This window comes from Enterobacter cloacae complex sp. IR5384, from assembly GCF_049237265.1.
Lineage (GTDB): Bacteria > Pseudomonadota > Gammaproteobacteria > Enterobacterales > Enterobacteriaceae > Enterobacter > Enterobacter cloacae.
In genome coordinates, this window is record NZ_JBMKHJ010000012.1 from 1 (window position 1) to 57,671 (window position 57,671).

Annotated in this window: 50 protein-coding genes and 3 pseudogenes (1 of these 53 running past the window's edge); 35 read left to right on the plus strand and 18 right to left on the minus strand. The window is 53.4% G+C overall.

The features are described 5' to 3' along the window. The first annotated feature begins 56 nt into the window (after positions 1 to 56). The 6 genes and pseudogenes from ACOTX3_RS11860 (at position 57) to ACOTX3_RS11885 (ending at position 7,959) form a co-directional block, all read left to right on the plus strand. Entirely contained in the window at positions 57 to 1,181 is a 1,125-nt protein-coding gene (locus ACOTX3_RS11860) for a hypothetical protein (RefSeq protein WP_250116795.1), read from the plus strand. After that, entirely contained in the window at positions 1,178 to 4,651 is a 3,474-nt protein-coding gene (locus ACOTX3_RS11865; protein ID WP_058679504.1) for an ImcF-related family protein, read from the plus strand. Before ACOTX3_RS11860 ends, ACOTX3_RS11865 begins: the two co-directional genes overlap by 4 nt. Further along, positions 4,651 to 6,239 (plus strand): annotated as a pseudogene (tssA, locus tag ACOTX3_RS11870) (type VI secretion system protein TssA). Before ACOTX3_RS11865 ends, tssA begins: the two are co-directional and overlap by 1 nt. Before the next feature lie 33 nt (positions 6,240 to 6,272). Further along, the gene (locus ACOTX3_RS11875) at positions 6,273 to 7,247 is read left to right on the plus strand and encodes a PAAR domain-containing protein (RefSeq protein ID WP_309486300.1); all 975 of its coding nucleotides are present in this window, start codon (positions 6,273 to 6,275) and stop codon (positions 7,245 to 7,247) included. After that, positions 7,223 to 7,537 (plus strand): hypothetical protein, encoded by a 315-nt coding sequence (locus ACOTX3_RS11880; protein ID WP_058679475.1) that lies wholly within the window; start codon positions 7,223 to 7,225, stop codon positions 7,535 to 7,537. Before ACOTX3_RS11875 ends, ACOTX3_RS11880 begins: the two co-directional genes overlap by 25 nt. Beyond that, a complete protein-coding gene (locus ACOTX3_RS11885; protein WP_058679474.1) occupies positions 7,537 to 7,959 on the plus strand; it encodes a DUF1240 domain-containing protein in 423 nt (140 codons plus the stop codon). Before ACOTX3_RS11880 ends, ACOTX3_RS11885 begins: the two co-directional genes overlap by 1 nt. Before the next feature lie 498 nt (positions 7,960 to 8,457). On the opposite strand, the gene ACOTX3_RS11890 is transcribed toward ACOTX3_RS11885, so the two are convergent. Then, positions 8,458 to 8,646, minus strand: a complete 189-nt coding sequence (locus tag ACOTX3_RS11890; protein WP_127869326.1) for a hypothetical protein — start codon at positions 8,644 to 8,646, stop codon at positions 8,458 to 8,460. Positions 8,647 to 8,981: 335 nt separating this feature from the next. Between ACOTX3_RS11890 and ACOTX3_RS11895 the strand changes: the two genes are divergently transcribed. From ACOTX3_RS11895 to ACOTX3_RS11925, 7 genes are all read left to right on the plus strand, one after another. Further along, positions 8,982 to 9,233, plus strand: a complete 252-nt coding sequence (locus tag ACOTX3_RS11895; protein ID WP_127869327.1) for a hypothetical protein — start codon at positions 8,982 to 8,984, stop codon at positions 9,231 to 9,233. A gap of 90 nt (positions 9,234 to 9,323) precedes the next feature. Beyond that, complete coding sequence (gene tssF / locus ACOTX3_RS11900) at positions 9,324 to 11,078, plus strand: type VI secretion system baseplate subunit TssF (protein ID WP_058679472.1); 1,755 nt, start codon at positions 9,324 to 9,326, stop codon at positions 11,076 to 11,078. Beyond that, the gene (tssG, locus tag ACOTX3_RS11905; RefSeq protein WP_058679471.1) at positions 11,042 to 12,127 is read left to right on the plus strand and encodes a type VI secretion system baseplate subunit TssG; all 1,086 of its coding nucleotides are present in this window, start codon (positions 11,042 to 11,044) and stop codon (positions 12,125 to 12,127) included. The genes tssF and tssG overlap by 37 nt, the downstream gene beginning before the upstream one ends. Then, a complete protein-coding gene (gene tssJ, locus ACOTX3_RS11910) occupies positions 12,105 to 12,650 on the plus strand; it encodes a type VI secretion system lipoprotein TssJ (protein ID WP_058679470.1) in 546 nt (181 codons plus the stop codon). Before tssG ends, tssJ begins: the two co-directional genes overlap by 23 nt. Continuing rightward, on the plus strand, positions 12,650 to 13,105 hold the full coding sequence (gene tssE, locus ACOTX3_RS11915) for a type VI secretion system baseplate subunit TssE (protein WP_038419559.1): 456 nt from the start codon (positions 12,650 to 12,652) through the stop codon (positions 13,103 to 13,105). Before tssJ ends, tssE begins: the two co-directional genes overlap by 1 nt. A gap of 23 nt (positions 13,106 to 13,128) precedes the next feature. Next, on the plus strand, positions 13,129 to 14,445 hold the full coding sequence (locus tag ACOTX3_RS11920; RefSeq protein ID WP_058679469.1) for a VasL domain-containing protein: 1,317 nt from the start codon (positions 13,129 to 13,131) through the stop codon (positions 14,443 to 14,445). 119 nt (positions 14,446 to 14,564) lie between these two features. Further along, positions 14,565 to 15,044: a hypothetical protein gene (locus ACOTX3_RS11925; protein WP_058679478.1), complete on the plus strand. Its 480-nt coding sequence runs from the start codon at positions 14,565 to 14,567 to the stop codon at positions 15,042 to 15,044. Between the two features lie 34 nt (positions 15,045 to 15,078). On the opposite strand, the gene ACOTX3_RS11930 is transcribed toward ACOTX3_RS11925, so the two are convergent. From ACOTX3_RS11930 to ACOTX3_RS11945, 4 genes are all read right to left on the minus strand, one after another. Further along, entirely contained in the window at positions 15,079 to 15,642 is a 564-nt protein-coding gene (locus ACOTX3_RS11930) for a DJ-1/PfpI family protein (protein ID WP_065187070.1), read from the minus strand. Positions 15,643 to 15,859: 217 nt separating this feature from the next. After that, the gene (locus ACOTX3_RS11935) at positions 15,860 to 16,078 is read right to left on the minus strand and encodes an Ecr family regulatory small membrane protein (protein ID WP_020689199.1); all 219 of its coding nucleotides are present in this window, start codon (positions 16,076 to 16,078) and stop codon (positions 15,860 to 15,862) included. Next, positions 16,075 to 17,307, minus strand: a complete 1,233-nt coding sequence (locus ACOTX3_RS11940; RefSeq protein ID WP_058679467.1) for a sensor domain-containing diguanylate cyclase — start codon at positions 17,305 to 17,307, stop codon at positions 16,075 to 16,077. The genes ACOTX3_RS11935 and ACOTX3_RS11940 overlap by 4 nt, the downstream gene beginning before the upstream one ends. Positions 17,308 to 17,390: 83 nt before the next feature. Beyond that, positions 17,391 to 19,529 (minus strand): putative bifunctional diguanylate cyclase/phosphodiesterase, encoded by a 2,139-nt coding sequence (locus tag ACOTX3_RS11945; protein WP_127869035.1) that lies wholly within the window; start codon positions 19,527 to 19,529, stop codon positions 17,391 to 17,393. A 455-nt stretch (positions 19,530 to 19,984) separates the two neighbouring features. On the opposite strand from ACOTX3_RS11945, the gene ACOTX3_RS11950 reads away from it, so the two are divergent. The 4 genes from ACOTX3_RS11950 to dbpA all read left to right on the plus strand — a co-directional run bounded on the left by ACOTX3_RS11950 (position 19,985) and on the right by dbpA (position 24,101). Then, entirely contained in the window at positions 19,985 to 21,139 is a 1,155-nt protein-coding gene (locus ACOTX3_RS11950) for a methyl-accepting chemotaxis protein (RefSeq protein WP_065187069.1), read from the plus strand. A gap of 120 nt (positions 21,140 to 21,259) precedes the next feature. Next, a complete protein-coding gene (gene zntB, locus ACOTX3_RS11955; protein WP_029882921.1) occupies positions 21,260 to 22,243 on the plus strand; it encodes a zinc transporter ZntB in 984 nt (327 codons plus the stop codon). A gap of 292 nt (positions 22,244 to 22,535) precedes the next feature. Then, positions 22,536 to 22,700: a hypothetical protein gene (locus ACOTX3_RS11960; RefSeq protein ID WP_306458808.1), complete on the plus strand. Its 165-nt coding sequence runs from the start codon at positions 22,536 to 22,538 to the stop codon at positions 22,698 to 22,700. A gap of 27 nt (positions 22,701 to 22,727) precedes the next feature. Then, complete coding sequence (dbpA, locus tag ACOTX3_RS11965) at positions 22,728 to 24,101, plus strand: ATP-dependent RNA helicase DbpA (protein ID WP_045903055.1); 1,374 nt, start codon at positions 22,728 to 22,730, stop codon at positions 24,099 to 24,101. Positions 24,102 to 24,147: 46 nt separating this feature from the next. On the opposite strand, the gene ttcA is transcribed toward dbpA, so the two are convergent. The 3 genes and pseudogenes from ttcA to ACOTX3_RS11980 all read right to left on the minus strand — a co-directional run bounded on the left by ttcA (position 24,148) and on the right by ACOTX3_RS11980 (position 25,679). Then, entirely contained in the window at positions 24,148 to 25,083 is a 936-nt protein-coding gene (ttcA, locus tag ACOTX3_RS11970) for a tRNA 2-thiocytidine(32) synthetase TtcA (RefSeq protein WP_013096454.1), read from the minus strand. A 49-nt stretch (positions 25,084 to 25,132) separates the two neighbouring features. Continuing rightward, positions 25,133 to 25,367, minus strand: a pseudogene (locus ACOTX3_RS11975) (site-specific integrase); the annotation flags it as partial. Between the two features lie 93 nt (positions 25,368 to 25,460). Continuing rightward, positions 25,461 to 25,679 carry a YgdI/YgdR family lipoprotein gene (locus tag ACOTX3_RS11980; protein WP_032618552.1) on the minus strand — a complete coding sequence of 73 codons (219 nt, stop codon included), beginning with the start codon at positions 25,677 to 25,679 and terminating at the stop codon, positions 25,461 to 25,463. A 1,330-nt stretch (positions 25,680 to 27,009) separates the two neighbouring features. On the opposite strand from ACOTX3_RS11980, the gene msbA reads away from it, so the two are divergent. From msbA to ACOTX3_RS12010, 6 genes are all read left to right on the plus strand, one after another. Then, on the plus strand, positions 27,010 to 28,767 hold the full coding sequence (msbA, locus tag ACOTX3_RS11985) for a lipid A ABC transporter ATP-binding protein/permease MsbA (protein ID WP_058679479.1): 1,758 nt from the start codon (positions 27,010 to 27,012) through the stop codon (positions 28,765 to 28,767). Between the two features lie 86 nt (positions 28,768 to 28,853). Further along, complete coding sequence (locus ACOTX3_RS11990) at positions 28,854 to 29,240, plus strand: DUF1294 domain-containing protein (RefSeq protein WP_048972250.1); 387 nt, start codon at positions 28,854 to 28,856, stop codon at positions 29,238 to 29,240. 98 nt (positions 29,241 to 29,338) lie between these two features. Beyond that, positions 29,339 to 29,788, plus strand: a complete 450-nt coding sequence (locus ACOTX3_RS11995; protein WP_048972251.1) for a hypothetical protein — start codon at positions 29,339 to 29,341, stop codon at positions 29,786 to 29,788. 39 nt (positions 29,789 to 29,827) lie between these two features. Beyond that, the gene (locus ACOTX3_RS12000) at positions 29,828 to 30,025 is read left to right on the plus strand and encodes a hypothetical protein (protein WP_013096459.1); all 198 of its coding nucleotides are present in this window, start codon (positions 29,828 to 29,830) and stop codon (positions 30,023 to 30,025) included. 3 nt (positions 30,026 to 30,028) lie between these two features. Beyond that, positions 30,029 to 30,454, plus strand: coding sequence for a GFA family protein (locus tag ACOTX3_RS12005; protein ID WP_045294236.1), 426 nt, complete (start codon positions 30,029 to 30,031; stop codon positions 30,452 to 30,454). Between the two features lie 65 nt (positions 30,455 to 30,519). Continuing rightward, the gene (locus ACOTX3_RS12010; protein WP_223232805.1) at positions 30,520 to 30,597 is read left to right on the plus strand and encodes a hypothetical protein; all 78 of its coding nucleotides are present in this window, start codon (positions 30,520 to 30,522) and stop codon (positions 30,595 to 30,597) included. A gap of 335 nt (positions 30,598 to 30,932) precedes the next feature. Here the strand turns inward: ACOTX3_RS12010 and ompC are convergent, their stop codons facing one another. The 3 genes from ompC to ACOTX3_RS12025 all read right to left on the minus strand — a co-directional run bounded on the left by ompC (position 30,933) and on the right by ACOTX3_RS12025 (position 37,023). Next, positions 30,933 to 32,042, minus strand: a complete 1,110-nt coding sequence (gene ompC, locus ACOTX3_RS12015; protein ID WP_127869036.1) for a porin OmpC — start codon at positions 32,040 to 32,042, stop codon at positions 30,933 to 30,935. A 388-nt stretch (positions 32,043 to 32,430) separates the two neighbouring features. Then, positions 32,431 to 35,955: a pyruvate:ferredoxin (flavodoxin) oxidoreductase gene (gene nifJ / locus ACOTX3_RS12020; RefSeq protein ID WP_421631618.1), complete on the minus strand. Its 3,525-nt coding sequence runs from the start codon at positions 35,953 to 35,955 to the stop codon at positions 32,431 to 32,433. 183 nt (positions 35,956 to 36,138) lie between these two features. After that, the gene (locus ACOTX3_RS12025) at positions 36,139 to 37,023 is read right to left on the minus strand and encodes a hypothetical protein (protein WP_014832090.1); all 885 of its coding nucleotides are present in this window, start codon (positions 37,021 to 37,023) and stop codon (positions 36,139 to 36,141) included. Positions 37,024 to 37,229: 206 nt separating this feature from the next. Here ACOTX3_RS12025 and ACOTX3_RS12030 point away from each other — a divergent pair, with 206 nt between their 5' ends. Next, positions 37,230 to 37,496, plus strand: coding sequence for a DUF333 domain-containing protein (locus ACOTX3_RS12030; protein ID WP_421631617.1), 267 nt, complete (start codon positions 37,230 to 37,232; stop codon positions 37,494 to 37,496). Here the strand turns inward: ACOTX3_RS12030 and hslJ are convergent, their stop codons facing one another. From hslJ to ACOTX3_RS12050, 4 genes and pseudogenes are all read right to left on the minus strand, one after another. Next, positions 37,497 to 37,934, minus strand: coding sequence for a heat shock protein HslJ (gene hslJ / locus ACOTX3_RS12035; RefSeq protein WP_013096466.1), 438 nt, complete (start codon positions 37,932 to 37,934; stop codon positions 37,497 to 37,499). A 127-nt stretch (positions 37,935 to 38,061) separates the two neighbouring features. Further along, entirely contained in the window at positions 38,062 to 38,190 is a 129-nt protein-coding gene (locus tag ACOTX3_RS12040; RefSeq protein WP_013096467.1) for a DUF2474 domain-containing protein, read from the minus strand. After that, positions 38,190 to 39,200: pseudogene (gene cydB, locus ACOTX3_RS12045) on the minus strand (cytochrome d ubiquinol oxidase subunit II). Before cydB ends, ACOTX3_RS12040 begins: the two are co-directional and overlap by 1 nt. Further along, on the minus strand, positions 39,200 to 40,600 hold the full coding sequence (locus tag ACOTX3_RS12050) for a cytochrome ubiquinol oxidase subunit I (RefSeq protein WP_045903047.1): 1,401 nt from the start codon (positions 40,598 to 40,600) through the stop codon (positions 39,200 to 39,202). Before ACOTX3_RS12050 ends, cydB begins: the two are co-directional and overlap by 1 nt. Positions 40,601 to 40,992: 392 nt before the next feature. Here ACOTX3_RS12050 and ACOTX3_RS12055 point away from each other — a divergent pair, with 392 nt between their 5' ends. From ACOTX3_RS12055 to ACOTX3_RS12100, 10 genes are all read left to right on the plus strand, one after another. Continuing rightward, positions 40,993 to 41,181, plus strand: a complete 189-nt coding sequence (locus tag ACOTX3_RS12055) for a hypothetical protein (RefSeq protein ID WP_020689184.1) — start codon at positions 40,993 to 40,995, stop codon at positions 41,179 to 41,181. 82 nt (positions 41,182 to 41,263) lie between these two features. Then, positions 41,264 to 42,673 (plus strand): PLP-dependent aminotransferase family protein, encoded by a 1,410-nt coding sequence (locus tag ACOTX3_RS12060; RefSeq protein WP_058679481.1) that lies wholly within the window; start codon positions 41,264 to 41,266, stop codon positions 42,671 to 42,673. A gap of 273 nt (positions 42,674 to 42,946) precedes the next feature. Further along, complete coding sequence (gene ydcS, locus ACOTX3_RS12065; RefSeq protein ID WP_014832084.1) at positions 42,947 to 44,092, plus strand: putative ABC transporter substrate-binding protein YdcS; 1,146 nt, start codon at positions 42,947 to 42,949, stop codon at positions 44,090 to 44,092. Positions 44,093 to 44,109: 17 nt separating this feature from the next. Continuing rightward, complete coding sequence (locus tag ACOTX3_RS12070) at positions 44,110 to 45,123, plus strand: ABC transporter ATP-binding protein (protein WP_058679482.1); 1,014 nt, start codon at positions 44,110 to 44,112, stop codon at positions 45,121 to 45,123. A 1-nt stretch (position 45,124) separates the two neighbouring features. Next, the gene (locus ACOTX3_RS12075) at positions 45,125 to 46,069 is read left to right on the plus strand and encodes an ABC transporter permease (RefSeq protein ID WP_058679483.1); all 945 of its coding nucleotides are present in this window, start codon (positions 45,125 to 45,127) and stop codon (positions 46,067 to 46,069) included. Beyond that, complete coding sequence (locus tag ACOTX3_RS12080; protein WP_029882932.1) at positions 46,059 to 46,865, plus strand: ABC transporter permease; 807 nt, start codon at positions 46,059 to 46,061, stop codon at positions 46,863 to 46,865. The genes ACOTX3_RS12075 and ACOTX3_RS12080 overlap by 11 nt, the downstream gene beginning before the upstream one ends. 24 nt (positions 46,866 to 46,889) lie before the next feature. After that, entirely contained in the window at positions 46,890 to 48,314 is a 1,425-nt protein-coding gene (gene patD / locus ACOTX3_RS12085; RefSeq protein ID WP_023621156.1) for an aminobutyraldehyde dehydrogenase, read from the plus strand. Positions 48,315 to 48,489: 175 nt separating this feature from the next. Then, positions 48,490 to 48,777, plus strand: coding sequence for a hypothetical protein (locus ACOTX3_RS12090; protein ID WP_029882934.1), 288 nt, complete (start codon positions 48,490 to 48,492; stop codon positions 48,775 to 48,777). 285 nt (positions 48,778 to 49,062) lie between these two features. Continuing rightward, complete coding sequence (locus tag ACOTX3_RS12095) at positions 49,063 to 49,236, plus strand: GhoT/OrtT family toxin (RefSeq protein WP_013096478.1); 174 nt, start codon at positions 49,063 to 49,065, stop codon at positions 49,234 to 49,236. Between the two features lie 86 nt (positions 49,237 to 49,322). Further along, positions 49,323 to 50,078, plus strand: a complete 756-nt coding sequence (locus tag ACOTX3_RS12100; RefSeq protein ID WP_029882935.1) for an alpha/beta fold hydrolase — start codon at positions 49,323 to 49,325, stop codon at positions 50,076 to 50,078. A gap of 56 nt (positions 50,079 to 50,134) precedes the next feature. Here the strand turns inward: ACOTX3_RS12100 and ACOTX3_RS12105 are convergent, their stop codons facing one another. Genes ACOTX3_RS12105 through ACOTX3_RS12115 form a run of 3 tightly spaced genes read right to left on the minus strand, consistent with a single transcriptional unit; the run spans position 50,135 to position 56,638 of the window. Next, positions 50,135 to 52,309 carry a virulence factor SrfC family protein gene (locus ACOTX3_RS12105; protein WP_029882936.1) on the minus strand — a complete coding sequence of 725 codons (2,175 nt, stop codon included), beginning with the start codon at positions 52,307 to 52,309 and terminating at the stop codon, positions 50,135 to 50,137. Beyond that, positions 52,306 to 55,287 (minus strand): virulence factor SrfB, encoded by a 2,982-nt coding sequence (locus tag ACOTX3_RS12110; RefSeq protein WP_029882937.1) that lies wholly within the window; start codon positions 55,285 to 55,287, stop codon positions 52,306 to 52,308. The genes ACOTX3_RS12105 and ACOTX3_RS12110 overlap by 4 nt, the downstream gene beginning before the upstream one ends. 4 nt (positions 55,288 to 55,291) lie before the next feature. Beyond that, a complete protein-coding gene (locus ACOTX3_RS12115) occupies positions 55,292 to 56,638 on the minus strand; it encodes an SrfA family protein (protein ID WP_058678638.1) in 1,347 nt (448 codons plus the stop codon). A gap of 283 nt (positions 56,639 to 56,921) precedes the next feature. Between ACOTX3_RS12115 and ACOTX3_RS12120 the strand changes: the two genes are divergently transcribed. After that, on the plus strand, positions 56,922 to 57,671 hold the 5' portion of the coding sequence (locus ACOTX3_RS12120) for an ABC transporter substrate-binding protein (protein WP_421631616.1). 849 nt of this gene lie beyond the right edge of the window; the window shows 750 of its 1,599 coding nt (coding positions 1–750); the start codon lies at positions 56,922 to 56,924; the stop codon falls past the right edge of the window.

A 57,671-nucleotide genomic window follows, 5' to 3' on the forward strand; every position in this document is an offset into this window, starting at 1 on the left:
CTGATGATCTGTTCGTCGGAAAAACGCTTCTTCATGGGGATGTCCTCATGTGGCTTATGAAGACATTACTAACATCGGGGTGTACTAATCAACGGGGAGCAGGTCACGATAACAACCACTTCTGGTTGGTCGCTATTGGTACGCCCATTGTTGTTTGGATTATAAGTTTCGGTTTTCGTATGTGGCTCTGGTCATTACAGGACAGTAAAGCGAATAGTTTTGACAGGCGCCGGGAACAATGGATCTTGCGTGAGACCCGCAGGGTACGCCGTGCGCTTCAGATATTGAATACGACATTTATAACTGCCCATCAGGAAGACGAACAGCGTTCTGTCGCTGTTGAGATGCTCAATAATCAAAGCATTATAATTTCTCAGTCCGACTGGGAAGGTGAAAAAAGCAAGAGGCTGAGCCGTATTACCACAGAACCTGAAGGTACTCCTGAATTGGTCGTCTCACGTCTGTTCTCTGAACTCATTGCTGATCTGCCAGTTGACCAGTTTCCGGAATACGCCTCGCTTGTTGTCATCCTCGATGTTTCGTCATCACTGCCATTACCTGCTGTCAGAGATATCTGGCAGGAAGCCTGGCATGAGAGTGGCATAACCTGTGCTGTTGAGTACATAGACAGTAATGGGCCGGGGGTAGTCAGCCACTGGCTGGATCACCGTATTAAAGATGAGGCGATGCTTTTGATTATCGGTCTCCAGATTGATCCGGTTGAATCAAACAATACTGCTGAAGCAGCCGTTGCGCTGCTTCTTGGCAACCGCCTGACACAGGAGGTACTCGAACCTCTCGCGTTGTTACACCGGCCAGATGCTTCTCCTTCAGGTGAACTGAGCGAGGGAATGAAAATGGCCGCCTGGAACGTCCCGCTCAAAGAAAATATCGTTAAAAATTTATGGCTTGCCGGGATGACGGGTGAGCAACGCGCAGAAGTGATCGCGTGCCAGAATGCGCATCCTGCGCAGTCTGTAGCGAACGACTCCGTTATTTCACTCGATAGATCCATGGGGCATGCCGGAGCCGCAGCCCCCTGGCTGGCCATCGCAGCCGCCACTGAAATCGCCCGACAGACACAGTCCCCACAGATGATTATCTGCGGTGATACGACACAGAATGTGCTGTGGAGCACACTCATTACCCCCATTGCTTCCCGACAGGAGATGGATCCGTGAAGCTACCTTTTGCTTTTGCACCGAAGTCTACGGAAGGCCGCTATCTTGCTGTCACATTGATTTTCTTTTTGTTGTTAGCCGCTATGACGTTCATGGTCTGGAAGCATCCGGATATTGCCGGGATTCAGTACGGTAGTCAGCAGCAAACTTACTGGCTTATCGCTGGCGGATGTATTTCAGGATGCACATTTATCATGCTGGTTGTGCACCTGTGGGCTACTCTCAGTGCCGGTAAAAAGGAGTTTGATGCGCTTGTCGCCAATGCCAGTGGTGATGATGAGAAAAAGAAACGGGAAAATGATAACGACCCTGTTCACCTTGCGGTGGTCATGTGTGACAGGATTCGGGCGCATCTCCGCTCCCGTATTAGTCTTTACTGGCGCAGCAAAACCCGTCTGCTGTTAATCACTGGCGATGAAGCGGCAATCGAACAACTGGTACCCGGCCTGCAACAGCAGCAGTGGCTTGAAGGTAACCGCACCGTGCTGATTTACGGCGGCAGCCTTGCATCGGAGCCCGACCGCGAAAAATACATCGCGCTGCGCAAGCTGCGACGCGGACGCCCGCTGGACGGGATTATCCGTGTACTACCGCAGTCGCTTAAGCTGACCCCGCAAATCAGCGACAACGATTTACGCGGGCTGGAAAAAATCAGCGAACTGCTGCGCTATTCCGCCCCGGTCTGGCTGTGGCAGTTGTGCGACAGCAACTGGTCGCAGGATACGCGTCCTGAGCAGGCGGTAGGCGCAAGCTTCCCGCTGCGTGCCAAAGCTGACGATATTACACGTCAGCTTGAGCGGATGCTGCCTGCATTGCGAACGCAGGGTGTGAGTCAGGTCACTGAGAACAACCGCCACGACTTCCTGCTGCGCCTGAGCCAGCATCTCCAGGACGGCGGTATCGTCCGCTGGGCTCAGCAACTGGTGCCATGGCTCTCTGTTTCTCAACAGCGCGTTCCGCTGCGGGGGCTGATGTTCAGCCTGCCGGAGAAGAAAACTGCCGGTACGTCAGCGAGCACAGCCGACGCTGAGCAGTATATTCCGGGGTCACAGCGTCATGCGCTGACCCTGCCGGCAACCTGGCAGGGTATCGTTGACGACTGCCCCCGCGTGCGTGGCCGCCGTGTCGGTATGGCGTGGGAGCAGACACTTGCCTGGACGCTGATGGCCTTTATCGGTGTCTGGGGGGCGGGAACGCTGCTGTCGTTCGCGGTTAACCGGTCACAGATAGTCTCTGTTGCGCAGCAGGCGCATGCCCTGGTGGAGCACCCTTCCGTATCGGATTACCAGCTGACGGCCCTGCATACTCTGCGCAATGATGCCGGCCGCCTGCAGCACAGTATCCAGGACGGAGCGCCCTGGTATCAGCGCTTCGGCCTCGACCATAATCAGCAGCTGCTTGATGCGATGCTGCCCTGGTACGGCGTGGCAAACAACCGCCTGATACGCGACCCGGCAAATGAGGCGCTTAAGCAGAAGCTCAGCGCGCTGGCAAATTCTGCCCCCAACAGTGACCAACGGGCACGACTGGCGAAACCGGGCTATGACCAGCTGAAAGCCTGGCTGATGATGGCTCGTCCGGATAAAGCCGACGGCGCATTCTACGCGCAGACCATGAAAACCGTGCAGCCGACGCGAATGGGTATCTCAGCAGGCCTGTGGCAAAGCCTGTCACCGGATTTGTGGGCTTTCTATATATCCGAACTGCCAGCGCAGCCACAGTGGAAAATCACGCCGGATGCGCAGCTGGTCAGCCAGGGCCGCCAGGTGCTGCTGCAGCAGATAGGACGGCGCAACGCGGAAAGCACGCTGTACGAGAACATGCTCAAATCCGTGCGCCGTAACTTTGCCGATGTGTCTCTGGAGGACATGACTGGCGGTACCGATGCCCGTCGCCTGTTTACTACCGATGAGGTGGTACCGGGAATGTTCACCCGTCAGGCCTGGGAGGGGGGGATTCAGCAGGCTATCGAAAAGGCCGCAAATTCCCGCCGCGATGAAATCGACTGGGTACTGAGCGACAGCCGAAAAGCCGTCTCCGCAGACCTGTCGCCGGAAGCACTGAAAGCGCGTCTGACACAACGCTACTTCACTGACTTTGCTGGCAGCTGGCTGAGCTTCCTCAACAGCCTGCAACTTAATCCGGCGAACAACATAGCGGATGTCACAGACCAGCTGACGCTGATGAGTGATGTCCGCCAGTCACCGCTGATCGCCTTGATGAATACCCTCGCCTGGCAGGGACAGACCGGACAGCAGCGCGAAGCTCTTTCGGACTCGATCATCAAATCGGCTAAAGATCTCGTAGGTGGAAAAGATAAGCCTGCGATTGATCAGTCTGCTTCTGGACCGCAGGGGCCGCTGGATGACACCTTTGGACCGTTGCTTCAGCTTCTGGGTAAAAACAAGGGCAGCAACGTCATGTCGGCTGATAACTCCCTGAGCCTGCAGACGTACCTGACCCGTATCACCCGCGTGCGTCTGCGCCTGCAACAGGTGGCCAGTGCCTCTGACCCGCAGGCGATGATGCAGACCCTGGCGCAGACCGTATTCCAGGGCAAAAGCGTGGACCTGACCGACACCCAGCAATACGGCAGTCTGATTTCGGCAAGTCTTGGCGAAGAGTGGAGTGGTTTTGGCAGCACGATGTTTGTGCAGCCTCTGACCCAGGCCTGGGAAACCGTGCTTCAGCCGTCGGCGGCGAGCCTCAATGACAAGTGGAGCCGCTCTGTAGTGGCGAACTGGCACACCGCATTTGACGGGCGTTTCCCGTTTGCCGCGAGTAAAAGTGATGCCTCCCTGCCGATGCTGGCTGAATTTGTGCGTAAGGACAGCGGACGTATTGAACGCTTCCTGACGACAGAGCTCGGTGGTGTTCTGCACAAGGAGGGCAGCCAGTGGGTGCCGGATAAAGTCAACAGCCAGGGGCTGAGTTTTAACCCGTCCTTCCTGCGGGCGATTAATCAGTTGAGTCAGTTGTCGGACATTTTGTTTACCGACGGCAGCCAGGGTATCAGCTTCGAACTGCAGGCGCGTCCGGTACCGCAGGTGGTGGAGACGCAACTGACTGTTGATGGACAAAAGCTGCACTACTTTAACCAGATGGCTGACTGGCAGTCCTTCCGCTGGCCGGGAGACACGTACAAGCCGGGAACCATGCTGACCTGGACCACGGTCAACGCGGGTGCGCGTCTGTTCGGGGATTACAGCGGAACCTGGGGCTTTATTCGCTGGCTGGACCAGGGCAAGTGTGCGCAGCTTGATCGCAGTCAGTGGATGATGAGTTTCACCGCGCCGGATGGCCGTACCCTGCAGTGGGTGCTGCGTTCACAGCTGGGCAGCGGGCCGCTGGCGTTACTGGCACTGCGCGGCTTCACGCTGCCGGATCAGATATTTAGTGTCGACAGCGCGGCCACGGCGCAGGCGCTGATGGACAGTACGGAAAGCAGTGATATGGACGGAACGGAATAATGGATATTTTGCAGAATCTGGTTGCCGCCTGTCAGGCGGATGAAACCCTGTTGCGACAGCAGGCGCAGACTCGTACGGAACGCTGGCAGCGCTGGCTTGCTCCGGTCAGCGTAACCTGTCCGGCGGGAGAAGACCCGGGATATGACGATGATTTCCAGCGCATTCGCGAGGAGGTCAATAAGCTTTCCGGCATCGATACCGGGCTAATTTGCACGCTTGCCGAAAAACTGATGACCACCACGGCAAAAGATATCCGGGTTGCGACTTATTACTGCTGGGCGTGCCTGCACCAGGATGGCGAAGCCGGCTTCGCCGAAGGGCTTGAACTGGTGGCAGGATTACTGCAGCGCTACGGCATGCAGCTTCACCCCCGGCGGGACCGCAGCCGCAAGGCCGCGCTGGAATGGCTCGGCAGTACCCGTGTACTGGACAGTTTGTCACTGTACCCGGAGGTCGTACGCGAGGATGCACAGCGTACCGCCGGGGCGCTACTGCTCATTGCTGACAGCCTGGAGACAGAGCCTGAAGCATCACGGGCGGAGCTGAATGCCCTGTACAGCGCTCTTGAGTCCCGTCTGATGAAAGGCGGGGGCGTGGATGCCCTGGTACCGCAGAACGCAAGCAATCAGACACGTAGTCAGCAGCCATCTCACACGACAGAACAGGACGCGCCAGTGCTGAGCCGCATCACCTCGGGTCAGGACTTACTGGCTCAGGCTCGCACCCTGACGGGGTACCTGCGTGAGCAACCCGGTGGCTGGCTTGCGGCGCACCGGCTGATGAAAAGCCTGCGTCATGACACGCTGAGCGCTATTCCGGCACCGGATGCTGACGGGAAAACGCGCATCGAGCCGCCGCGAGCTGACCAGCGGGCGATGCTCAAGCGCCTCTATCTGCAACAGAGCTGGCTGGAAATACTGGAGCAGGCGGACAATACCTTCTCGCGCGGTGCCAATCACCTCTGGCTGGATTTGCAGTGGTATACCCATCAGGCCCTGATGAAGTCGGGGCAGGATGTGCTGGCCGACATCATCACAGCCGACCTGAAAGGGCTGCTGCGCCGTCTTACCGGGCTTGAAACTCTGGCCTTTAACGACGGGACACCGTTCGCCGATGAGACTGGATAAACCAGAGCGTGCTGGACGATATGTCCGGCTGGCGGGATGAACCTGTCAGCGCTATCAGTACGGGTGATAACGATATTCTGGCGCTTGAACCTGAAGCACTGGAGAAAGCAGACAGCGAAGGACTGGATGCCACACTCCACTGGCTGCAGACACGCCCGGGTACCGACACCAAAGACAGATGGTTGCTGCGTCTGCTGATGGCCCGTGTGGCAGAGCAGAAAGGTAAAAATGAACTGGCCCTGCATTTACTGGGTGAGCTCGACAATGCCGCACAGTCCATCACCCTCGCGCAGTGGACGCCGGCGCTGTTGTTTGAAGTGAAATCACGCCGCTTCCGACTGCTGCGCATAAAAGCCACACGCAGTGAAGCCGATAAGTCACGGCTTCAGCCGGAGATGGACCAGCTTCTGGCTGGTCTGATTGCGCTTGACCCGGCATGCAGTGCGGTGCTTTGCGGGTAACCAGGACTGAATTCAGCAAATAAGGAAAAACATATGCCAGCAAAAGGTTTTTGTCTGGTTCAGGGTGACAAAACGACCTGCGGCGGAAGAATTATCACGGGCGCAGAAGATCACACACTGTTTGGTAAACCTGTTGCCAGGGAGCAGGACGGCGTGACCTGTGGTAAATTTGTAGGGCTTTACAAGGTAGCCGGTGGCATTGATAACGATACCATTCACGGCAGGCGAATGGCCGGAACACTCGACAGCTACAGTTCCTGTCCGTGTAAGGCGAAGTTTATTCCGTCGATGATGGATGATACGTACGAGAAGAGTAGCGGAGCATCTACAGCAGAATCAGCAGCAGGTTTTGTGGCGCCGGGGCAAACTTCCCCGGAATTGCCCTCTTATCTCACTGGTGAACAAAAGCCAACGGGATTTGTATCTGATTACCCTGTGTTAAAAAACACACATGATTTACCTGATGAAAAGTTAAGAATGATGTTTAAGCAAAATAACCAAGACATCATGTTATTAACTTTACCCGAAGTGTTTGATATATTGTCATCCTGGGGGGCGTGGAAATACGGCTGGATTGCGATAACTGAAAGCACACCAGGTCAAATAATTGTTAACTATGGTACAAATATAAAGGATGTCGTCACGACATCCATGTTGGTGGGGCAGTTAGGTAGTTTTGGGATAAAGGCCACGGTATATGTGAATCATAAAGGCACAGAATTGATTAAAATTAGTGGCTACCCTGGAGTTAGGAAAATATTAAATGCGCCAGTTTTTTCCGCAAAGAACCCTAAGGTTGTAGATATAGGCATAGGCAAGTATGGTCTGAAGAAATCGATCATAGAAGGTGCAAGATTAACCTTTTATGTGGCTGCAGCATATCGCACTATCGATTACATAATGAATGATGAAACTTCCTTCGCTGAATTTATTGGTAGTCTGGCAACAGATGCAGTTAAAATTGGTATAGCATCTGCTGTCGTTTGGGGGGGGGACTGGTTCTGGTAACTCCATGGATCGTTGCAAAGTTAGCAATAGTTGTTGTCGTTGGCGGTGTTGCTGCCATTACCTTAAATGTTCTTGATGAAAAATTTGGTGCGACTGACAAGGTTGTAGCCTATATAGAGTCAGCACAACAAGAATTTGCAAACAAAGCCAGAGAGGCTGAACAGGGATTACTGGATCTTGGGGCGATGTTTGCTGAACAAATGCTAATTAGAGGAAAGGATGTGATTATTGAGGAGGTTCGCAATTATATTCGTGATAATCTGACGAGTATTCAACAGAGATTGTACTGATGTTTGAAGAAAAAATTCGTCCTTTTCTTGCTATAGTAATAATTCTTGGCTTATGTGTGCTGAGTATTTATCTTGGGAATAGTATATTTCAGTCATACTTCTCTTTCGAAGATAGCATTGTGTTCTCATGGTTAAGCATTGCATTAATTGCCTTGCCTGTTGTGATGATTTTCCCACTTACTTATTTTATTCTGATGATTTTTAAGGGGAGGGGCTTTGCTTTAAAAATAATGGATAATTATGTTTCTTATTTGAAGTGGAGTTGCATTGCTATCTTAATATTAGGGGTGTTATTTTCCTGTTTGTACCCTAAAGAATTGCTCAGCAAGGGATATGTCCGTTGTAATGGTATTCCATCAGGCTGGATGGCAGGAACCGCAACCCGCTACGTTAAAGATCCGTCTATCTGCCTCATAAATTGAAAAAATTTAAAACCATCTTATTATATTGCGCAGCTGGATTTTTCACCGTTTATAAATTAGCAGTTAATCAAGGAAAAATAAACATGGATTACTTTGTGCTGTGTTAATACAATGCAAAATCATAATGGATTATTAATGAGATATTCATTTAAACGAGGGGAGTGAAACAATTGAGCCATTGAAAAGTGTTATATGTATTGATAATATATACATGTGATTAAGGAATTAAAGATTGTGTGCGATTACTTTGAGCTATCAAAAGCATAGCGCTATTATACAGGCAGGCTCGAAAGGATTGAGAGTAACTTTGAAAGTGAAAATATTCCTGATTTATATTTTATTCTTTTTTGATTGTTAGTTCTGGTTGCTCACATTATTCATATATCACCTGTCGTTAACACTCCTGGTAACTGCTGTTCGTATATGTAGATGCGAATCTCTATGGCGTGGCATATTGATGATGTGACAGGTTGTTGAATCTGAAATAAAAGAAATACATTAAAGGATATATTGGTGTTCTGGTTCCTTAGGTAATTGACTTATGAGTGCGAAACGCAGGGTTTTTGGAAGCCTTGTTATTTGTTTTTTCATTTTTTGCTCTTTGTGGTTTGCAAATGATGCATTTAGTGAATTATTTGGATTTGTAAGTAACATTGTATTTTCACCAACTATTTTCGCTTTGCTCATGGTCCTGGTAATTCTTCTCTTCCAATATATATACTGGTTTTTGGCTATGCGACACGGAGAGAAACAGGCTATTATTAAATGTAAAAAAACAAACAGGATATTTATTGGGCTGGCAGGCGTTTTTATCGTAAGTGTTGTCATATTTTCCTGTGCGTATACTTCGACTCTTGAGAGTAAAGGCTATGTGAAATGCGCCGGTCACCCTGATGGATGGATGCCGGGAATAGCCACCGAATACGTACTACCACCATCAGTATGTGGAGAACATGGGTTCGTCAGAAAAGGTTCGAGCGGTTATGCTCCCACAATATCCAGTCAGTCCCGGGGAGTTGAGAATGAATAAACGTCTGTTGCTTATTTGTGCACCCGTAGCTTTATTTTTACTGGTCAGTACAGCAGTTCTTTCCCTTTCATTTATAGATGTCAAATACACGTATGAACCTGCGTTAACTGGAACACGCCTGGATTATTTGGTTGACGAAACCTATTACATGGCTTGGTTATTCTTTTGTACGTCAAATATTGCATTCTTTGCTATTTATATCGTATCTTTACTGGTTTTTAAACGATTAAGTAAAAAATGTTAGTCGGTAATATCTCATTTCATTAAGTTGTAAGCTGTCATGGCTTCGCTTTATTCCTGAACACAGTAAGACACTCTATCATATTGGTTATCTATGGACGATTTAACCCTGCGTTATTACGACGCCGAAATGCGCTACCTGCTGGAAGCGGGCGAAGAATTTGCCCGTGCTCACCCTGAACAGGCAGCGATGCTCAATCTTGATAAAGCGGGCGCGCGCGACCCGTACGTGGAACGTCTGTTTGAAGGCTTTGCCTTCCTCATGGGGCGTCTTCGCGAGAAGCTTGATGACGATCTGCCTGAACTGACCGAAGGGCTGGTCAGCCTGCTGTGGCCGCATTACCTGCGCACCATTCCCTCGATGTCGGTGGTGGAGTTCACCCCCGACTGGCGTGAGATGAAAGAACCGATGCGTATTGACAAAGGCTTCGAAGTAAACTCGCGACCGATCGGAGAAAAAGGCACACGTTGTCGCTACACCACAACTCAAGAGATAACCCTACAGCCACTGGCACTGGAGCATGCCCGCCTGTCGACTGATCCGGACGGGCGTTCGGTCATCAGCCTGCGCTTCAGCTGCAGCCATCTGGCTGACTGGAGTTGTGTCGATCTCAGCCAGATCCCGTTCTATTTCAATGCTGACGCACCACTGGCCTGCGCCATGCATGAAGCCTTTACCATGAACACTGCGCGCCTCTGGCTGCGGATGCCGGGTGACACGGACAGAAGACCGCTGGACGGGTATTTCACCGCACTGGGGTTTGGTGAAGATGACAGACTGTGGCCGAAGGGGGACAGCAGTTTCAGCGGTTACCAGTTGCTGCTGGAGTATTTCACCTTTCGCGAGAAATTCATGTTCACGGGGCTGCGCGGACTGGAGAGCGTGGCCTTTCCGGCTGAACTCCCCTGGTTTGAAATCGATGTGGTGCTGGCAGAACGCTGGGAGCACGATTTCAGCTTTACCGAAAAGCATCTGCGCCTGAACTGCGTGCCGGTGATTAACCTGTTTCCGCTGGAATCTGACCCACTGACGCTCAACTCCTTACAAACCGAATACATGCTGCGCCCGATGCGTGTGCAGGATGGCCATACCGAGATATACACCGTGGATTCGGTGATGTCATCGAGCCAGCATACCTACGTGCCGTTTTCGAGCTTCCGTCACAAAGGCGGAATGATGCGTCATGAAGCACCGGAATATTACTACCACACCCGCGTGCGCCGGGGGCCATCCGGGTTGCATAACACCTGGCTCATCCTCGGCGGTGAAGCGTTTGATAACCATACGGTGCCGGAAGATGAGAGCCTGTCGCTGACGCTCACCGGTACCAACGGCCAGCTGCCACGGCGTGCGCTGCAGAGCACTGTACTTGATACGGTGATGAAAACGACCTCGGCCAATATTGCCGTGCGCAACCTATGTGCGCCAACGCTGCCCTGTTATCCACCGGCGCAGGACCGTTTTCACTGGCGCGTGCTAAGTCACCTTGGCAGCGGGTTTCTGTCGATGATGGATAACGCCGATGTGCTGCGCGGGACCCTGGCGCTGTATGAATGGACCGACAGCGAGATGAACCGCCGCCGCCTGGAAGCCATCCTCGACGTGAAACACAGTGAAACCGCGCGCTTTGAGCAGGGCTATCTGGTTCGTGGCGTGCAGATTGAGGTGACGCTGGACAGCCACGGCTTTGCCGGGCGCGGCGACATCTGCCTGTTTGGCGAGATGCTGAGCCGTTTCTTCGCGCTGTATACCGACATTTATCTGTTTAACCGCCTGATTATCATTCTGCAACCGACAGGAGAGCGCCTGGAATGGGAAGAGAAGCACAATCGCCGCATTCCCGGCTGACCCTGCGGCTGGAAGCCGATCTGCACCGCATGAATTTTTATCGTTTCTGTCAGTTGCTGGAGAAACGTCATCCGGGCAGGCCACTGATGGGTTCAACCAGTCATCCCGCAGATGACCCGGTACGCTTTGCACCGCATCCGGGGATGGGGTTCCCGGCCGGTGAACTGAAGTGTGTCGAATATGACGAAGACGATGACAACACGCCTCCGGTTATTCGAGCGACCTTCATGGGAATGTACGGTGTCGATTCCCCCTTGCCGACGGCGTATCTTGATGACATCACTCAGCGCCGTGAAGGACATGATGCGCTGCAGGGGTTTCTGGATATCTTCAGCCACCGCATCCTGACGCAGTTTTACCGCATATGGCGTAAGTACTCTTACCCGGCCACCTTTGAGCCCGGCGGGACCGACAGCATTTCGCAGTCGCTGCTGGGCCTGGTGGGGCTGGGTATTCCCGGCACCGCGAACCACATTGCCACACCGGTATCCCGTTTTCTGGCTCTGCTGGGTGTACTTCAGCAACCGGGGAAAACCCAGGAGGGGATACAGGCCCTGGTGAGCCTGCTGGCACCGGATACCACCGTGACGGTCAGCCCGTACTGCCTGCGTCCGGTGGAGGTCAGTCAGCCACTGGGTTTTTACGGTGATGACGATTTTCTACTGGATGGCAACACGCCACTTGGAGATGAAGCGATGGATGCCAGCAGCCAGCTGCTGATCACGCTGTCCACCGATAACGAACAGGAATCACAGGGATGGAAACCGGACGGTCTGCTGTATCAGGACTTCCTGGTGATGCTGCGTGTCTACCTTGGCTGGCGTTTTAAGGCAAAAATCACCCTGACAACCCTGACCCGCCTGCTGGCCGTGCCACCGCTCGGTGAAGGATCTTTCTGGCTCGGCATGAACGGCGTACTGGGGGCGGAGGAGGGAGCGTTTGCAGATGATATCCCGCAAACCTTTACGACGGAACTGGGCTATTACACCGGCCTGCAACCTGCAACACCACAACAAGGAAACCGACGTGTTACGTACAAGTTTGATTAAACCCGCGTGCTGGCTGCCTGCACTGCTGGCGTTCAGCCTCACGGGCTGTGGGATGACGCAGAGTATCACCGATGGCACTAAATCGGCATTTAACGCTGTGTTTTATAAAAAAATTAAGGTACTGCATCTGGATTTCACCGCCCGTGAAGCGTTGAACACCGATTCCCGCGAAAGTAACTCGCTGTCTGAGCCGGTGGTAGTCCGCGTATATCAACTGAAAGACCGCAAGATCTTCGACAAAACGGTCTATCAGCAGCTGCTGAAGGACGGGGAGACCATTCTTAAAGCGGACCTTCTGACCAGCCGTGACGTGGTGGTGAAGCCGGGCGGAGATGTGAGCCTTGATATGCCGATGGAAGAAGAAGCACATTTTGTCGCGGTGGTCGGGCTGTTCCGCCATCCGGATATGGTTAACAACACCTGGAAACAGGTGCTCAGACGTGAAGATCTCGATCCGGATAAACCGCGCATTCTTGAAGCCGGGAATAACCATCTGACATTACAACCGCGAAAGGATGACTGATGCCACAGGGACATAACACGCCATCGCTGTATGAAATGCTGACTGGTAATTTTTCCGGTGGTCTGAGCCTGCACCAGGTCAGTGAGCAGAACCAGGTGATTTTATCCGTACTTGATAACATGCAGCGCGTGCTCAACTGCCGCGCCGGTACGCTGGCGCACCTGCCGGACTATGGTCTGCCGGATATGACCAAAATTCTGCAGGGGATGCCGGGTACGACCCATGAACTGATGGGGATCTTATCGTCTGTATTGCTTAAGTACGAGCCCCGGCTTAAGAGAATCGATGTGGTGTTGCTTGAGCAGGCTATTCCCGGCGAACTGCGCTACGCCATCGACGCGGAGCTGAAGGGCATCGGTCTGGTCCGTTACGGTACGGAATTTATGCCGGAGGGCAGGGTGTTAATCCGCCACCTGAAACAGCAGCAGTATCTTGATACCCGTGCCGCACTCTGATTTTTATTCAGGCTTAAACCATCATGACGACACAATCCGAACGCCACCTCAAAACCGGCGGCGACCCGCGTACGCTTGCGGATTACGCCGCCCTGCGTGACGAAATGAACAAACTGACCCATCCGGCGCGACCGGACATCAACTGGCCGCAGGCGGAAAAGCTCTGTCTGTCGCTTTTTGAGCACAACGGGGTGGAACTGCAGACCGCGGCCTGGTATACGCTCGTCCGAACGCATCTGGCCGGTCTGTACGGCATGAACGAAGGACTGGCAATACTGGACGCACTCCTGTCCCGCCAGTGGGGCAATATCTGGCCGCAGCCTGTGCATGCGCGTATGGAAATTCTCAGCGCGCTCAGCAGGCGGTTACAACAGACGATGCGCACCCTCACGCTGACCTGTACCGACCTCAGTCAGTTGTACCAGACAGAAGAGCACCTGAACGCACTGGGCGACGTATTGCAGCGTCTTGAACTGAGGCATGCCAGCCAGCTCGATGCTCTGCGTACCCAGGTCCATAACGCGGCGGTACGGCTGGAAAACAGCGAGGACGGGCAGGAGGCGGGCGGTGCTGTTCTCCCGGCCAGCTTTACGACCCCGGCAGAACACGTCAGGAGGGGCTATGTTGCGCAGCCGGAGCCGCTGCCGGACAGGCAGGTGATGACCGCGCCGCCTCCGGTGAAGCCCTGGAAGCCATTTGCCGCCGGAATGGCGACCATGCTGGTGATTGCCAGCTCGGTGGCATGGGGATGGCAGACGATGCATACACCAGACCCGGCTCAAACACAGCTCGATGCCACTCTGGCGCCTTTACCTGACGAATTATCCAAAGCGCAGTTGCAGGCGCTGCGACAAGCGTCACCATCACCCGTGGCAGGGCTTAGCAAGACGCAAAATCGGCTCGCACAGCTTAGGGAACTGAAACCTGACTGGGCATGGCGCTACGGCGATAGCCTGGTGCAGCAGGCGCTGATCCTTTGGCCGCAAGAGGCGAAACCGCTGGCGCAACAGTGGCAGCAGCAGGTTAACGTTGCTGCACTTCCGCAGCCATATCTGACTGGCTGGCATCAGGGAATGACCGAATTACAACAACTGGCGAACCGGCTTAACGCACTTGATGAACAGCGGGGTAAATACATGACGGTCAGCGAGCTGAAATCAGCGGTGTTTATCATGTTGCAGGCATTTAACAGTGCCGTGCCTGCAGAGGAACAACTGCGACAGCTGGCAGATCTTCCTGAAAACCAGCCGTGGCCTGCCGCGCAGCAGAGTCAGACAGAACAGCATCTGCAGCAGTTGATTGCCCGTTATGCCCTGATGAAACAAAAAACGGCGGAATAGCTACAAAGGGTTCCCTCGTTTAAGAAGGCGAGGGAGCATCCGGGAAGATAAAAATGGCCGGTCAGCGCAGGGGGCGCAGATCCTGGTTTAACCGTGTGAAAATGAACAGAGGCAACAACGTGTCAGCCAGAGAACGTTTCTTTAAAAAAGTGCAACAGAGTAGCAAGAATATAACGTCAGGTAACACCTCAGTTGAGGCTGAAATCGTTGAATTCTGCGAGCGGTTAGAGGGGCTGGCGCAGCAAATCATTGAGTGGTTTGCGGGCACTAGCATTGAAGTCACGTTATCACGTCAGTATCTTCACGATCTGAGCACATTAGGTTATAGCCTGAGTAGCGGGATTTGCCGCTATGAGATAGCGACTATCCTTCTGCAGAATGGCGAGCGTAGTGTCAGTATCGTGCCAGAGCAGCTCTTCCGTGCAGGAGAAACGGGTTGTGTAAGAATGCGTGTTGAAGCTCCGGACTTTCGTGAGGTGTTTTATCTGAGCATGGCGCCGGAAGCGGGCTGGTTTATCCGGCGCGAGTTTCAGAGCATTAAAGAACGCGCTCTTTTGACGGAAGAACGCTTTTTTGTTGCGGTCGATCGTCTGGCTTGAAGAGCGTATGTAAAGAGCAGGTTGCCGTGCAGGCCTATTCCAACAACTTCGCAAATTTCGCCAGCCACTGCGGATGCGCAGGCCAGGCCGGCGCGGTGACCAGGTTACCGTCAACGTGAGCCTGATCGATACCGATATCGGCGTACTCGCCGCCGCTGAGTCGCACTTCAGGCGCACAGGCCGGGTAGGCGCTACAGGTTCGTCCTTTTAAGATCCCGGCGGCGGCCAGCAGCTGTGGGCCATGGCACACGGCCGCAATCGGTTTGTGCGCGGCATCAAATGTCTGCACCAGCTTCAGTACGTCATCATTTAACCGCAGGTATTCAGGCGCTCTGCCGCCAGGGATCAGCAGGGCGTCATAGTCCTGCTCGTTAACGGCGGAAAAATCGGCATTGAGGATAAAACGGTGCCCCGGTTTTTCGCTATACGTCTGAGCACCGTCGAAATCATGGATAGCGGTCATGACATAGTCACCCTTCGCTTTATCCGGGCAGACGGCGTCAACCTGATGACCAATCATCTGTAAGGCCTGAAAAGGGACCATGGTTTCGTAATCTTCGGCGTAATCGCCCACCAGCATCAGGATCTTCTTGCTCATCATTTTCTCACTTTTATGGATAACGACGTTTTAGATATAGCCTGGTGTAGCGCAAATGTCGGAAATAAAAAAGCCCGTCAGAGCACGGGCAAAATAAGCAAGTGATTTAGCAATTCGTTACCAACATAATGGAGGATAACGGCGCATATCTTACGCGCCTGTTGAGTTGGCCGATACCTGATAATTTCGGTAGGTGAAACAACGGATTAAACGTGCGTTACAGCGCGTCGAAAGTGGGGTAAATGCTGTTTTCAATATATTCCGCTACTAACCAGATCTCGCCACTGAAGATAAACCAGAATCCGAAAATAATAAGCATTAAAATAATTATGGTGAGGATTATTTCTGTTCTTCCCATTGCAGACGATACCCACCCATAGTCTTTTTCATCAAGATGGGCATTGTAGCGGGGCTTTATCCGATACACCAGTTTCATGCCGCCAGGACTTTATTACGGCCATCATTCTTGGCGCGATAAAGCGCGTCATCTACCCGTTTGAAGAGGTCGTCGATACTCTCATCCTGGTTGTGCCGCGCCACGCCAATGCTGACCGTAAATCGCGGCAGGCCGGGGATCGAGATGCGGGCAACCGCTGCCCGGATCGTTTCGGCGATTTGCATTGCAGTATCAAGAGAGGTACGTGGCAGCAGAATGACAAACTCCTCGCCTCCCCAGCGGAACACGAAATCCTCTTTTCGGCTACAGGCCTCCAGGGTACGTGAAAGTGCGATGAGCACTTCATCCCCCTTCAGATGACCAAAAACGTCGTTGATATTCTTAAAGTGATCGGTATCCACCAGCAGTAAACTGAATTGCTGCTGTAGAGGCAGGTGCGTGAGATTCATTTGCTCAGCGATAATATAGAACTGTCGCCGGTTGAGCAGGCCCGTCATGGCATCCTGTAACGCGGCATGTTCCAGCTCAAGCTCCAGCCTTTTTTGCTCGGTGATGTCATGGATAATGCACAACATCAGTTTATCCCCGTAGATCTCAATTGGTCCGGCATAGGTCTGAACATGGCGGGTTGATCCATCGGCAAGGCGGTGCACAAAGTTGAGTGGCTTATGCCCACCCGGCAGAGCGGCGATTTCGCTCATCACTGGGATCACATCGCGCCCCAGAGTGTTGATCTCCCAGGTATGCTTGCTGCACATCTCCTCGTGCGAGTAGCCATAAAAATTAAGCGCGGCGAGATTGGCATCAACAATTTGGCCGTCGCGAGCAGGGTCGATCAGCAACATCGGGGCGCTGTTTGTCAGAAAAAAGCGAGCATAGAATCCTTGCTTTTTTCGCTGGTAAGTAGCGGAGCGGCTCGCTTTAAGCCCGGTCGGTGCCGGATGTGAAATCCCTTCAAAAACGATAATGTCGCCGTACGGCGCATGGTGGGTCAGCGAAAGACGACAGCTCAACGCGGTTTCATGCCCGTCGCGCCAGACTGTCCAGATCTCGATAATCTCCTGGTCCGTTTTCAGCTCAGGGATATACATCGACAGCACGTCTTGCGCATTGGCTGAGAAAGCGCCTTTTCGCAGATCATCCACCGTTTTATCCCCCATCACCTGGACCGCGGCCGTATTCGCAAAAATAATATGGCCGGAAACGGGGGAGATCAGCCACACGGGGGTTTTAATGACATTCAGCACATCAAAATAATTTTGCGACATAAGGAATTCCTGTACATCGGCACAATATGCCTGACGATCACGACGGAATCGACTCGCGTGGACTCCTCTGAACCGTACTCCAGTTAACCCTGTGTAGCATGATTTTTTTGTGAAACAAAAGCGGATTCCGAATGAATTTTACCAATTGGTATAATCTGTTTCTGTGAATTAATCTGCAGCAGTAGCCACGGGATCTGTTCGGCAGGCAAAGGTCTGGCGAACAGAAAACCCTGCAAATAATCACACCCGAGCTCTGTTAACACCGCTCGTTGCTCTTCTGTTTCGATCCCTTCGGCAACAACATACATCTCCATGGTCCGGGCAATATTAATAATGGTCTCCACCAGCTTGCGGCTTTTCTCATTTTCCAGCATTGACGTCACAAAGCTTTTGTCGATTTTGAGCTCTTTTGCCGGAAGCACGCTGAGCATAAGCAGATTAGAATAACCGGTGCCAAAATCATCAATAGAGACGGTGATCCCGGCCTGGTTGAATGCACTCAGTAATTCGATACTGCGGTCGAGATTTTTAAGGGCAGTGCTCTCCGTGACCTCAAGGATGAGCCGGGAAGGAGAAAGACTATATTTCTGCAACAGAGACGATACGGTCTGAAAGATATCCGGCTGTTCAAACTGAACAGGGGATAAGTTAAAAGACAATGTCCAGTGGGCAAAACCTTGTTCAGTCCAGAAATGCAGCTGACGGCATGCGGCCTCAATCGCCCAGTTACCCACGGGTATAATTAATCCCGTCTGTTCAAGCGAAGGTAAAAACAGATTCGGCAGTAGCACGCCTTGTTCGGGATGTCGCCAGCGAAGAAGCGCCTCAAAGCCGTGGATAGTTCTCTCTTCAGCGTGCCAGGTGGGTTGATACCACAGCTCAAACTGATCGCGCTCAAGCGCCTGCGTGAGTTCCTGCAAAAAACCGGGGTTAGCCGGGATCGCCGTCGACATCTCTGTCCTGTAGACCGCCCAGTCGTTTTGGCCTTGCTTTTTAACGTACTGCATTGCCGCGTCTGCTTTTAGCTTTAACTCATGCAGCGTTTCGCCATCCTGCGGATAACGACTGACGCCTGCGCTGAGCGTTGTACTCAGCGTATGCCCGCATACGGAAAGCGGGCGGCGCACATCGTCGAGCAGCGTTGAGAGGAGGGACTGGAGTTTGTCGTCATCACATTCTGGAACCAGCAGAATAAAAGCATCGCCCCCCAATCTTGCCAGGGTCATCTCACGGGTAAGCCTCGCCGTGATGCGCTGCGCAATGGTGATTAACAACTCATCCCCGACGTGATGTCCCCAGGTGTCATTAACCTGTTTAAAGTGATCAACGTCGAGGAAGATCACGGCAAATTGTTTATTGCTAAGCAACGCGCTGCGCAGGCAATCCTGCATGCGCAGATCCATCTGGTGGCGATTAGCAAGGCCGGTAAGGGCATCAAACCGTGCCTGTAGTTCAAGCTGTCGATTGAGCGCCTGAAGGTTGTCTGTGAGCCGGTTGGTACGCCAGTGGGAATCAATGAGTGAGATAATCAACATCATGCCGAGCAGGCACAGCGTGGTGACCGACACCCCTATCGATAATCCCAGTTCGCTGATACCGCCGGGTAGGGTATGAGCCATATCACTGAACTTAGCGGCCCGCATGCCGGTGTAGTGCATGGCACAGATGGCAGCGCCCAGAACTAAAGCGGCGAGAATGCGATTGATAAAGATCCCTTTTCGCTGATGCCGCAGGTGAAAGGCCAACCAGAGCGCGGCACCGGAGGCCATTACGGCAATTAATATGGATAAACCGATGATCGGGTGATCCCAGATGATGGGGCTGTCCAGCATCAGTGCGGCCATACCGATATAGTGCATTGATACCACGCCTGCGCTCAGAATTAAGGTAGAGAGAAGCAGTCTGAAGGGAGAAAGGCGAGTGCCCGTGACGGCAATATTCATTGCCAGCATAGACGCCACCACCGCGACGCCCATTGAGGCGAGGGTTAACCAGAGGTTGTAGCTCATGATCATGGGCATTTTCATCGCTAACATACCAATGAAATGCATCGACCAGATCCCGACGCCCAGCGTAAGCCCTCCGGCAAAACGCCAGAACAGAGCGGCCTTCCCGCTGGAAAGCGGGATTTTCCCGGCATTCTCCAGGGACACAAACGAGGCGATAAAGGCCACAAGATAAGAGATGGCTATTAACACTGGGTCCCACGATACATTGAGCATTATGCAATCCCACGCCAAAGGGGTTACTGATTTCGCCAACCGGGACAGATCTTTATCTGGTGCGTGCAGGCGAGTTCAAACAATATTAGTTATAGGGTACGTAAAACGGCCCGCACTATTAAAACGCAAAACTTTAAGCAATATAAAATATATTCTCAGTTCTAACTTGTTAAGCACAGCTAAACAAGGGCAGTTAATTGCAACAAAGTCTCTAAAATAGGGTGGTGATTAACCCCCTTAGCCGCAGGTGATGGTATCGCTTAAGTTCGTGTCAGACCAGTATCACAGTATCCATGGTACAATATTTCCCACAATACGCTTTTTTTGTCTCACTTAAGTTAAATTGCAGGTTGCTAACTGCGAAACGACAAAGCACCGCTATTCGTGAGGACAAACGCCAGTACGAATGCTATAAACCTTAATGCCGACCAAAATATTAAGTTGTGGGAATAATCATGCTAAAAAATATTAGTGTCAGAACCTTCATTGTCTATTTCCTTTTGTCTCTTTTTTTGCTAAACGCAGCTGTCGTCTTTCTATTTACCGGCGCATCGTCACTCTTAATAACGCTCAATGTAATAAATGTGATTGCTCTTTTTTTACTCTGGATTTACATGACCCAATATCTTGTGACACCGATCAATACTGTGAAAAAAAGTATTGAAGAAGTCACGGCAGGGAATCTTGGCGTGACAATCCCCGAGTTTGGCAACAACTGCGCAGGGCGTTTAATTCCCGGGATTAACAGCCTTTCGGGCAATATTGCAACACTGGTCCGGGAAATCAGGGCGTCGTCACAAACCGCCATGACCTTATCGGATCAACTCTCCTCACGCAGCGCGCAGCTATCGGTGAAAACGGAGCAGCAATCGGCTTCTCTGGTGCAAACCGCAGCCAGCATGGAGCAGATGGCTGCGAGCACCAAAAACAATGCTGATAACACCCGACTCGCCAGTGAACAGGCCAATCAGGCAACGCTTCAGGCACGTAAGGGGGGCGAGCTGATGGGGCAAGTTGCTCACAATATGCAATCGATCACCGAATGCGCACAGCAAATGACGGAAATCATCTCAATGATCGACGGCATTGCCTTCCAGACCAATATCCTTGCGCTTAACGCGGCCGTTGAGGCGGCAAGGGCGGGAGACCACGGAAAAGGCTTCTCTGTGGTCGCGGAGGAGGTGCGAAATCTGGCACACCGCAGCGCGGAAGCAGCGAAGAACATCAAAACGCTGATTGATGTCACCAGCAATAACGTTACACAGGGCGTGACGGTAGTGTCAGAAGCGGAAAAAAACATGCGTGAGATTGTGGCCGGCTCCGGCAATGTCAGCCGTCTGATGGATGAAATTTCCAGTTCCACATCCGAGCAGGAGAAGGGAATTTCACAGATTACGCTGGCATTATCAGAGCTGGAAAGGGTTACGCAAAGCAATGTGGCAATGGCGGAGGAACTTAACGGATCCTCTGACGTGCTGCGCAATCAGGTTATCGAACTGCAGTCACGGACACGCAATTTCCGGCTCGACGGGGGATACGCGGCTGATAGTTCGTTATCTACACCGGTTGTTCCGCTGGCGTTCCCGCAGCGACAAGGACATTCCGCCTGAAGGGACACCGCCGTTATCCGTACAATTCCCGAGCGATTTCAGCGCCATGCGGAACATAGTGGTTGCGTAACCTCTGCCGAAAGCTAGACTGACAACGAAAAGCTAAAAGGTGGAGGCGTTGTGGAGAGCATAAAAGGGTCTGAACTGAACGTTCCTGACGCAGTGTTTGCGTGGGTGTTTGACGGTAAAGGCGGTGCCCGGCCGCTGGAAGACAACGACGTGATCGATCACGCGCATCCCTGCTGGTTACACCTGAACTATACCCATCCGGACAGCGCTGAATGGCTGGCATCCACCCCTTTACTGCCAAACAACGTGCGTGATGCCCTGGCAGGGGAAAGCCTGCGGCCACGCGTGAGCCGGATGGGTGACGGTACGTTGATCACGCTTCGCTGTATTAACGGCAGCACGGATGAACGTCCCGATCAGCTGGTGGCGATGCGCGTCTATATGGATGATGGGCTTATTGTTTCCACTCGGCAGCGTAAAGTGCTGGCGCTGGATGACGTGGTAAACGATCTGAAAGAGGGCACCGGGCCGACCGACTGCGGCAGCTGGCTGGTGGATGTCTGCGATGCGCTTACCGATCACGCGAGCGAGTTTATCGAAGAGTTGCACGATAAAATTATCGATCTGGAAGATAACCTGCTCGACCAGCAGATACCGCCGCGCGGTTTCCTGGCGTTACTGCGCAAGCAACTGATTGTGATGCGTCGCTACATGACGCCACAACGTGATGTATATGCCCGTCTGGCCAGCGAGCGTCTCAGTTGGATGAATGACGACCAGCGCCGCAGAATGCAGGACATTGCTGACAGGCTGGGACGCGGGCTGGATGAAATTGATTCCTGTATTGCCAGAACCGCAGTAATGGCGGATGAGATAGCACAGGTGATGCAGGAGTCGCTGGCCAGAAGAACCTACACGATGTCGCTGATGGCAATGGTCTTTTTACCCAGTACCTTTCTGACCGGTCTGTTTGGCGTAAACCTGGGCGGCATTCCCGGCGGTGCTTATCGCTACGGCTTTACCGCGTTTTGCGTCATGTTAGCTGCTTTGATTGGCGGTGTTGCATGGTGGTTGCATCGTAGTAAATGGTTGTAAATTTACGCTTTTTCCATCTTTTACGCGGATCAAAACGCTCTTTTAATTGAGCAAAGTCAATAAACAGAAACCGTGTAAGGTGCATTATTACTCCCGCAGGTGAATGCAACGTCAAGCGATGGGCGTTGCGCTCCATATTGTCTTACTTCCTTTTTTGAATTACTGCATAGCACAATTGATTCGTACGACGCCGACTTTAATAGTCGGCTTTTTTTTGCCTCCCGTTTCTCAGGGTCTACCCTAAAAGGGTCAATCCAAAAAACTGGAGGGAAAGATGAACCATCTACTCGCGCTGCAACGACTGCATTCACGGCAGTCCGATCCGGTCCCGACCGACCCAACGCCCATGCCCGATCCCATTCCGCGTCCGCAGCCTATGCCCGACCCGCCGCCCGATGAAGAACCGATTAAATTGTCGCATCGAACCTTGAGATCTGCGAGGATACGCGCCATCTGACCGCAAAGATGACCACGAGAGACTATTGTGACCGCTTTTTCTACCCTGAATGTTCTGCCTGCCGCCCAACTCGATAACCTCAACGAGTTGGGATACCTCACGATGACGCCTGTTCAGGCGGCCGCATTACCCGCCATTCTTGAGGGGCGCGATGTTCGCGTACAGGCAAAAACCGGCAGTGGGAAAACGGCAGCGTTCGGTCTTGGACTGTTACAGCATATTGATGCCACTCTGTTCCAGACCCAGTCTCTGGTTCTGTGCCCGACCCGCGAACTGGCTGACCAGGTCGCGGGTGAGTTGCGTCGTCTGGCGCGCTTCCTGCCCAACACCAAGATCTTAACCCTCTGCGGCGGACAGCCGTTCGGGGCGCAGCGTGATTCGCTCCAGCATGCGCCTCATATTATTGTCGCGACACCTGGCCGTCTGCTGGATCATCTGCAAAAAGGCACCGTTTCACTGGATGCCCTGCAAACGCTGGTGATGGATGAAGCGGACCGTATGCTGGACATGGGCTTCAGCGACGCGATCGACGAAGTGATCCGCTTCGCGCCGGAAGATCGTCAGACATTGTTATTCTCTGCGACTTGGCCTGACGCTATCGCTGCGATCAGCGGTCGTGTACAAAAAAATCCGCTGACGATTGAAATCGACAGCGTGGATGCGCTGCCTGCCATCGAGCAGCAGTTCTTTGAAACCTCGCAGCAGGGCAAAATCCCGCTTCTGCAGAAATTGCTGAGCCAGCACCAGCCTGCCTCCTGCGTGGTGTTTTGTAATACCAAAAAAGATTGCCAGGCGGTGTGTGATGCCCTGAATGCCGCCGGGCAAAGCGCGCTGTCATTGCATGGCGATCTGGAACAGCGCGATCGTGACCAGACGCTGGTTCGCTTCGCGAACGGCAGCGCCCGTGTGCTGGTTGCAACCGATGTCGCCGCACGCGGGCTGGACATTAAATCGCTGGAGCTGGTTGTTAACTACGAACTGGCCTGGGATCCAGAAGTACACGTTCACCGCATTGGGCGCACCGCACGTGCCGGAAACAGCGGGCTGGCCATTAGCTTCTGCGCGCCGGAAGAGGCGCAGCGTGCCAATATCTTGTCTGAAATGCTGCAGATAAAGCTTAACTGGGTGAACACTCCGGGGAACGTTCGCGTTGTGCCACTCGAAGCCGAAATGGCGACGCTGTGCATTGATGGCGGTAAAAAAGCCAAGATGCGTCCAGGCGACGTATTAGGCGCGCTGACAGGGGACATGGGACTGGATGGCGCCGATATCGGCAAGATTACCGTTCATCCGGCACACGTATATGTGGCAATCCGCCAGGCGGTTGCGCATAAGGCATGGAAGCAGCTGCAAAACGGGAAAATTAAAGGCAAAACCTGCCGGGTCAGATTGCTGAAATAAGCGGCAGAAAAAACGCGTCTCAGACGGACTCTGAGACGCGACAGGATTATTTCACTTCAAGTACGTTCAGGCGCAGCTCGTCAAACTGATTATCATCCTCTTCCGGCTGCCAGCCCGCTGGCTGCATGGGGATCTCTTCCCGGTCAAACGCCAGATCGCCGCCATTCACCACCTCTGAATCATGGTTGATGCCTTTGAAGTCAAACAGCTCAACATCCGCAAGGTGAGAAGGCACCACGTTCTGCATTGCGCTGAACATGGTTTCGATGCGCCCTGGATAACGTTTATCCCAGTCACGCAGCATGTCACCAATGACCTGGCGCTGCAGGTTCGGCTGAGATCCACACAGGTTACATGGGATAATCGGGAAAGCTTTCGCCTGGGAGAAGCGTTCAATGTCCTTCTCGCGGCAATAGGCGAGAGGGCGGATGACAATGTGTTTGCCGTCATCGCTCATCAGCTTAGGCGGCATGCCTTTCATCTTCCCGCCGTAGAACATGTTCAGGAACAGCGTTTGCAGGATATCGTCGCGGTGATGACCCAGCGCAATTTTGGTGGCGCCCAGCTCCGTCGCGGTCCGGTACAGAATGCCACGACGCAGACGAGAGCAGAGAGAGCAGGTGGTTTTACCCTCCGGGATCTTCTCTTTTACGATACCGTAGGTATTTTCTTCGACGATTTTGTACTCAACACCCAGCTTATCGAGATATTCCGGCAGGATATGCTCAGGGAAACCCGGCTGTTTCTGGTCAAGGTTTACGGCCACCAGGGAGAATTTCACCGGCGCGCTCTGCTGAAGATTACGCAGGATCTCCAGCATGGTGTAGCTGTCTTTACCCCCTGACAGGCAAACCATGATGCGGTCGCCTTCTTCAATCATATTGAAGTCTGCAATGGCTTCGCCCACATTACGGCGCAGCCGCTTCTGCAGCTTGTTCAGGTTGTACTGTTCTTTCTTTGTATTTGATTGATTGTCTTGCATTTATTGCTACCTTCGGAGCCAGCAGGGGCAAAAGTTTTCAGCGTGCCGGCTAATCGTTAAGCATCAGCACCTGTTCGCCATTCATTTTCCACGCATTCTATGCCGCAACTGTCTGGCTATGAAAGATGGGTTAACGCCGGCAGTCAATGCCAGCGGGCAAAAGTATGTCGCGTATGGTACGGATTCCGGCGGCGAATACCAGCACGTTTTACAGCGATGAAGGATCTTGTGCCGGCTTGCGGTAAAACGTAATCGGCTTTCTGTTCGCCATCAGCGAGACGTGGTCGTTAAAACAGATAACATACGGTGGGTAAGGGCAGGCAAGCTCCGCTCAATAAAATGGCGGAGCCAGTAAAACGGAAGGACAGATCAGGTGGTTACTTTTCTACAATCTCTTTCACATCCGATTGATGGATCTGATGAATGCTGCCATCTGCATCTTTGTATGAAATTAAACCGGTGTCTTTATCTCGCTCTGGTTTTCCATGTGTGGTCATCATATGTCCATCTTTGGTCGATATAACATAATCACTTGAGCACCCTGTTATTGCTAACGCGACACCTAATGCCAAAAATGCAAAAATACCACCCTTCATATTAACCTCTAATTAACTTTATAGTTACAATCGTTTTAATACAGCATTATTTAACAACAGTGAATTGCAACGCTTCGTCAACGAAAGGGAATTTCCATTTTAAGCAAAAAAGAGCAATAAACGGCCACAGCGTACCCGTATATGTGGCGTTTAATCTTGTGCTTCTATTTGAAATCCGTTTTTTATAGATGTAATCCTTTATGACTATTTCACGTTGCTCTTCATTCGCATCAGTATTGATTTAACTTGTATCGCTGCTTATTATCTTGCGTTTTAGCGTATGGGAATGTGAAGCTCGCATGCGACTTTACTGACGTGCTGGCAGCTAGGATTAGACAATCACTGGCGAACGATTCCCTTAAGATGATATCCCACTGGAAGGGTTGAAAGTGTTTAATTTAAGTACTTTTGGTTTTATGATTTTATTGTGCTCAGGGTGTAGTTCTGATGTGGTTATCACTCCTCCGGAAAAACCGGTTTATAAGCCAATGCCTGATATAACGCAATCTGTAACACCGTCTCAGCAACGGGCGATCATGGCTGGTGAACGTCCCGACTAGACAGACAGAGCACCGGTCACCATGACCAGGCGTTATTGATTTCTGCTTATCATCTTCAGGCTGCATAGCGCAGCGACTTCATAAGTAGTAGATAACAACCCAGGACCTCACGATGGGGTCCTGCATGCTGATACGTAGTTTTAGCGTGACCTGCACGAATAGCCACTTAAACTGCACTGTGTTGAGAGTCTATTCATCTTCAGGCTATTAAGCTGTTTTCCCCGTACAAAGCAGGAGGGAAACGGTGATGGCTGTTTTAAAAGTATGTCTTTTAGTTGGGTGCTTCCTGGCGGGTTGTGTCTTATATCTTCATCTTTTTACATCAATGAAGGAAGCATGCATAAAAGATACGGCAGGAGAAGTGTTTCACGTGCGTCAGGTTGAAAATGCTACTGATTGTCAGTCTTTTAACTGGAGCACGTATATACAGTGTGGCTACTTTTAGTCGTAACTATAACAAATGTTCAACATGCACAAAGCGAAAACTTATATGCGTTGAAAGAAACTGCAATCAGTAAATATTAAGATTTATCTGCTTCTGTTTTATTCATTTCTTTGTGGGTTGGGATATGTTAACGGATGGTTGGATAACAGGGTGGAATAAAGTTAAAAATAAAATAAACATAATGAACGGAACAGGGCAAAAAAATATTTTTCGCGAGTGGTTAGATATTCGTTGAAGTAACACAACATACCCTTAATACCGTTGTGCAGTGGTTCCTTTAAAACTGTACGTTATGCTCAACGGCTCTCATTATTAAGGCTCCCGTATGCAAACTGACAAAGACCTTTCCACCTGGCTCACGTTTCGCCGTCTTTGGCCTATAATATCGCCTTTTAAGAAAGGGCTATTGGTTGCGGCATTAGCATTAATGATAAATGCCGCCTGCGATCCTTTTATGCTGTCTTTGCTAAAGCCGTTAATGGATGATGGCGTGGGCAAAATGGACCGCTCTGTCATGTTATGGATGCCGGTTGTGGTTATCGGATTGATGACGCTACGCGGTATTACCAGCTTCATCTCCAGCTATTGCGTTTCCTGGGTCTCGGGCAAAGTGGTGATGGATGTGCGCCGGAAATTGTTCCGCCATTTGATGGGCATGCCTGTGTCGTTTTTTGACAAACAGTCAACCGGGACGTTGCTGTCGCGTATTACCTATGATTCCGAACAAGTCGCATCTTCGTCATCAGGTACGCTGATAACGGTCATCCGTGAGGGCGCGTCAATTATCGGCTTGTTCGCCATGATGTTCTACTATAGCTGGCAGCTCTCAATCATCCTGATTGTACTGGCACCTGTTATATCCGTGACTATTCGTATGGTGTCCAAACGCTTTCGCACTATCAGTAAAAGCATGCAGAATACGATGGGGCAGGTCACGGCGAGTGCTGAGCAGATGCTTAAAGGCCATAAAGAAGTATTGATTTTCGGCGGTCAGGACGTTGAAACAAAACGCTTTGATAAGGTCAGCAATAAGATGCGTTTGCAGGGAATGAAAATGATGTCCGCATCGTCAATCTCCGATCCTGTTATTCAGCTTATTGCTTCCCTGGCACTTGCGTTTGTTCTTTATGCTGCCAGCTTCCCGAGTGTTATGGCGACCCTGACGGCGGGAACGATTAGCGTCGTTTTCACATCGATGATTGCATTGATGCGGCCTCTTAAATCCCTGACCAATGTGAACGCACAGTTCCAGCGCGGGATGGCCGCTTGCCAGACGCTGTTCACTATTCTTGATTCCGAACAGGAAAAAGATGAAGGTAAGCGTGTACTTGAACGCGCAAAAGCGGACGTGGCGTTTCGCAATGTGACGTTTACCTATCCGGGACGTGAGGCCCCAGCGCTACGCAATATCAGCCTGAACATACCTGCCGGTAAGACCGTTGCCCTTGTCGGACGTTCCGGCTCGGGTAAATCAACCATCGCCAGCCTGATGACGCGATTTTATGATATTGATGAAGGTGAAATTCTGCTGGACGGCCACGACCTGCGAGAATATACCCTTCAGTCGCTTCGTAACCAGGTGGCGCTGGTTTCGCAAAATGTCCACCTGTTCAACGACACGGTTGCCAACAACATCGCCTACGGTCGTAAGGAGCAGTACACCCGTGACCAGATCGAGAATGCCGCGCGTATGGCAAATGCGATGGACTTTATCAACAAGATGGATAACGGTCTTGATACCATCATCGGTGAAAACGGGGTACTGCTTTCTGGTGGGCAACGGCAACGTATCGCTATTGCACGCGCACTGTTGCGGGACAGTCCAATACTCATCCTTGATGAAGCAACGTCAGCCCTGGATACGGAATCGGAACGCGCTATACAGTCTGCACTCGAGGAACTGCAAAAGAACCGTACGTCACTGGTGATTGCGCATCGTCTGTCGACTGTCGAAAAAGCTGACGAAATCATTGTTGTTGAAGATGGCGTTATCGTTGAACGCGGAAGCCATGCGGAATTGGTGACTCACAATGGGGTGTACGCACAGCTTCACAAAATGCAATTCGGTGCGTCAAACAATTAAGTCACATTCACGCTTTTACCCCGCTTGCAAAAGCGGGGTATCCCGTAATGTCACCCAAACCTGATTCATGCGCAAGATACCGTATAATGCCTTCTCTGAATACGCTTACATATCCTGTGATTGGACCTAACACATTGAATAAATTTTGTTTTTTTCTGCTGCTCTGTACTGCTATCGGCAGTCTCTTTTCCGCCTGGCCCGTAGCCATATGGTTCCTGCTCATTAACGTCCTGACTATGGTTATTTACGGCGCCGATAAAATGGCAGCACGGAAAGGAATGCGCAGAATACCTGAAGTAACCTTACTGGTCTTCGGCGTTGTGGGCGGGTGGCCCGGCGCCATTATGGGTCAACAGATCTTTCGCCATAAAACGCAAAAGCAGCCGTTCAAAACCTGGTTTTTGATGTCTGTGGTCGTGAGCATCTTGGCCACGTTGGCGCTGTATCATTTTGGTTTTGTTGTTCGCTATTGAGCATCATTACTGCCAATAGTAGTAGGCCAAATCCTGGTGGGTTGCTGTTTTTTGTCCGTTCTGAATAATACGTGCAACAACACGGACGACAGCATCTCATGAAAATAAAATGTATTATGCTGGCAGCGCTGATGTTTTATTCAGCGCCTGGCTGGTCGACGTTTCAGGAGCGGGAATATAATACCTGGTATATAAAAAATGCCGTTCTTTATGACATGACGCAGACGTCGGAAGGTTTTCCGGTAATGGTCAGCGTATCTCAGCCCGGGAAAAAATCCGCTAATCTGGTGGTTTCATACATCACCGAAGGTCAATGCGGAAAAAATACGCTGCCGCTTAATGTGAATGGTAAAGTGCTGCCCGCCAGATATTACTGTGTTCAGGTTGGGTCGAACAGAATTGAACATTTTTCAGTGGTCGATGCAACCAGCGTCAATGCCCTGGTGACGCATCTGAATTCAGATTTCACCCTTCTCCTGCAAAACGATATCAAGATTTGGGCCGCAAATATCAAATCGCCGAAATACGGTCTGACACCGCGTTTTTAAAATCCTGCTACGCTTGTTTGTGGTATCAGGAGCATGAACATGAAGAACAAAGATGAACAAACCGGGTTAGTTGGGCTGGCGATTGGTGCTGCCGTTATCGGGCTTGTTTCGGCACAGAAACCGATCGATCGTAACAGCATTGTTGATGAACTGCTAAGACTCGGCAGGCAAAAGGGTGACGGCGTGGAGGATGAGGTGTTCGTCAAGGCCGCTGAGCTGGTAAGAAAAGGGGTGTAAACGATGGCAGAAATCCGTCATGCCCGATGCCATTGTGGTGCAGTGGCATTCACCGTTGCGTTAACCGATGGGTTAAATACCGCCCGTCGCTGTAGCTGTTCTTTTTGTCGGATGAGAGGGGCGGTTGTGGTCTCTGCACCGTTAACCGGTATAACCGTCACCAAAGGCGAGGATAAACTTACGGAGTACCGCTTTAACACCGGTACAGCCCGGCATTTCTTCTGCTCGGTCTGCGGGATTTATACCTTCCATCAGCGGCGTTCTAATCCCAATGAATACGGTGTAAATGTCGCCTGTTTTGAAAACGTCTCTCCGTTCGATTTCCCGGAAGTGACGGTGATGGATGGGGTTAACCATCCTGCGGATGGCGAAAGTGGAGTCTTTGGCTATCTCTCTTTTCGCAAACGCGCGCCAACGCAAGCGTCCTAGCCGCCTGGCCACATTGTGCTAACGCTGGCTATAGTGGGAAGTGGGTATCTTAAAGAGGAGACATTATGCTTAGTGTTGAAAAAGACGACCCACGTGAGGCGCCTGAATCAGGGGATAAAAAGCCTCAGCCCGTGAAAAAATAGCATTCACGAAGGGTATCACGGCCACCGGCACTGCTGGTGGCTTTTTGTTTTCAAAGGCTCACTGTTAATGCCTGTCGAGATGATTTAAGAGCGTGCCGAGGTGCCCAACAATATCGCGGAAATCGAAAATTAACGCCATCCACAAACACGCTAAAAGAGCCAGTAGGGCAAGGGATACACGACCAAACAACACAGTTATCCTTAATGATGAGGGGGATATCTGCGCAGTCTAACCCGCAGTCTTTCAACTTATCCTCAACAATCTCGCGATAGCGTGCTGTTGTGCGACTAACCTCAAAAAAAGTGAGCCCGCATGATGCTGCGGGCTCTGATCATCAGAACTGGTAAACCAGGCCTAATGCAACGACATCATCGGTACCGATACCGTTGTTTTTGTAGAAGCTGTCATCTTCATCCAGCAGGTTGATTTTATAATCCACATAGGTGGACATGTTTTTGTTGAAGTAATAGGTTGCGCCTACGTCGGCATATTTAACCAGGTCCTGATCGCCCTGACCGTTGCCCAGGTCTTTACCTTTCGACTGCAGGTAGGAAATTGCCGGACGCAGACCAAAATCGAACTGGTATTGTGCGGTAACTTCGACGTTCTGGGTTTTATTCGCCACGGCGCTTTCATTGTCGCCGTAAGGGGTCATATTGCGGGTTTCAGAATACATGGCCGCCAGATAGATATTGTTGGCGTCATATTTCAGACCCGCGGTCCAGGCATCCGCTTTATCCCCGCCCGCGGTGGTATTTCTCACCTGATCGTTGGTACGGTCGGAAGAGGTATAGGCCGCCCCCGCTGAAATTCCCATACCGAAATCATAGGTGGTAGAAATACCGAAGCCGTCACCGTTCTCATGACGCGTGTCGCGACCATTATTGGTCCCTTCCTGGTTATTGCTGGCATCTTCGTTATTACCCTGATACTGCAGAGCAAAGTTCAGACCCGGCACCAGGCCATAGAAATCGGTGTTGCGGTAGGTTGCTACGCCATTGGCACGACCGGTCATAAAGTTATCGGCATAGGTGTAAGAGTCGCCGCCGAACTCTGGCAGCATATCGGTCCAGCCTTCCACGTCGTACAGAACGCCATAGTTACGGCCGTAGTCAAAGGAACCGTAGTCACCCACTTTCACACCGGCGAAGGCCAGACGTGTCCAGGACTGGTTGTCAGACCCTTCGGTGTTATTTGCCTGAATGTTGTATTCCCACTGTGCGTAGCCGGTCATCATGTCGTTGATCTGGGTTTCGCCCTTGAAACCCAAACGCATATAGGTCTGATCGCCGTCTTTAGACGTGTCATCAGAGAAGTAGTGCAAACCATCTACTTTTCCGTACAGATCTAATTTATTGCCATCCTTATTATAAATCTCTGCTGCATGCGCAGCGCCAGCCATTAACAGAGCCGGAATCATCAGGGCCAGTACTTTTCTTTGCATTATGGTATTCCTTTGCGGTTGTTTTTATTTAATTACCTGTTGAACTTTCCTTTGCGGAGAGTTGTCACATGCTAAATCACTCCGCTGAAAGAGTAATAAATTATAATTGTTACGAAGTGAGTAAAATCTAAAGGGAATTCTTCTGCGGTAATGTTAATTTGTTTGATGAATGTTTTAGTGAAAAACATAATAAATTAAAATTATTAATCATGCAGTAAATCAGGTAATGTCTGCCCCGTTATATGCCTTTAAGATTATTATCCATAATTCCCATGAATATCATTTATTCATTTAACGTGATGCTCAGGGATTATTTGGTCTGGCCCGGTGTGAATACACCGGGCTTTTTTTATGGCATAAAAATGCCCGGACAAGCCGGGCATGGGGATTATTCGCTGGTGGATTTTTCCGCTTTCCCGGCCATTTGCGCCAGGAAGTCGTACCGTTTTTGCAGATCGGCGGCGGCATCTTTCCACAACTGCTCAGCCACCTCTGGTTGTTGCGCATTGAGGCGACGGAAGCGTTGCTCCTGCAGCAGTGTCTCAGCCAGGGCATCTGACGGAGGGCGTGAATCGAGCGCCAGCGGCAGCTTGCCTTCCTCTGCCCGGCGAGGATCAAAGCGGTACAGCGGCCAGAAGCCCGTGGCGGTCAACTGACGCATCTGGTCGTGGCTGAGCGCCAGATCGTAACCATGCTCTTCGCAAGGGCTGTAGGCGATGATAAGCGATGGGCCCGGATACGCTTCCGCCTCCTGAATCGCTTTCACCGTCTGGTTAAGCTGCGCGCCGAGTGAGATTTGCGCAACGTACACGTGGCCATACATCATCATGCTGACGCCGAGATCTTTACGCGCCTTGCGTTTCCCGTGTTCGCCAAATTTTGTTACCGCTCCTAACGGCGTGGCTTTTGATGCTTGTCCGCCGGTATTGGAATAACACTGGGTATCCAGCACCAGGATGTTCACGTTCTCGGTCAGGCTCAACACATGATCCAGCCCGCCAAAGCCAATGTCATACGCCCAGCCATCGCCGCCAATCAGCCAGATCGATTTTTCAACCAGGGCGTCAGCGTCGGTCACCAGTTGTTCTGCGCCGTCAACGCCCTGAAGGGCATTACGAAGCGCCGTAACCTGTTCGCGACGAACCTCAGGGGTGGCTTCAGCGTGCAGCGCAGCGTGCAGGTCGGCAGGGATGTTATCGGCAAACTGATCCAGCAGGCGCATCACGCGTGCGCGGTGCTGATCCACCGTTAAGCGGAAGCCAAGACCAAATTCGGCGTTATCCTCAAACAGCGAATTCGCCCATGCCGGGCCGCGACCGTTGGCGTCGGTGGTGTATGGGGTGGACGGCAGGTTACCGCCATAAATAGACGAACAGCCGGTCGCGTTGGCGATCAGCATCCGGTCACCGTACAGCTGCGTCAGCAGTTTGATGTACGGTGTTTCCCCGCAGCCGGAGCAGGCGCCAGAGTATTCGAACAGCGGCGTGATCAACTGTGAGGTACGGATATCAATACGCTCCAGCTTGCTCCGATCGATTTCCGGCAGGTTCAGGAAGAAGTCATAATTCACTTTCTCTTCTTCCACGTGTTCCAGCCGCGACATCATATTGATGGCTTTGATTTCCGGGTTCTGTCGGTCTTTGGCCGGGCAGACCTCAACGCAGAGGTTACAGCCGGTGCAATCTTCTGGTGCAACCTGCAGAACGTATTTCTGTCCGCGCATATCGCGGGATTTCACATCCAGCGAATGCAGGCTGGATGGGGCCGATTCCATCGCGTCCGGAGAAACGACTTTGGCCCGGATGGCAGAGTGCGGGCACGCTGCCACACAGTGATTGCACTGGGTACACAGCTCTTCCTTCCAGATTGGGATCTCTTCGGCGATGTTGCGTTTTTCCCAGCGGGTGGTGCCCATCGGCCAGGTGCCATCCGGCGGCAGGGCGGAGACGGGAAGGGCATCGCCCAGCCCCGCCAGCATGGCCGCCGTTACGGTTTTAACAAAATCTGGAGCCGCATCAGAAACCACCGGAGGACGGTTCGGGCTGCTGGCATTCACCGGCTGGAGCGGTACTTCAGACAGCGACTCGCGCGCCAGCGCCAGGGCTTGCCAGTTGCGTTCAACCAATTCCTGGCCTTTACTGCTGTAACTTTTGGCGATCGCGCCCTGCAGTTCCATTAAGGCGCTGTCGCCCGGCAGAATGTTTGTCAGGTGGAAGAACGCCATCTGCATGACGGTGTTGATGCGCGCGGCAAGACCACATTCGCGGGCGATCTTCGCCGCGTTAATGACAAAAAGCCGCGCTTTTTTCTGATTAAGCACCGCCTGCACTTCCTGCGGCAGGCGCGCCCAGACTTCATCCGCACTGTACGGTGTGTTGAGCAGGAAAATACCGCCAGGTTTGAGACGTTCGGCCATCTGGTATTTATCGATAAACTGCAGCTGGTGACAGCCGACAAAATCAGCCTGCGAAATGAGATACGCGGAGCGGATAGGGTGTTCGCTGACGCGCAGATGGGACACGGTCAGCCCGCCGGCTTTCTTGGAGTCGTAGACGAAATAACCCTGTGCATACCACGGTGTGGAATTACCGATGATCTTGATGTTGTTCTTGGTTGCCGAAACGCTGCCGTCGCTGCCCAGACCGTAGAACAGTGCCTCAAGTTTCGCGCCGGAGGGCAGGGTGTTTTCCGGCAAGGCCAGTGAGAGATGAGTGACATCGTCATAAATACCGACCGTAAAGCGAGGCTTCGGCTTCGTTTCACTCAGCTCATTAAACACCGCCAGCACGCAATCCGGACCGAACTCTTTGGACGACAAACCATAACGCCCGCCAATGACACGCGGCAGCGTTTCGCGCTCGCCGTTACTGAAGGCTTCCGCCAGTGCGGTCATGACGTCCAGATACAGCGGTTCTGCGTGTGCGCCAGGCTCTTTGGTACGATCGAGCACGGCCACGCTTCGTGCGCTCTCCGGCAGCGCAGAGAGCAGATGTTTCGCTGAGAACGGGCGGAAGAGGCGAACTTTCAACACCCCAACTTTCTCGCCGCGCGTCAGCAGTTCATCCACGACTTCTTCACAGGTGCCAATGGCTGAACCCATCAGCACAATCACGCGTTCCGCCTGTGGATGGCCATAATATTCAAACGGTTTATATTCCCGTCCGGTGGCGGCAGCGAAATCGTTCATCGCCTGTTCCACATGGTTGTACACCGCGTTGTACCACGGGTTCGTCGCCTCGCGGGACTGGAAGTAAGTATCCGGGTTGGCCGATGTCCCGCGGATCACCGGATGTTCCGGGTTGAGTGCGCGGGCGCGATGGGCATAAATGTCCGCCTGCGGCAGAAGCGAGAGAAGGGTGTCGTCTGCCAGCGGCACGATTTTGTTGATTTCGTGGGAGGTGCGGAAACCATCAAAGAAGTGAATAAACGGCACGCGGCTTTTCAGCGTTGCGATATGGGAAATTAACGCGAAATCCTGGGCCTCCTGGACGCTGCTGGCGCACAGCATGGCGCAGCCGGTCTGACGCACGGCCATCACGTCGGAGTGATCGCCAAAAATGGAGAGCGCGTGGGTAGCAACGGTTCGTGCCGCGACGTGCAGGACAAACGGGGTAAGTTGACCGGCCAGTTTGTACAGCGTCGGGATCATCAGCAGCAATCCCTGCGAGGAGGTGAACGATGTGGAGAGCGCCCCCGTCTGCAGCGCACCATGCACCGCGGCAATCGCACCCGCTTCGGACTGCATTTCGACGACTCTCGGGACATCGCCCCAGACATTTTTTAACCCGTTTCCTGCCCAGGCATCTGCCTGTTCAGCCATTGTAGAGCTTGGCGTAATCGGGTAGATGGCGATAACTTCGCTGGTGCGAAACGCGACTGACGCGACTGCACCATTACCGTCAATAGTTTGCATAGGACGACACCCTTACATTGCGCAAAAAAAGAGGGGTCCGTAAACCTGGTCAGACCCTGAATATTATTCCCTTATTTTAGCAAAGGCCGGATTTTGCGATTTTCGCATTTGTGTCCTCGGTATTCTCACCATCAATGAGTAGATCAAACTTTTGGCGAAAAACCCTTCTAAATCTTAAATAATTCAGTTCCAGTATTCATAAGTCGCTGTCATGGCTGCTTTATGTTTGTACTCAAAAGCCTTGCCTTTGTCGTTATCTGGTGAGGAGATAGTGATGTCGATATCCGCCTGGATACATTCCCCGTTAGTGTCCCATTCCTTACAGGTATTCACCGTTTTTTCGATAGTGTAATAGGTCTCGGTGTTCGTCCAGGTCAGCTGGCGACCTGCATCATCGTAAACATACTCATCCACGACGTTAGGTGTGTACCTTTTTGTCAGGCGATGATGCGTGTCGTACTCGTACTCCGTGCGGTAATTCTCAATCGCCAGGTTACTTTTGTTTTCTGAACGGGTAAGAGCCCCTGTTGTATTGAGGGTATACAGAATGGTGCCCATGCTGGTTCGATCTTTCTCCCCCGGCGTTGTGGCAGTAATGATGCCGCGGTTAACTGCTTTACTGATAATCCCTTTTTTGTTTAGCAAATACATACCTTCAACATTATGACGGAATAACAGTGTCGATTTTTGGTTGCGCTTGTCCGTTCCGATGCCTTTGCCATCGACAAGGATGCGCCAGCCGTAATCCGCTTTACTGAGTTTTATCGCACTGGTAATCACAAGAACAGATTGAGGATAGGTTGCTGTTTTTACCTCCAGCATACTGCCGCCAAGAAGTTCGCCACAGCGGTTGTAACTCGCATTTATTGTTGTACGGATGTAACCGTCCGGACTCTCAATCCTGGTCTCAATCGTTTTAGGTATTGCTCCATTAATTTGCTGTTGCAGTAGGATGAAATTATTGGTTTTATTTTTGTTTACGCTTTCGGGTGAGCACTGCTCAGCCCGGGCATGAAAAGAACACAGCGCGAGCACGGCTACGCAAAACGACTTATTGTAAATCGGCATTGATTATTATCCTTATGAACCAGCCTGTTAACGCAATCCCAAAGAGTAAGGCAGTAATATACTGCCAACAGCTTCAGGTTCAACAATATCCAAAAAAATTGCGAGAAATTGTTTCAGCAGCGCATAAATACGCACTTTCGCTCTCGACGGCACGGGATGTGATGCCTATTATGCATAGGTTTCGCATTATTCATGGGAGAGAGAGCATGCGTTCAGCGTTTTGGGTAGGGTGTGCCGCGTTATTGCTGTCGGCCTGTAGTAACGAACCTGTTCAGCAGGCCACGGCGGCACACGTAACGCCGGGAATGAAAGCCGCGATGTCCAGTTCTGGACAAGCTAACTGCGCGATGATTGGTGGCTCACTGTCGGTTGCCCGCCAGCTCGATGGCTCTGCGATCGGGATGTGCGCCTTGCCAAACGGCAAACGCTGCAGTGAACAGTCGTTTGCCGTTGGATCCTGCGGTAGCTACTGATTATTCAGCGCGTTTAAACATCAGCGTTTTGTCGGCTGTCGCCAGCGTTAACTGGTCTTCAGTCAGGTCGACCTGCGCCCCTTTGCGCAGCATGTCGCCGATGGCCTGATCCAGCTCGTTCAATTGTGGTTCGGTACAGAGTTTGCGCGTCATGGCCAGCCCTTTAACCTTAAGTTCCCCTTCGGACAATTTTCCCTGTCCGTTGAAGCGGTTACACATCACGCCGGAAATGCTGATGTTATTAACCAGGCTGATATCGGGCAACGCGCTAAAACTGATCTCAGGTTGCGTTGTCGTGGCCTTCACGGCTTTCCCGTCCACATTTTCCAGCACAAAGCGGTGGTTCTTAAGCTGTTCCGGCTGAACAGACGCTTTACCCGGATTAACGCAGCCGGAGAGGACAAGACTGATAACACTTAACGCAATGAGTTTTTTCATTTTTCTTCTCGAACTATAAATACTGTGAATCATTTACCAGTGTAACGATACGCTGGCGTGCGTTAATGGGGTTTATCTGAAAGTGCGGGAAGAAGACCGGGCAACGCAGCGGTTGCCCGGGACAAGATCAGTGAGATTTAAACCCGGCGGCCGTCATCAGCATGCGGAAGAACATACTGACAGCCGCCAGCGCCAGTACGCTGCCGCCCCAGATAATGGCCAGCCACAGCAATCGTTTCCAGACAGGCTGTTGCATCAGTGATAACCCTCCCCATGCTGTACTTTTCCGCGAAATACGTAGTAACTCCAGAAGGTGTAGACCAGAATCACGGGAATGATCAACAACGCACCTACCAGCATAAAGCCCTGACTTTGTGTCGGCGCGGCCGCCTGCCACAGGGTGATCGACGGTGGAATAATATGCGGCCAGATGCTGATCCCAAGCCCGCTAAAGCCGAGAAAAATAAGCCCCAGCGTCAGGATAAACGGCCGATTATGGCTTTGCCGATTATTCAGGCAGCGCCACAGATACAGACTCAGCAGGACGACCAGAGCCGGAACCGGCAACAGATAAAACAGGTTCGGCAGCGTAAACCAGCGCGCGGCGATGGCCGGGTGCGCCAGCGGGGTCTAGAGACTGATCGCCGCGATAACGGCCAGCAGCACAATTAAGAGCGTTTTAGAAACTTCGCGCATCCGCTGTTGCAGGGCATTTTCACTTTTCATCACCAGCCAGGTGGCGCCCAGCAGCGCATAGGCCACCACCAGACCCGCGCCACAGAACAGGTTAAACGCGGTAAACCAGTCAAAGGGACCGCCGGTATAGGCACGCCCGGTGACGGCAAACCCGTTTATGACGGCACCCACCGTCACGCCCTGGGTAAACGTCGCCAGAAGTGAACCGCCAATAAAGGCTTTATCCCAGAACGGACGGTGCGCTGGCGTTGCTTTAAAACGAAACTCAAACGCCACGCCACGAAAAATAAGACCGATCAGCATTAATGTCAGCGGAATGGTGAGGGCATCGATAATCACCGCGTAGGCCAGCGGAAAGGCACCGAAGAGGGCAGCGCCACCCAGCACCAGCCAGGTTTCATTCCCGTCCCAGACCGGGGCGACGCTGTTGACCATCACATCGCGATCGTCCGGGTTTTGCGTTATCGGGAACAGAATGCCGATCCCCAGATCAAAACCGTCCATCACGATATACATCAGCGTCGCGAAGACGATGATGACAAACCAGATAATGGAAAGATCGATACCCATTATGGCTGCTCCTTATTGCCAGTGGTAACTGCGGAAAGCGGGCGTGCCGGACGTCCATCGGCCTCGGTGGCGAACGATTCGTGAGGCTGAGGCCCTTTTTTAATCAGGCGCACCATATAGCTGTAACCGACGCCGAAGACCGAGGTGTAAACGACGAAGAAAGCCAGCAAACTGACGCTCATATGCAGATCGCCATGAGCGGACACCGCATCCCGGGTACGTTGAAGCCCATAGACGACCCAAGGCTGGCGTCCAACTTCGGTGGTCACCCATCCGGCCAGTATGGCGATCAACCCTGAAGGCCCCATCAGCAGGGCAAACCACAGGAAGGGGCGCGAGGTGTAAACGCGCTTTTTATAGCGCAACCAGAGCGCCACCACGCCGAGCAGCAGCATCAGCATGCCTAAGCCCGCCATAATGCGGAACGACCAGAAGACAATGGTGGAATTTGGCCGATCTTCCTTCGGGAACTCCTTGAGCGCCGGAACCTGTTTATCCAGACTGTGCGTCAGGATAAGGCTGCCAAGAGCGGGGATCTCAAGGCCAAAGCGGGTGCGCTCCAGTTCCATATCTGGCCAGCCAAACAGCAGTAGCGGGGTAGGTTCCCCCGGTGGGTTTTCCCAGTGCCCCTCAATGGCGGCGATTTTGGCAGGCTGATGCTTTAAGGTATTCAGCCCATGCATATCACCGACCATTGCCTGGATGGGGGCCACAATCAGGGTCATCCACAGCGCCATAGAAAACATAGCGCGGATGGCAGGCGTATTGTTTCCGCGCAGCAGATGCCATGCCGCCGATGCGCCAACAAACAGGGCGCTACTGAGGAAGGCGGCTATCGACATATGCAGCAGACGATAAGGGAAGGAGGGGTTAAAGACCACGGCAAACCAGTCTACCGGGACGACCTGCCCGTTGACGATCTCATAGCCCTGTGGGGTCTGCATCCAGCTATTGGAGGAGAGGATCCAGAAGGTGGAGATAATTGTCCCCAGCGCCACCATACAGGTGGCGAAGAAGTGCAGCCCAGGCCCGACTTTATTCCAGCCGAACAGCATCACGCCGAGGAATCCGGCCTCAAGGAAAAAGGCGGTTAGCACTTCATAGGTCAGAAGCGGGCCGGTAATGCTGCCCGCAAACTGCGAAAATCCACTCCAGTTAGTGCCAAACTGATACGCCATCACCAGCCCGGAGACCACGCCCATGCCAAAGTTAACGGCAAAAATCCTGGACCAGAAGTGGTACAGCGAGCGCCAGATCGGATTTTTTGTTTTCAGCCACAGCCCTTCAAGCACAGCAAGATAGCTTGCCAGGCCGATAGTGATTGCCGGGAAAATAATGTGGAAGGATACGGTAAAGGCAAACTGTATCCGTGCAAGGTGAAAAGCATCTAAACCAAACATGCACAGCCTCAATGTCAAACGGTGTGCTGTTATGGTACAGAGGCGCAGATCAGACTATCAGACGCAGAAACGCGAAATTTAACCATAACAGTTGGAAAAAAGCTCCCGCTTTTGCCATCTGATATACTTACTTATAGGGCATAAAAATATTTTTTTAATGAATTTTATGCATTAAACCGCTTGCTTTGTCGTCGGCACCGTGCGTTAATGGTCTTCTGGTTTTGAGTCCAAATAAATATCTGACGTAGTTTTATAAAGCAGTTCTCATCACGTTGTGCCTCTCCGCAGCCTCTCTTGGGTCTTTATCTACATTCCGATTAGTTTTGTTTCAAACCATTATCGCCTGATCGGCTCATGAGTAATTTACGTTTTTACGTTTACAGGAGAATCCTATGACTTCTTATATCCATTTTCGCTGCCCATGCTGTCATGGCTCGCAGTACCGTACTTCAGCCTTTGATGTGTCTGAGAAAAATCCCTTCGGCGCAAAATGCATCTTTTGCAAATCGCCAATGATTACGCTCGACCATCTGGCCGCGGCGCGTCTCGCACACAATCATGTGACCGAGTACCGTAAGTAATTCATTTCATAAACCATAACAGTTAGCAAAATCTTCTCTTTTTCTCCTGCTGATATACACTGTCGGCATTAAGGAGAATCTGATGAAAAAATACCAGCGTCTGGCGCAACAAATTATCTCGCAGATTGAGCTTGGCGTATGGTTGCCGGGCGATAAGCTGCCTTCTCTGCGAGAGCAGGTGGCGAGCAGCGGCATGAGTTTTATGACCGTGGGCCACGCGTATCAGATGCTGGAAAGTCAGGGGCGCATTGTCGCCAGACCGCAGTCGGGCTATTACGTTGCCTCGCGCCCGACCGCACAACAGCCAGCGCCACCTGCACAGGTCATGCGCGACGAAGCGGTGGACATCAACACCTATATCTTCGACGTTCTGCAGGCCAGCCGCGACCCGTCGGTTGTTCCTTTCGCTTCCGCTTTTCCCGACCCGCGTCTTTTCCCGCTTCAGCAACTCAACCGCTCGCTGGCGAACGTCAGCAAAACCGCGACGGCGATGAGCGTGATTGAAAACCTGCCGCCGGGTAATGTCGATTTGCGCCACGCCATTGCCCGCCGCTATGCACAGCAGGGGATGAACATCTCACCGGAGGAGATCGTGATCACCGCAGGCGCGCTCGAAGCGCTGAACTTGAGTCTCCAGGCGGTGACCGAGCCGGGGGATTGGGTGATTGTCGAAAACCCCTGTTTCTACGGCGCGCTGCAGGCGCTGGAACGTCTGAAGTTGAAGGCCCTGTCGATTGCGACGGACGTGCGCGAGGGAATCGATCTCAATGCGCTTGAACAGGCGCTGAATGACTACCCGGTCAAGGCCTGCTGGATAATGACCAACAGTCAAAATCCGCTTGGCTTTACGCTCAGCCTGGAGAAAAAAGCGCAGCTTGTGGCGTTGCTGACGAGGCACAACGTCACGCTGATTGAAGATGATGTCTACAGCGAGCTCTATTTTGGCCGTGAAAAGCCGCTCCCGGCGAAAGCTTGGGATCGTCAGGACATGACGCTGCACTGCTCCTCGTTTTCGAAATGTCTGGTGGCCGGTTTTCGTATCGGCTGGGTAGCGGCGGGTAAACATGCGCGGCGCATTCAGCAGCTTCAGCTGATGAGCACGCTCTCTACCAGCTCCCCGATGCAGCTGGCGCTGGTGGATTACCTCGCGACCAAACGCTACGACGCCCATCTTCGCCGCCTGCGACGCACGCTGGCCGAGCGTAAACAGCAGGCGTGGCAGTCACTTTTGCGCCATATGCCGCAGGGCGTCAAAATCCATCATAACGATAGCGGCTACTTTTTGTGGCTGGAGCTTCCGGCACAGCTGGATGCAGGGCTGTTAAGCGAACAGGCTTTACGCCATCACATCAGTATTGCCCCAGGCAAGATGTTTTCTACCTCAGATGTCTGGACACCTTTTTTCCGTTTTAATACCTCCTGGGCATGGGGGGAGCGGGAAGAGCAAGCCGTTATTCAGTTAGGGAAATTAATCAGCAGCATGTTGAAATAACGATTCCGGTCTCTCGCTAAATAATCATTGCTTATCTTTTTGCCGCCGCGGCGACCATTTTGCCGCGTCGCATCATACGAAATCTGCATACCACCTCTCACGCCTAACCCCTTGTCTATAATCCAGTTAACGGGGAATGCGCCCTCGGTCACACCTTGATGAAATTTCCTTAAGCCGCACGGTACGGGGCATTTGCGCGGTCTACGTTTAATGAGGGAGATATTTTTACGGCACGGCTGCCGCTAAATTTTCATTGCGACTGGAGTAATGTTTATGAGCAAAAAATTTGCCCGCAGCAGCCTGTGTGCGCTTGGTATGGCCATAATGACCGCGCAAGCCGCCGAGCCACCGAAAGCGATTGGCGACGGAGAGGGTCGGCTGGATATTATTGCCTGGCCGGGTTACATCGAGCGGGGACAAACGGATAAAAATTATGACTGGGTAACCCAGTTTGAAAAAGAGACCGGCTGTGCGGTAAACGTCAAAACCGCCGCCACGTCGGACGAGATGGTGAGCCTGATGGCGAAAGGCGGGTATGACCTGGTCACCGCGTCCGGAGATGCGTCGCTCCGTCTGATTATGGGCAAACGCGTTCAGCCGATTAACCCGGAACTCATCCCCAACTGGAAAACCCTCGACCCGCGCCTCGTTAAAGGTGAATGGTTTAACGTGGGCGGCAACGTCTACGGCACGCCGTATCAGTGGGGGCCAAACCTGCTGATGTACAACACCAAAACCTTCCCGACACCGCCGGACAGCTGGAGCGTGGTGTTTGTAAAACAGGACTTACCGGACGGTAAAACCAACCAGGGCCGCGTGCAGGCCTATGACGGGCCGATTTACATTGCCGATGCGGCACTGTTTGTGAAGGCCACTCAACCCCAGTTGGGTATTAACGACCCCTACCAGCTGACGGAAGAACAGTACGCAGCGGTTCTGAAAGTGCTACGCGATCAGCACGCCCTGATCCACCGCTACTGGCATGACACCACCGTACAGATGAGTGACTTTAAGAATGAAGGCGTGGTGGCGTCCAGCGCCTGGCCATACCAGGCGAATGCCCTGAAAGCCGAAAACCAGCCGATCGCGACCGTCTTCCCGAAAGAGGGCGTCACGGGCTGGGCAGACACCACTATGCTTCACGCGCAGGCAAAACACCCGATGTGTGCTTACAAATGGATGAACTGGTCGCTGACGCCAAAAGTGCAGGGCGATCTGGCGGCGTGGTTTGGCTCTCTGCCGGTGGTGGCGCAAGGGTGTAAGGCCAGTACGCTGCTGGGTGAGAAAGGCTGTGAAACCAACGGTTACGACGCCTTTGACAAAATCAAGTTCTGGAAAACCCCGATCGCCGAAGGCGGCAAATATGTGCCTTACAGCCGCTGGACGCAGGATTACATCGCCATCATGGGTGGCCGTTAATCATCCGGGAGCAGAACATGACGTACGCGGTAGAGTTTAATGACGTTTCCCGTCTGTACGGCGACGTACGTGCGGTGGATGGGGTGAGCATTGCCATTCGTGACGGGGAGTTTTTCTCCATGCTGGGGCCGTCGGGTTCCGGCAAAACCACCTGCCTTCGGCTGATCGCCGGTTTTGAACAACTCTCCGGCGGGACAATCACAATCTTCGGTAAAGAAGCGAGTGAGCTTCCTCCGTGGGAGCGAGACGTCAATACGGTGTTCCAGGACTACGCGCTGTTTCCGCATATGTCGATTCTCGATAACGTCGCTTACGGGCTGATGGTCAAAGGCATCGACAAGAAAAAACGCCATGCACTGGCGCAGGAGGCGCTGGAAAAGGTCGGGCTGAGCTTTGCCATTGCACGCAAGCCGTCGCAGCTTTCCGGCGGCCAGCGTCAGCGCGTTGCCATTGCGCGTGCGCTGGTCAATGAACCCCGCGTGCTGTTGCTGGATGAACCGCTGGGCGCGCTCGATCTGAAACTGCGTGAACAGATGCAGGTCGAGCTGAAAAAACTTCAACAGGCACTCGGGATCACCTTTATTTTTGTGACTCACGATCAGGGGGAAGCCCTGTCAATGTCCGACCGGGTCGCCGTTTTCAACAACGGACGCATTGAGCAGGTGGATACCCCGCGTGAGCTATACATGCGGCCGCGTACGCCGTTCGTGGCCAGTTTTGTCGGCACCTCGAACGTTTTCGATGCGGCACTGGCGCAGAAAGTGTGCGGCATGGAGGGCGCTTATTCGCTTCGACCGGAACATATCCGACTCAATGAGAGCGGTGAGGTTCAGGTTGAAGGCGTGGTTCAGGCTGTCCAGTATCAGGGTGCGGCAACGCGCCTGGAGCTGAAACTTGCCGGGGGGGCAAAACTGCTGGTGAGCCAGGCCAATCTCAGCGCGGCCACACTGCACACCGGCGTTGAGCCGGGGCAGGCGGTGCTGGCGTCATGGTCGCGCGACGCCATGATCCGCCTGCATGAGGAAGGGTGAAATGGCGATGAGCGTCTTACATCCTCCCGCACCGCGCGGTACCCTAAGCCGCATGACCGCGCACTTCTGGCGCAAACCGTCGCTGGGGATATTCCTGCTGCTGCTGGCACCGCTGATGTGGTTTGGCATCGTCTATCTGGGATCGCTCCTCACGCTGTTGTGGCAGGGCTTTTATACCTTTGATGACTTCACCATGTCGGTTACGCCGGACCTGACGCTGGCGAACATTCAGGCACTTTTTAACCCGGCAAACTACGACATTATTATCCGTACGCTGGTGATGGCGATTGCGGTCACCCTCGCCAGCGCCATTCTGGCCTTCCCGATGGCCTGGTATATGGCGCGTTACACCAGCGGCAAATGGAAAGCGTTCTTCTATATTGCCGTTATGCTACCGATGTGGGCGAGCTATATCGTCAAAGCGTACGCGTGGACGCTACTGCTGGCGAAAGATGGCGTAGCGCAGTGGTTTCTCAGCCATCTGGGGCTGGAGCCGATCCTGGTCTCTGTTCTGACGCTCCCGGCGATTGGCGGGAACACGTTATCGACCTCCGGGCTGGGGCGGTTTATGGTCTTTGTCTACATCTGGCTGCCGTTTATGATCCTGCCCGTGCAGGCGGCGCTGGAACGGCTGCCTGCCTCGTTGTTGCAGGCCTCTGCCGATCTCGGCGCGCGTCCGCGTCAGACCTTTCGTTATGTTGTTCTACCGCTGGCGATCCCGGGTATTGCGGCGGGCTCGATATTTACCTTCTCTCTGACGCTGGGGGATTTTATCGTGCCACAGCTGGTAGGGCCGCCTGGCTATTTCATTGGCAATATGGTCTATGCCCAGCAGGGGGCCATCGGCAATATGCCCATGGCTGCTGCCTTCACCCTGGTGCCGATTGTGCTTATCTCGCTTTATCTGGCGTTCGTGAAACGTCTGGGGGCATTCGATGCACTCTGAACGCGCACCGTTGTTCCTGAAAGTGGCCGCCTGGGGCGGGGTGATCTTCCTCCACTTCCCCCTGCTGATTATTGCCATCTACGCTTTTAATACTGAGGACGCGGCCTTCAGCTTCCCGCCGCAGGGGCTGACGTTGAAGTGGTTTAGCGTGGCGGCGGGGCGTGGCGACATCATCGATTCCGTGACGTTGTCACTTAAAATTGCGACGTTAGCGACGGCTATTGCCCTGGTACTTGGCACGCTTGCTGCAGCGGCGCTGTGGCGTAGCGCGTTTTTTGGCAAAAACGCCATTTCGCTGTTGCTGCTGTTACCGATAGCGCTGCCGGGCATCATCACCGGTCTGGCGCTGCTGACCGCTTTCAAAACCATCAATCTGGAGCCTGGTTTTTTTACCATCGTTGTCGGGCACGCCACGTTCTGCGTGGTGGTGGTGTTTAACAATGTGATTGCCCGGTTCCGACGCACCTCCTGGAGCCTGGTTGAAGCGTCGATGGATTTAGGGGCCGATGGCTGGCAAACCTTCCGTTACGTGGTCCTGCCCAATCTTGGGTCGGCGCTGCTGGCCGGGGGCATGCTGGCGTTTGCTCTGTCGTTTGACGAAATTATCGTCACAACATTTACCGCTGGACACGAGCGCACATTACCGCTGTGGTTGCTTAACCAGCTCGGACGTCCGCGTGACGTGCCGGTCACCAACGTGGTCGCACTGCTGGTGATGCTGGTGACAACCTTCCCCATTCTGGGAGCCTGGTGGCTAACCCGCGACGGCGAGAACAGCGCCGGGAGCGGGAAATAACATTGATTTCAACGGGACAATGCTATGCAAAAACGACTGCTGATTAATGGTGAACTGGTGAGCGGCGAGGGGGAAAAACAGCCGGTCTATAACCCTGCCACCGGAGAGGTTCTGCTGGAGATTGCTGAAGCATCAGCCGCGCAGGTCGACGCGGCCGTGCAGGCAGCCGATCGGGCATTCGCACAGTGGGGGCAAACCACGCCCAAAACGCGTGCCGAATGCCTGCTGAAACTGGCTGACGTTATTGAAGCGCATGCCGACGAGTTTGCCAGACTCGAATCCCTGAACTGCGGTAAGCCGCTGCACTGCGCGCTGGGCGATGAGATCCCCGCGGTGGTCGATGTGTTTCGGTTCTTTGCTGGCGCGGCCCGCTGCCTGAACGGACTGGCGGCGGGTGAGTATCTGGACGGCCATACCTCGATGATCCGCCGCGATCCGGTCGGGGTTGTCGCCTCCATCGCCCCCTGGAACTACCCGCTAATGATGGCGGCGTGGAAGCTGGCACCGGCGCTGGCCGCCGGGAACTGCGTGGTCATCAAGCCTTCTGAGATTACGCCGCTGACCGCCTTAAAACTGGCCGAACTAGCGAAGGATATTTTCCCTGCAGGCGTGCTGAACGTGCTGTTCGGGCGCGGAAAAACGGTAGGCGATCCGCTGACCGGGCATGAGAAAGTGCGCATGGTGTCACTCACCGGCTCAATTGCAACCGGGGAGCACATCATTGGCCATACCGCCTCATCCATAAAACGTACCCACATGGAGCTGGGCGGCAAGGCACCGGTTATCGTTTTTGATGACGCCGATCTGGATGCGGTCGTCGAGGGCGTGCGGACGTTTGGTTTCTACAATGCCGGGCAGGACTGTACTGCGGCCTGCCGGATTTATGCCCAAAAGGGCATTTATGCTGCGCTGGTGGAAAAACTGGGCGCAGCGGTGGCCAGCCTGAAGATGGGGGCGCCGGAAGAGGCCTCTACCGAGCTGGGGCCGCTGAGCTCGCAAGCGCATCTGTCGCGCGTCTGTCAGGCTGTGGAGGAGGCCAAAGCGCTCAGCCATATCCGCGTGGTGACGGGCGGCAGTAAAAAAGAGGGAGCGGGTTACTACTTCCAGCCAACCCTGCTGGCCGGGGCAAAACAGGAAGATGCCATTGTGCAACGTGAAGTCTTTGGCCCGGTGGTGAGCGTCACTGAATTTGACGACGAAGAACAGGTGCTGGCCTGGGCTAACGATTCACAATATGGCCTGGCCTCGTCCGTCTGGACCCGGGATGTGGGGCGAGCTCACCGGCTGAGTGCGCGTCTGCAATACGGCTGCACCTGGGTGAATACCCATTTTATGCTGGTAAGCGAAATGCCACACGGCGGCATGAAGTTATCCGGTTATGGGAAAGATATGTCGGTGTACGGGCTTGAGGATTATACCGTAGTCCGGCATGTGATGATAAAACACTAATATGCAGCTAAGTGGCTGTAATATATTGAAAATATATTGCAGTCGCTTGCTTGTGGACCATTGACGTTAAAATTAGTGCTCAGCAGAGCTGCCTGGTTGATGATTATGCCATCCTGACTGGAATTGGATAAACATGTGTAATAATGGCCCCAAACGGCAACTGGAATGACAGGTAATGGGATTTCAATATTGGTTCACGGTATGTGCAATTTTTCTGACCTGCCCCTTTATGCTTGTTCAGTCGATTATCTTTTTGCGACGAGGTGTCTACACTAAAACCTTCAAGGGAACGATGCGAAAGGAATATATCCACAAAGACACTAAACCTATTGAATACTGGTTTAACGTTATTGCTCAAATGATGATGAGTGCTGCAGTACTTGGTTTAGGTTTCTGGTTATTAGATGACCTACCTGCCTTTCATAGTTGGCACACTGAAATCCGCGCAATGCTTCCTTTTTAATTCACCATTGAAAAGATGCCAAACCTCGCTCAAGCGGGGTTTTTTGTTACCTGAAGATAACCACGGGGCATCGAAGCCAGAGGGATTAAAGAGTCAACTACAATCTTGATCTTGTCATGCATGGTTTTCGAAGACGGATCCTTGTCAGGGCATAGTTGTAACGCAATATACTCATTTGTTATTAGCCTTAATATTTAAGTGGTTATTGTGTAACGAAAAAACTTGATCTGTATCAACATATGACGCATATTGCGTGCGGTTATTTTTTCGGCTCTGGAATACAGAATGACGTTGTATCAAAAGATGTTGGTTTTTTACGCAATCATGGCTTCTATCTGCGCATTAATCACCTGGTTCCTGTCTAAAGATCGTAAACGCATCCGCCTGCTCAGCGCGTTTCTGGTAGGGTCGACGTGGCCGATGAGCTTCCCCGTTGCGCTGCTGGTCTCGCTTTTCTGAAGCACGCTTCCATTTTTAAACGATGAACATGGCATTCCCGCTACGATAACTGTATAAATAAACAGTGCATCGTAAAAGGAGTGCTTATGAACAGTTTTTACTCGCAACATGCGGGTTGCACCGTCCGCTGGCATGATTTGCCCGGCACCGGCGATCCCGTTGTCTTCATCCACGGATTGGGCTGCGCCTCGTCCTATGAATATCCCCGCGTCGTTCGAGACCCTCAGTTTGGCGGGTGCAGAACGATTCTCATCGATTTACCCGGCAGCGGTTACAGCGATAAGCCTGAGCACTACAGCTACAAAACTACCGATCAGGCCCGCGTTGTGGCTGAACTGATGGATCATCTCAAGCTCGATGCCTTCTGGCTGTACGGTCACAGCATGGGCGGTAGCATCGCCATTGAAGCGGCGGGGCTGCTGGCATCGCGTGTTAAAGGGCTGATGGTGTCGGAACCCAATTTTCATGCCGGGGGTGGGATGTTCAGCCGCTCGATTGCCGCACAAACGGAACAGCAGTTTCTGGAACAGGGATATCAGGCCATGCTCTGTGCAGAAAAAACGGCGTGGGCCGGGTGCCTCCAAAGTAATGCACCTTATGCTGTCTGGCGCGGCGCATCGAGCCTGGTGGCGGGCGTTGAGCCAGACTGGGAAACGCAATTTCTGTCGCTGCCTTGCCCGGTGACGTTGATTTTCGGCGAGCTCTCTTTGCCGGATGACGATGTGGAGCGCCTGAAGCAGAAGGGCGTTGAGGTCAAAATCATCCCTGCTGCGGGGCACTCCATGTCGTGGGAAAACCCGTCGGCACTGGCGCAGACGTTAGCGGAGTGTATGTCGGCGTGATTATCGTTGCGAAATGTTGGCCGGGTAAGCGCAGCACCACCCGGCAACAAAGACTGCTACATGATTAAAGCCTGTAATGCCCGACGTGCGTCAGGCTGAACATCATGCGGGTGCTGATAATCAATGTTCTCTATTGCCCGGCTATAGAGGGCAACCAGCCAGTCGTAAACGTACGCGGTGGCCGCATGGACAGGCTGTTCCTCCAGGCGCGTCAGGCGCGGCGCGGCGCTGCTAACCACGGGCGTAACAAAGATTGCCTGCCCCTTACGGATGCGGCTTGCCGGACGTTCAGCAACAGGCGTCTGGTCGTAACCCAGCCAGCCAACGAAATTGCCCATCACCGCATGCAGCTGTGCGGCACTGCTCTTGTCGGTTTCGACAATACGCTGAAGCTGCTGAGGCAGGTTAAGACGGTAGCTGGCGACCACCAGAACCTCGGCAATTTGCTGTAACACCGCAGGCTCAAGACCCAGGCGTGTGGCCGCTGCGTCATTGCGACTCCACTGGCGCAAATGGTTCATCCACACTTTATGCGCCAGGCGCGCTTTATCTTTTGTCTGGAACGTGCTGGCACTTTCCTGCGCATTATCGGCAAACAGATCGATGGTATCCGTAAACAGACCGTTGACCTGCTCCTCGCGCGGTTGCTGGACGGCCAGAAGCGTTTCGAAGGCTTTGAGCGGAGGCAGAAGCCCTTCGAGCAACTCACCGTGGCGGGCGGCGCTGCTTTGCAGGGTGCGAACCATGTTCTCGGCCTGAGTTCGTCTTGCTGCAGGCTCCTCAACCAGCGGTGCCAGATAACTGTGCATCAAAGCCGACAGCTCCTGGCGCAGCGCCGTTTTCAGCGTGTTAAGACGTTTCTGTCGCTGGGCAGGTAACGTGGCCTGTGACAGCCACTCGATGACGCGCTGCATGCTGTGGCTGTCCAGCGCCTGCAGCGTGCCCCAGCGCAGGCCCGGTTTACCCAGCAGATGCTGGACTGCTTCATCGAGATTCTGCCGGGTGGTAAAACGCGCGTCGTGAGGCGTAATCGCCCACACCAGACCCGGCAGGGCTGATTCCTCCGCAGGCTGCGTCTCTTTGACCCAGTTCATCAGTACCTTTGCTTTTTTTGCCGTCTGGTCGTGCTGCGCGGTCGCATTGCAGATCACAAGCACATCTGGCTGCAGCTGCTGGCGATAGTGTTCCAGCAGCCACTGACATTTGGCCTGGCTTAGCGGATCGGCGCTGTTGTCTGCAAAGACCGGGATATCAATAATATCGACGTTATCCAGCGCGCTGCTCTCGACAGGCAGTACCAGTTCACGCGTCAGGAATGCCAGTACATCGACGGGCAGGCTAATGGCATTAAGCATCTCGCCGTTGTTCAGGGGATGCAGCAGCGTCTCCTGAGCGTCCGGAAGGGTAAAGGTGCCATGGGTCAGGAAGCCTTCGCCAGGCAGACCAAAGTTATCCACCAGCAGGCTGAGCGGGGCGGCAAGTTCGCTGGCGTGGCTGGTCTGGTGCAGAACATGGGCGAGCTTTAACCACTGCTGGGTCAGTTCCTGTTGCTCACCCCATAAAAGCGACCAGACGCTGGCCCGGGTGGTGAGGTCAAGCGATGGCACCAGTTGCGCAAACTGATGCCACAGCACATCATCAATTTGCTGTCTGGCGGCAGGTACCGTGCTCTGCCAGAAGCGGGCAATCGCGCCCACTTCCTCCGCCGTTATGCCCGGTACCCCCTGCGGCTGACGCAGGCCGCGCCACTTCTCAAGGCGCGTCTCGATAACGGCCTTATCCACGGCGCGGATCTGCGGGTGTAAGGTGGTGCGGGCAATAAACAGCTGCACCAGCTCAGCCTCGGTGACCAGGCTCAGACGTAGCGGGAAAGCCTCATCGTCCACCGCTGTGCTTTCAGTGCTGAAGCGCAGTGCCATGTTGGTCAGGGCATGTCCCGGGTTGATATGTGAAAAGTAGTCGAACGTGCGTTGCCCGGGAATAACGTTCAGCCGTCCGTTACCGTTGCCGCACAGGGACAACAGCAGATGCGCTTTGGCGCTTTGGGAGTGGCCATACAGACCAATGCTGCTCCGCCGGGTCAGCGCCTGTTCAATGGCCTGCTCCCGCGCCTGCGCCGCATTGATACGTGCCAGCAGGGCGTCGGCATCGTTATCCAGCACCGGGGCGTGCAGGCGCGTCTCGTTAATCCACCCGATTAAGGCCTGCGTGGTGGTCATCGTTGCACTCATTTCAGGTATACACTCCCGCTGTCGATCCAGTAGTGGCTACCGCTATGACGGCGATCGGCCAGGGTATTCAGTTTGAAGGTTAAGGCGTCAGGTGGGACAGGGGTTCCATCCTGCAGCCAGGCGTCGCTTAGCTCGAAAGATTCCGGGCCTTCGTGCTTGCTGCCTCCGCAGAGCTTAAGCCGCACGTTCAGCACGCCGTCGCCAGCAATCGCTTTGGCCAGTTCCGCCGAGTTGATACTCAGGGTGTACAGCGGCGTCGCCGGCCAGCGTGCGTTCGCCAGCTGGCGGAAGCCAAGCGTGACGTTACCACGCAGCGGGAAATGCAGGCGGGCGTCGAGTTTTGCGCCAGGTTTATCCAGGTCGATATCCTGATACCAGACGTTCTCCTCACGCAGCGTGTTAACGGTGTTATCCAGCACGCCCAGATAGCGCACGGTGGAGTAGGCGCCAATATCGGCCGCCTTAAAGTTAAAGCGCGGCAGACGCAAATCGAGCGCCAGGCTGCAGAGCATGGCCCCCACGGCGGCGGTCGATTTCGGGTTACCGATGCGACCCTGCTGGCTGAACGGATACCACTCATGAACCTGGTATTTATCCAGCCATACGATGCGATTGACCGGCACGGGCTGGAGATGGCGGATCAGCGCCTGCACGCCCGGCAGGCACCCCGGACGACCAGTGATCAGCAAAATATCACAGCTGTAATGAGAGATCGCTTCGCACACCGCATGGAGCGGAGAGGCCAGCGTGAATTGACCTGCCAGCATCGCATCCTGCATTTCGCGGAAATTCACATGCAGCGGCACGGCAAACAGGTCGAAGGCTTCAGAGCCAGCAGGCAGAGCGTGGTCGACAGCCTGCTGCAGGTAGTTCATCACATTGCGGGTCGGCTTCTGCGGCAGCAGATCGCCAAAGGTGGCATGCAAACCGGCCAGCGGATCGTCAATGTCGCTGGATTCCCACGCGGCAAGGATCGCATGACCGATCGGCATAAAGAGCTGAAGTGCGGTCTGCTGGCGCAATACCGCCTGGGTATCAATACGCCCGGAGTCACCGAACAACGACGCCATCAGCAGAGACGCGTCCGCAATGCCGGACTTCTGCAACTGCGTTTGCAGGGCTGGCAACACATAGCGCTGGATAACGTCCAGCAGCGTGTCGTCGCCGGCCACTTTAAACCCTTCGCGGAAGAGAAGCTGTGGCGTGATTTTGACGTTATTCCCGGAGCCGTCATCCAGCTGATAGTGGGTGATCGCCATATCTGTGGTGCCGCCGCCAATATCGATAGAAGCAACGCGCAGCGCGCGACCCGGCTGGACACCAGGCTCAGGTTCACGATCCGGGCGGGCGAGGGAGGCGAAGAAGGCTTCCGTCTGACCACCAAAACGGGAGATCGCTTCGTTGTAAAGCCAGACCAGTTGCCCGCAGCTCGCTTCATCCCACTCCATCTGGATCTCAGGCACCGGCACCACGCTTTTATCCTGCTGCTTGCGGGTGGCAAAGTCTTCATCCTGCGGATGCCATCCCATCGCTTTCCAGACGATGGCAATCGCTTCAAACATGCGGCGACGGAAGATCTCGCGCTCCTGCTTCGGCATCGCCGAGGGCAGTGTGAGGATCAGCGTGCGCAGCTGGCGCGGAGACGCCGGGAAGCCCAGACGCAAGCGCGTGGCGACGCTGTTGATCTGGCCCAGCGCCTGTGCCAGCAGCTCGCACAGCATATGGGTCATCAGGGTGCTGCGGCTGTACTGCGGGGAGAAAACCGGCAGACGCTCGTCCTGGGGCAGCGTAAACAGCGGTTCGCCGTCATCATTCATCAGGTTCATCAGCGGGAACGCGGTCGCCAGCGGCTCGCGTTGGGTTTTGCTGTTCATCTGGCTGAAACGCCAGTCCTGCACCACCGGCGTCTCATCCCACAGGTAGCGACGCGGGCTGGAGATACCGCTGTTACCTTCAGTCCCCAGACGCTGCATGGCCAGCTTACGCGCCTCATCGCCAACCCGGACAATAGAAGGCCAGACGAAGGCATCCTCGCGACCGCTTTCAACCGAGAAGTGCTGTTTGCCAAAGCGTGCTTCCGAGAACTCCAGGCGGCTGGTAAACAGGGGCTCATTGAGGAACTGCGGCTCGCTTAAAGAGCGCACCTGCAACTCGGCCGTCTGGCGCAGACCGTCGTTGGCGTCGCCGTGATCTTCAATAATCACGCCGCAGGTATGGGTGTTGCCCACGTCGAGGATCAAATCGACCGGAATGGCAGGCGTGCTGAGCGTATGGGTGACAAATTTGACTTCCGGCACGGTGAGTTGTTCACCAAGCATGGTCAGCACATTCAGCCAGTGTGCCTGATACTCAAAGCTGCGCATGGCCTGCTGCAGATCGCGTTCTGAACGGTGTTCAACGTCCGAGGCGTACTGCGTGAACGCTTCGCGCAGCCAGCCATCTATCCACGTCTGGTCGAGGAAATTTTCTACTTCGGCATCGCGCCAGGCCAGCGCGAAGCGGGTCCCGTTAAGAATATCGTTTTCCACCGGCGACAGCGCGGAGGTGGCATGCTCCGCAATCTGGCTGTCGAGGGCGAGGGTGACGCGATGGGTGTTGCCTGCGGTGTCCGGCGTCTCCAGCTTGCGGACCTGAACGCGCGCCCAGTTGTCCGGGCCGTCAACAAAGGTTCGCGGCGGGTTGAAGCGCAGGAACGGAACGGGGAGCCAGACGCCATCCAGCACGGCCAGGGACTGATGCAGCGCGATGGTTGTCTCAGGCTTGACTACCTCAGGCTGGCCGCCGTCCGTGCCGGGCAGGGTGTAACGCCCGTTAACCAGGTCGAAATCAAGGCGCAAAAGCGGGCCGTTCGCGGTTTTACGCACGAAACGCCCGTTGCTGGCGGTGTCCTGCGGGGTCAGGCCGAAATCGAGGAACTGTACACCGCTGTTGGCAATAAGCGTAACGCTCTGTTTATAGTCGCAAAGATTTACCAGCATAGGATCAGGCACCTGCTTTCTTAAACGTCAGTGGAACGACGGTTTTTGCATCATAACGGGCATTGCATTCGGCGACATCGCTGGTGCCTGCTTTACAGGAGACTTCCGGCATCGGGTAGCGGGAACCGTCTGTGCAGCGTGCATTGCCGCGACTCTTAATCATCAGCTCGCCATTGCTGTGCAGGCCGGAGAAAACCTCTACGCGGCACACAACATTATCGCCATGCACAACACGGGCGAAGCCTTTGTTGTTCTGGATCTGATAGCGCAGTGACGGCGGTTTGCCGGTCACCGGATCTTTTACGTCAAGAATGGCGCGCCAGGTGCCGTTCAGGAAACGCGTCGAGCCCGCTTTGACCTGACCGGCCTCCATGACCATGGCATCTTTCGGGATCGCGGCAATCACCACCGGGGCAGACACCGGAGCGGGATCGGGTTCCTTCGCTTTACTCTCTACCACCTCAGCCTGATGCAGCGGCAGGTTCATCGCCAGTGGTTCAACCGCTTTAATCGGTTTTGGGGCAATCGCCACGGGTTGCGGTGCCGGGGCGGCGGCTGGCGCGGGCTCTGCCGAAGGGGCCTGTTTTGGCCACAGCAGCGGGGCGGCAATGGCGGCAACGATCACAGCGGCAACCGGCAGCGACCATAAGGGCACGCGACGCTTTTTCACGACGGGCGCAGCAGCAGGCTCTTCAACAGGCGGCGCAACGGCGGGCGCGGGCTCGGGCTCATACAGCGCTTCCGGCGTAATGCGCACAACCGTGGCCGGGGCGATCAAAGGTTCGTCAGCGTGTTCAAAGGTGACGGCCGGGGTCGGTTCTGGTTCCGGTTCAGGATCTTCAATCACCACCGGCGCGGGCTCAGGGATCAGCGATTCGCGCAGGCAGTCGAGTACGTCATCGCGTGCATTTTCGTTCAGGTTTACAAATCCCCAGAACGCAATGACCGGTTTACCGTCGACCAGATAAAGGAAATTTTCGCTCGGGAACTGGAAGGCTTTCGACAGCAAGGAGCCAAAAAGCTGTTGTGCGGTTTTAGGCGACTGGAGGCATTTCTTACTCAGCGATTCAACGCTGGCAAGGGTATTTTCCAGATAGCGTAGGGCGCGAAAACGGTCATCTTCATTGGCCGTTTTCCAGCTGGTGACGCTACCTTCCACCGGGGAGTACCAGTCCACGCGGTCACCGCCGTCGTTGACCTGCGGAATGGCCAGACAGTCGACAATGGCCTGCTGTTTGCGCAACCGGAGTGCTTCACGTATTTGCAACGCTGATTCAAAAACGGCTTGTCCGCCGCCGCCAACGGCCTGAAAATCATCCAGATTACCGCTGCGTAAAAGAGTTTTTGCCACGATTTGATCCCATATACTTCTTCACACCGTTACTTTAACGAAACCGGAAAGCAAACAAACGGAGGAAGAGACGCTAAAAGCGCCGATTTCTTGCGGCATAGATCGTGACGGTTGTGCTTGACGGATAATGGAACTTAAGACAAATCACCTTTTTCGGCACTGGCTGTAAAACCAGCGAAAAACGCGGCTTTAGAATAACCTGATAGTGTTTCGTTATTTGCCAGGTTATAGCGGCTGTGCTGTTATTACTGTCCTATATAATAAAACTGTCAGGGTTATAACCATGTCTACAGGGAAAACACTACTCGCCCTTGCGCTGAGCGCTATTTTACCAGCCGGTGCCGCATGGGCGGCAAACAACGACACCCTTATTTACTGTTCTGAAGCGTCCCCCGAGTCGTTCAACCCGCAAATTGCCAGCTCAGGCCCGTCATTCGTCGCCAGCTCTCAGGTACTCTATAACCGCCTGATCAATTTCGACCCGGTGAAAAACACCCCGGTTCCGTCTCTGGCGGAATCCTGGACGATTTCACCCGACGGAAAGACCTATACCTTTACGCTGCGTAAAGGGGTGAAGTTCAACAGCAACAAATACTTCAAACCGACGCGCGACTTTAATGCCGATGACGTTATTTTCTCGGTCATGCGTCAGAAAGACCCTAAACACCCGTATCACAATGTGTCGCAGGGCAATTACGAATACTTTAACGACGTCGGCCTCGATAAGCTGATTCAGGACGTTAAAAAGGTCGATGATTATCATGTTCAGTTCACCCTCAGTGAACCGAACGCCGCTTTCCTGGCCGACTGGGGCATGGATTTTGCCTCCATTTTGTCTGCCGAATATGCGGATGCGATGCTGAAAAAAGGCACGCCTGAGAACGTCGATACCTGGCCAATTGGAACCGGCCCCTATGTACTCCAGCAGTACAAAGTGGATTCTCTGATCCGCTATGTGGCTAACCCGAACTACTGGGAAGGCCCGGTCCCGACCAAACACCTGATCTTCTCCATCACGCCAAACGTGGAGACC

What these genes read in the sequence shown, in the direction of transcription:
- ACOTX3_RS12000 (WP_013096459.1), top strand. Translation starts at nt 29,828, where the DNA reads ATGAAGAACAAAGATGAACAAACCGGGTTAGTTGGGCTGGCGATTGGT.
- ACOTX3_RS12095 (WP_013096478.1), top strand. Translation starts at nt 49,063, where the DNA reads ATGACGTTGTATCAAAAGATGTTGGTTTTTTACGCAATCATGGCTTCT.
- tssG (WP_058679471.1), top strand. Translation starts at nt 11,042, where the DNA reads ATGGGAAGAGAAGCACAATCGCCGCATTCCCGGCTGACCCTGCGGCTG.
- ACOTX3_RS12110 (WP_029882937.1), bottom strand. Translation starts at nt 55,287, where the DNA reads ATGCTGGTAAATCTTTGCGACTATAAACAGAGCGTTACGCTTATTGCC.
- ACOTX3_RS11980 (WP_032618552.1), bottom strand. Translation starts at nt 25,679, where the DNA reads ATGAAGGGTGGTATTTTTGCATTTTTGGCATTAGGTGTCGCGTTAGCA.
- ACOTX3_RS12005 (WP_045294236.1), top strand. Translation starts at nt 30,029, where the DNA reads ATGGCAGAAATCCGTCATGCCCGATGCCATTGTGGTGCAGTGGCATTC.
- ACOTX3_RS11930 (WP_065187070.1), bottom strand. Translation starts at nt 15,642, where the DNA reads ATGAGCAAGAAGATCCTGATGCTGGTGGGCGATTACGCCGAAGATTAC.
- ACOTX3_RS12060 (WP_058679481.1), top strand. Translation starts at nt 41,264, where the DNA reads ATGAAAAAATACCAGCGTCTGGCGCAACAAATTATCTCGCAGATTGAG.
- msbA (WP_058679479.1), top strand. Translation starts at nt 27,010, where the DNA reads ATGCAAACTGACAAAGACCTTTCCACCTGGCTCACGTTTCGCCGTCTT.
- ACOTX3_RS11990 (WP_048972250.1), top strand. Translation starts at nt 28,854, where the DNA reads ATGCCTTCTCTGAATACGCTTACATATCCTGTGATTGGACCTAACACA.
- tssF (WP_058679472.1), top strand. Translation starts at nt 9,324, where the DNA reads ATGGACGATTTAACCCTGCGTTATTACGACGCCGAAATGCGCTACCTG.
- ACOTX3_RS12055 (WP_020689184.1), top strand. Translation starts at nt 40,993, where the DNA reads ATGACTTCTTATATCCATTTTCGCTGCCCATGCTGTCATGGCTCGCAG.
- ACOTX3_RS11920 (WP_058679469.1), top strand. Translation starts at nt 13,129, where the DNA reads ATGACGACACAATCCGAACGCCACCTCAAAACCGGCGGCGACCCGCGT.
- ACOTX3_RS12100 (WP_029882935.1), top strand. Translation starts at nt 49,323, where the DNA reads ATGAACAGTTTTTACTCGCAACATGCGGGTTGCACCGTCCGCTGGCAT.
- ACOTX3_RS12070 (WP_058679482.1), top strand. Translation starts at nt 44,110, where the DNA reads ATGACGTACGCGGTAGAGTTTAATGACGTTTCCCGTCTGTACGGCGAC.
- ACOTX3_RS11935 (WP_020689199.1), bottom strand. Translation starts at nt 16,078, where the DNA reads ATGAAACTGGTGTATCGGATAAAGCCCCGCTACAATGCCCATCTTGAT.
- ACOTX3_RS12105 (WP_029882936.1), bottom strand. Translation starts at nt 52,309, where the DNA reads ATGAGTGCAACGATGACCACCACGCAGGCCTTAATCGGGTGGATTAAC.
- tssE (WP_038419559.1), top strand. Translation starts at nt 12,650, where the DNA reads ATGCCACAGGGACATAACACGCCATCGCTGTATGAAATGCTGACTGGT.
- ACOTX3_RS12075 (WP_058679483.1), top strand. Translation starts at nt 45,125, where the DNA reads ATGGCGATGAGCGTCTTACATCCTCCCGCACCGCGCGGTACCCTAAGC.
- ACOTX3_RS12090 (WP_029882934.1), top strand. Translation starts at nt 48,490, where the DNA reads ATGGGATTTCAATATTGGTTCACGGTATGTGCAATTTTTCTGACCTGC.
- ACOTX3_RS11895 (WP_127869327.1), top strand. Translation starts at nt 8,982, where the DNA reads ATGAATAAACGTCTGTTGCTTATTTGTGCACCCGTAGCTTTATTTTTA.
- ompC (WP_127869036.1), bottom strand. Translation starts at nt 32,042, where the DNA reads ATGCAAAGAAAAGTACTGGCCCTGATGATTCCGGCTCTGTTAATGGCT.
- ACOTX3_RS12050 (WP_045903047.1), bottom strand. Translation starts at nt 40,600, where the DNA reads ATGTTTGGTTTAGATGCTTTTCACCTTGCACGGATACAGTTTGCCTTT.
- ACOTX3_RS11950 (WP_065187069.1), top strand. Translation starts at nt 19,985, where the DNA reads ATGCTAAAAAATATTAGTGTCAGAACCTTCATTGTCTATTTCCTTTTG.
- ACOTX3_RS11995 (WP_048972251.1), top strand. Translation starts at nt 29,339, where the DNA reads ATGAAAATAAAATGTATTATGCTGGCAGCGCTGATGTTTTATTCAGCG.
- ACOTX3_RS12040 (WP_013096467.1), bottom strand. Translation starts at nt 38,190, where the DNA reads ATGCAACAGCCTGTCTGGAAACGATTGCTGTGGCTGGCCATTATCTGG.
- ACOTX3_RS11945 (WP_127869035.1), bottom strand. Translation starts at nt 19,529, where the DNA reads ATGCTCAATGTATCGTGGGACCCAGTGTTAATAGCCATCTCTTATCTT.
- ttcA (WP_013096454.1), bottom strand. Translation starts at nt 25,083, where the DNA reads ATGCAAGACAATCAATCAAATACAAAGAAAGAACAGTACAACCTGAAC.
- nifJ (WP_421631618.1), bottom strand. Translation starts at nt 35,955, where the DNA reads ATGCAAACTATTGACGGTAATGGTGCAGTCGCGTCAGTCGCGTTTCGC.
- hslJ (WP_013096466.1), bottom strand. Translation starts at nt 37,934, where the DNA reads ATGAAAAAACTCATTGCGTTAAGTGTTATCAGTCTTGTCCTCTCCGGC.
- ACOTX3_RS12080 (WP_029882932.1), top strand. Translation starts at nt 46,059, where the DNA reads ATGCACTCTGAACGCGCACCGTTGTTCCTGAAAGTGGCCGCCTGGGGC.
- ACOTX3_RS12025 (WP_014832090.1), bottom strand. Translation starts at nt 37,023, where the DNA reads ATGCCGATTTACAATAAGTCGTTTTGCGTAGCCGTGCTCGCGCTGTGT.
- patD (WP_023621156.1), top strand. Translation starts at nt 46,890, where the DNA reads ATGCAAAAACGACTGCTGATTAATGGTGAACTGGTGAGCGGCGAGGGG.
- ACOTX3_RS11890 (WP_127869326.1), bottom strand. Translation starts at nt 8,646, where the DNA reads ATGAGCAAAGCGAAAATAGTTGGTGAAAATACAATGTTACTTACAAAT.
- ACOTX3_RS11860 (WP_250116795.1), top strand. Translation starts at nt 57, where the DNA reads ATGAAGACATTACTAACATCGGGGTGTACTAATCAACGGGGAGCAGGT.
- ACOTX3_RS11885 (WP_058679474.1), top strand. Translation starts at nt 7,537, where the DNA reads ATGTTTGAAGAAAAAATTCGTCCTTTTCTTGCTATAGTAATAATTCTT.
- ACOTX3_RS11875 (WP_309486300.1), top strand. Translation starts at nt 6,273, where the DNA reads ATGCCAGCAAAAGGTTTTTGTCTGGTTCAGGGTGACAAAACGACCTGC.
- ACOTX3_RS11940 (WP_058679467.1), bottom strand. Translation starts at nt 17,307, where the DNA reads ATGTCGCAAAATTATTTTGATGTGCTGAATGTCATTAAAACCCCCGTG.
- ACOTX3_RS12010 (WP_223232805.1), top strand. Translation starts at nt 30,520, where the DNA reads ATGCTTAGTGTTGAAAAAGACGACCCACGTGAGGCGCCTGAATCAGGG.
- ydcS (WP_014832084.1), top strand. Translation starts at nt 42,947, where the DNA reads ATGAGCAAAAAATTTGCCCGCAGCAGCCTGTGTGCGCTTGGTATGGCC.
- ACOTX3_RS12030 (WP_421631617.1), top strand. Translation starts at nt 37,230, where the DNA reads ATGCGTTCAGCGTTTTGGGTAGGGTGTGCCGCGTTATTGCTGTCGGCC.